Below are 57,671 nucleotides of genomic sequence, written 5' to 3' on the forward strand. Positions count from 1 at the left end.
CTTCTCTCCCTTTGGTTTCTATTGTTGGCAACTTTAGATTATCAAAGAGAGAGAAGAAGGTGTTATTTTTTAATCATTTTTTGTGAATTATCTGAGCCCTTGAGATGATAAGCATGACCACCACATTTAGTATAGAGCCACTTTTTGCCATCGATAATCATGAACTTTGTTGGTGAGCTGACCACAGTCAGGACAAGGATGTGGCTTTCGCTCCATTTCCACATAGAGGAGGATTTCCCCTTTACGCTCCTCCATTTTTATCACCTGACAGTCTTTTAATCCTGGGATATTCATGATAGAATTCATAGTACACGCAACTCCATTCTTTTTACTTGTTTCTGGACAATTCAAGTATAAAAGAATGACGGGGTTGCGTGTCTTTTTTTGACCAAAATTGTATGAAAACCCCAACATTTATTATAGAGCCGCAAAAAGAAAAGCCCTGCAGAGATTTCTCTCCACAGAGCTTTCAGGTACCGTTCCATAAAGGTTAAATTATTGAACAGTTATAGTAACATCTTTAGTTTCATTAATACCATCTTTTGTAAATGTAATTGTTAGAGTAGCTGTACCAGCCTTAGCATTAGCAGGAGTAACAGCATCAGCAGCTAATGTAATTGCTCCTGTACCAGCATCAACTGATAAGATAGAATCCGCATTAGTTTTAACAGCAATTGCCTTTATAACTGTTGCGTCAACATTTGCTACTTCAGCAGCTTTTAAGAATAAAGCTGCATTTACTGCATCACCTGCATTACCAGTAGCAGTATAAGTTTTATTTTCATAACGAGCAAGCTCAGCATCAACTGCAGTTTGAGCAGCATCAGCATTGTAGTTACCTTCAATAACAAATGATTTTTCCACACCATTTACAGTAGCGACTACAGATGCTGATTCACCTACGTTTAAGTCTGCAACAGTTGCAGTTGGTTTATTATTGTTAGTAATTACTACGTCAAATGCTTTTGATGGTGTAACTGTCAACTTAATTTCTGATAGATAAGTTGTAGCTGCAGCATCCTCAATAAGAGTTACTACTCCATAACTATCAACTACTGCGAAATCTACCAAATCGCTAATTGTAGTTTGTGCATAACCAGAAGTCACTTTTGAAACTTCTTTAATTTCATCAAATTCAGCTTTCGTATCAACATCAGTTGAATTTGTTGATTCATCAACTACCTTTAGAGCAGTAACTGTTGGTTTAACTTTAGAAACAGTCACTTCTTGAGCAAATTTTTGACCAGTTGCGTTAATAGTAACTGTTACATTTGCTTTGTGCTCTTTAGCATCTGTTGCATAAGGAACATCATTTCCGTTCATTTCAAATGTACCAGCATTATAATCTAAGTATGAAGGTGCATCTACAGTGAATTCACTATTAGAAAGTTGTACTTTTGTTCCGTCATCTAATATACCATAAACTTTTAATGTTTTATCGTAAGCAGGGCTATTACCCAAGCCTGCACCAACTTCATCAAAAACATTTCCGATTGTGTCTACTTGATAAGATACATATTCTTTACCATCAGTTACACGGAAAGTTACAGATTTTTCGCTGCCTGAAAGTACTTTATTATTAACTACATCTTTGATTGAAATTGTTACTTTTTCAGTACCTACTGCCAAAGCATCAACTTCATTTGTATTTACAAGGGCAATTGCACCTGCATTTACTTTTTCTTCAGTAATTACTAATGAATAATCTGAAGCAAATAGAGCAGTTTTTTGTGCTGTAGTCAATTCACGCTCATATTGGTCAATGATTTTTACATTAGCAGGAGTAATCGCTTGATTAGCTGCATTTGTTAATACAGTTGTTTTAATCGCAGAAGTTACTCCTTCTACACGTACAGGTTTTGCTGCTGCTTTAACTTGGATGTTAGCAATAGTAGATTTTCCAGTTGAAGAAACTGCTACTAAAGATAAATATCCTTCTGAAACATTACCCGCAGCAACTTCTACACCTAGTTTACCGTCAACAGTTTTAACAGTTGCTCCAGTAGCACCTGATACTTTAATACCTCTAGTTGCGTCAGTTACAACTTTTTCATCAGTAACTAGGTTACCTTGTTTATCTAGTACTTGAATTGGAACAAATAATTTTTCACCAGCAACAACTAGGCTAGGTACTTCAAATGTAACTGTATCAGTACGTTGACTCTCCTCAACTTTCACTGTATAAGAAGCATTTTTACCAGTAGCAGTAGAGATGATCATTACAGTTGATTCACCAGCTTTTGGTGTGCCAGTTACTTTTAATGCTGTAACGTCTTTACCATTAACTTTGATTGTTTCAAAATCAGTTGAAACGTTCGCTACTAAAGCATTTGTTTGGTTTACAATCACAGCATTTTGTGCATCAAGAGCTGCTTCATTTACTACTTTACCGTACTGATCTTTACCTTCAACCAATAAGTAGAATGCATCTTTAGATAAGTCTGTAGTCTCAGTTAAAGCTTTTCCGTCTTTATTATATAGACCGTTAATAGCAATCTCAGAAACTACAGATTTTGCAGATACTTTTACTGTTGAAGAAGCTGATTTTCCAGTATCAGCATGAACAAGAGTTAAAACGATTGAATCTCCTTCTTTAGCTGTGTTAGCAACTGGAATTGTTGCCACACCTTTTGAAGCAGTAACAGTACCATTAACAATTGTACCAGCTGCATTTACAGTTAAAGGAGTTGTAGCAGTAATATCTTCACCATATTGGTTAACAACTTTGTACCCAACAGTTACTGATGCTCCATTTGAAGCTAAAACTGCATTTTCACTTAGAATTTGAACAGATTCTACTCTTTCGTTAGTAACTGTTGTAGTTCCAGTTAATGCTGTTTCAGTTAATCCACTTACATTAACAGTGTAATCACCAGCTGTAAATTTACCTTCAAGTTCAACAGTAGCTTCTGTTTTAGCGTCATTCCAAGCGATTGTTGCGTAGTTCACTTTTACAGAACCTTTTTTAACCTCAAAAGTTGCTTTTGTAGAGTCAACAGCTTTGTTGAATTTAACTTTTAAAGATTTAGAAGTAATCGCACTTACACTCTCAACCTTCGGAACTGCAATTTCCTCTAATTTCTTCTCAGCAGCTGCTTTTGCTGTTTCAACAACTGTAGCAGCTAATTCGTTTACGTGAGCTTTGATGCTGGATTCTACAGCTTTGTTTAGGTCAGCTTTTTGAGCTTCGTAAACTTTTTCTAGGTTTGCTTTAGCTTCTTTGATTTTAGCTTCGTCGTTTGTTGCAAGAGCTGCTTCTAATTCTTTTGCAGCCTTTTCTACATGCAATTCAAGAGCGTTGAATGCTTTTATGTAGTTTAACGCACGGCCAAGTAAGTAATTTTTACGAACTTTGTCTAGGTCAGCTAATAGAGCAGCTTTTTCTTTTGCAGGAGCGTATTTATTAACAACGCTTACTGCATATTTGTATTGAGCTTCCCCTTTTTTGTATGCAGCGTATACTACAGCTTGATCCACCATTTCGCCAGTAGCAACGAATGGCTTGCTATAAGCATACATTGCATTGTACATGACAGTTTTTGCTCTAGAAACTTCAGCTTTTACGTTTGGAGCAGCCTCAGACTGAGTTGGAGCAACTGCTACAAAACCAGAAGCAGCGATCGCAGAAGCAGTAGCGATTTTAATTGCTTTCTTCTTCATAAGTTTGTAATCTCCCTTCATATTTAAAGTAGTCGGTCGAAAGTTTGACATGAAACATCAACATTTCGACAACTAACAAACTTAACGACTATTATACTAGTAATTTGAGGAAATAACAACCTGCTATTGTATATTTTTCTATTTACTAGTCATTAAGCCATAGTTATATCATTGAAATTGGAAGTTCCAATTCCTTCTTGCAATACCTATTTTATTATAAAATTCTTGTAAATTCTAGCTTTTTTACTCAAAATTTTCTAGTTATTCCTTTGAAATAGTTTCCAATTTTGGATTAGTAATCAAATATTTTTCTGTTTTTGGTATTTTAATGGAATAACTTTCAATAAAAGCACTTTAACATACTATTCTTGCTTGTGGGTAATTATGACAAAACATAAAAATAAAGTCCTAATTGAATAAACCTATAAATTTTGAAGAAATATCAATTTTTATTACAAACTGTCAATACATCTTCCACTCCTACAATAAAAAACAGAGAAAAACTCCTCGAAAGTATTAAAGTAGACCTATTTCATTTCCTTTTTTATTTCACTCTCATTACCTACTCTTATCCATACCCTAAGAAATGGACATTTTCCCTATATAAACAACATCCGGAAATTACTATAATGAGAAATATGTAGAATGCGAAATATTTACATTTTTTCTAGTTAGGAGGATCTGAATGAAACGAAGGCATTTTTTGTTGGCAGCTTTTTTGCTTGCTTTCTTATTCAGTACAGAAAGCTCTACAGCAAATGCAGCAACCATTAAACAAACCGAAACCTATTTAAAGTACGCTGAGGCAGGCAGCAAGAAATTAGCTGTCCAAATTACGTACAAGGGAAATCCAGCTCTTAAAGAACCAGATAATAAAACGTTTGTTACTACAAGAGACTACTTAAATAAGACGAAGGCTGCAGTTAAAACATTAAGCAAAACAACCCAAATTAAATACAGTGTCAGAATAAAAAATGTGGAAACCATTCTGATCAAAACCACTGCCTTTCGCGGGGCTGTCTATTCTTCCAGAGATTTAGCAGCTGATCTGAAAATCTTTAATACGGAATATAAACTTAATCCATGGTCTGACAAAACGAAAAAAGCGTACGATACACTGATTCAGCAAATTATTCAATCGGACTTAGCTTATCGAAAGGTGTACGACAGTGCGGCAAGAACAGCCTTTTATACGAAGTATTTAAGGCCTGCTCAAGCCGCTGCCACTCCTTATACAAAAAATATCCTTCCTATAAAGAAGGAAATCGATGCGGTTACGAAAGAAATGATCGCATTAGAGGCTGCGGTAAAAAATCATACTGCGCAGGCTGAGATCGATCGTCTAACTCAAAGTATTCAAGCAAAATTACTTGTTCTCAAACATCCAGCAACAGTAGCGAGCATAAAACAAAGACTTTTCCATTTAAAGGATGGATATCAAGTCCTTGCTCAAGCTTCTTTAAACGACTCGATTACCGTGTCTGATATGGCGGTTGACGAAGCAAATGGATATTTGTATGTGATCTCTGAGCATGAAAATCGACTCTATATCTACTCGACAAAAAATTTAGCTCTCGTTAAAGAGATGATTGTTCAAAAGCCAGTTGATCTTGAATTGTATGAAGGAAAGCTGTATGTCGCTGCAAACCCTACACTAGTCATTAATCCAAAAGCACTTTCAGCTCAGCCTGAAACACTTCGGATCTACAATGCTAAAAATTTTATCGTCCATAAAAATCATATTTATTATTTGCTTGATGAGACATGGTCGAAGATTCATGATTACAATCTGTCAACAAAATACACAACCTTGATCGAAAAGCCTGGGGCTCCATTCTTAGATTATGAGTTTGCAGGCGCTGCAATGGGCATTGACCGAGTAAAGGACATTTTATATCTTGGTGACCACCGTCTGACTGCCATCGATCTTAAAACGAATACCATTCTTTCTCGCGATAACTACGATCATGATTTTGGCGGAGGTCCGTTATTTTATGAAAATGGAAGCGTGTTTTTCTCAAGCATGCGTTTTAATGCTTCTGATTTAACCAAAATGGAAGGAACATACCCAGCTGGATATCCAAGAGATGTGATAGCAGTCAAAGGAAATTATGTATTTAGCCCAAAGGCTGTTTTCAATCGAAATACCTTTACGAAAGTTCGAGATCTTCCTTTAGAATCAGACCGAATCGTCATTGATTCTGGAATGAATATTTATGGTTTTAACTGGGCAGATCGTAAAATAACAAAAATGAAAGTAAATATCCTCCCTTTAGAGGAGTCTGATATTCAAACAGCGCCAAACCAGCTTGTGTTTAAGAACAACCTAACGGATTGGGTGTATGATGAAAGCAACGATAAAATTTACGGGATTTCAAGAGCAGCGAATAAGCTTTTTTATATAAACGCAAAGACGTTACAGGTTGAAAAAGAAGTAATCATTGGATCAGAGCCAACAGATATTGAGATGTATGGAGATCAAATTTATGTTGGCTTGTTAGGTGCTCATAAAATTGCGGTTGCGTCAAAAAATCCAGCTAGTCCTGTATCGTACATTTACACAGCAACGACTCCAGGACTCATCGAGATTGCCAGTGATAAAATCTTCTATCGTTCAAATGGCTATAACGATTATCATGACCAAATTTATATGTACGATCGAGCAACGAGAAAATCCGAACTGCTTTTCAGCAAGATTCAAAACCCAAATCAATATACCATTCAAAATACAATGGAAGCTGATTTTAAACTGGATCCGAATGGGCCGATCCTCTATGTGAATGATAATCACGGCCAATACATCTATTCTATCCGTACGGATACTTTAGAGGTCATCAAGCAATCACCGAGGGATGTTTTTAAGGGGAATGGAGAACTGTTTGTTGATGAATACGGTTTGTATTATTCAACGCATTTCGCTCCGAAGGATTATTGGGATGCTATTGAAGCAAAATTTAATAGCCCTGTGATTCAAGTGGGCAAGGAGTATATTTTTACCCAAAATGCCCTATATGAAAAATCCACACTCACAAGGGTAGCCGATTTAAAAGAAAATTGGCATTCAGCCTATATCAATGCGCAAAACGAAGTCTTCTTACTAAACGAGGAGCAGAAGCTTCTTAAAAAATTTACGTCTGTTGAAGAAGTGCCCAAACAGTAGGCAGGCAGAACTTCCATGAAAAAAACTCAGGTACCGAACAGTTATTCGGTACCTGAGTTTTTTCATTCTGCTTCCCAGAAGCTATATGCATACTCGTTTCCTAGTTCATCTTCATATACGATGACGTAAAAGAGATCGTTGAGATCCGGTTTCGTATAAGTAAATTGGTTTTTTCCTTTCTTTAAAGAAATTTCCTTTTCATCAAAATAGTCACTATACGGATCTTCTGAAATATAAATGTACGCTTTCACCGGCTGTGCCACGTCAAAATGGAAAATGACTTGTTTATTGTAGTACTCATCTTCATCAGAAGGGACAAACTCCATATTATGTGAAGTCAGCCATGATGGGTCCTCTTCATTGTTCATATTCCCGCTAACTATTGTTTCTTTCCCTGTTGAGCTTTTGGCTGTGATCACATATTGGAAGGAGGTCTGATATACAGAATATCCGTCATCATCCGAACCATCCCATGTGAACGATTGAATGCCTTCCTGCATCGGAACGTTGTCTAAAACCGTCTTAATAGGAGTACCGGAATCGTCCAGAATTTTTACTGAAACATTCGCCGGGATCGACAGCCGGAAAAACACTTCAGCCGCGATTTCTTCTCCTTGATAGAAAGCTACTACAGAGGGATAAGCTATTTCTACAGTTGTAAAGTTCGCAAGGATGCTGCCCGTATAGGTGTAAGTCAGACCATAGGAATCTGTAACCGTAATGTTAAATTGATACGTTCCATCCTCTACGTCATTTCCATTAAGGTCTTTGCCATCCCACCGTACTGTTTGAGCGCCTTTTGACTTCGGTACATTTTCTTGCAGGGTTTTAATGACAGCACTGTCTTTGTATATTTGTACGGTCACAGCTCCCGCTTTTGTCAATGTATACGGAATGGACAATTCATTTTTGGTTTTAAAATTCAGGCTGTTAATCGATTGTATAACCGGGATTCTCCAATCCTGCAGGGAAATGGTTTTACTTTTTAGGACCGTTTTGTTGCCAGCTGCATCTTTCAACTCTATAAGATATTGATAATTTCCTTCTTCTGCAAACTCGTTGCGGTCATTTTTTCCATCCCAGCTAAGTGTATAGCTTCCGGCTTTGATTGATTTTTCTCCAAGAAGCTTTTTAACCTTAATGCCTTGTTCTGTCGTTACATAGGCACTCATGAAAACCGTTTCTTTTGTTGCAATCTTCAAGCTGTTTCGTTCTGTTCCATTCATTTTAAAAATGTTCGAGTCTGTAGCTATGGTTCCTGTCGGAGCTTCGCTGTCTACCTGTATAAGAATATGAGAAGATCTTTTTGCCTTCTTGCTATCTGTTACAGTAATGGTGAGTTTATAGGTTCCGTCAGCAACCCTTTTTCCACTGCTGTTTTTTCCGTCCCATGTAACAGAACGCTTTCCGCCAGCAATGGATAAATTGGAATAAAGAGTTTTTACAGGTTTTCCAGCTTGATCGTAAATCGCCGCCGATACTTTGGCTGATTTATTCAGAATATATGGAATGACGATCTTTCCCTGAACAGCTGGTGAAAAGATTGTTGAGCTGCTTGAAAACGCTACGGAAGGTGTTACTTGATCTACTACTTTTATATTCATCGTCTTATAGACTGTTTCGCCGCCCGCTGCAACCTTTGCCAGTATTCTATAGGTCCCAGTCGAAGCAAACATTCCATTATCCAGTTTCCCATCCCAAACGGCTGAGAACTTTCCGCCACTCCATTTTTTATCAGAAACTACTTTTCGAAGCGTTGTTCCTTTGGAGTTCTGTACATAAAGCGATATGGTCGTTCCGCTTGGTGCATTAAATGAGAAAGCGGTCCTGCTTGTGCCCGTAACCGTAAACGTACTGGAAGAGGAAACGATGTTTGAAACAGGCGCTGGAGTATTCTGTAAAGCTTTATAGGCGTCAATTCTACCATACCCATAAAATGGATCCCAGCCTTTTGAACCTAAATCCACTACGGATTTTCTAAGAATCTCTTTTACTTGTGCTGGGGTTAAAAATGGATTCTTCGACAGTACGAGCGCCGATACTCCCGAAATAACGGGTGCAGCCATCGAGGTTCCACTCATCAATCGATAAGTACTCCCGCTTACCGTTGAGTAAATATTTACCCCCGGTGCTGCAAAATCAATATACTCTCCATAATTCGAGAAATGTGTAATTCGATCGCTGCTATCTGTTGCACTAACACCGATTACATCAGGCAGAGCAGCAGGATATGTATATGCATTTGTATCGTCATTTCCTGCAGCAGCTACAAGCACTACCCCTTTTGTTTGTGCATAATGAGCTGCACTTTCCATTACGTAGCTATATGAATCCACACCTAGGCTTAAATTTATGACATCTGCCCCATGATCGGCAGCATAATAGATTGCTTCTGCAATATCATATAATTCAGCATATTCCCCACTAAAAACGTTTATCGGCATAATCTTTACTCCCGGAGCGATTCCAGCTATGCCAATTTTGTTCATACTCGCTGCAATAATTCCTGCAACATGGGTGCCGTGAACATCTGGCTGATAGGTATTGCTATTATTTACTGTATTATACGGATATACGATTTTTCCAGCTAAGTCGGGATGATTGGTTTGAACTCCTCCATCAATAACGGAAACCGTAATAGTAGATGCGCCTTTTGTAATATCCCAAGCTTTTGGTGCTTGAATTTTTCCTAAATACCATTGCTTTCCGTAGCTTGGATCGACTGGTGTATAGTTTTTTTCAATTATGTAATTGGGCTCTGCAAACTCTATTTGCTCATTTTTTATCAGTTCAGCTACTGTACTTTGCAAATTTTTTCCTTTTGGTACTATAACAAGTGAAAAATCTCCTTTTTCAATATGCGAAAGCTCTTTAACGCCATACAATTGAAGAATTTCTGATTTTTCCCGATCAGATGTATCCTTTTTAAACTTTACAATCATTTCATTAGACACATGTTCTTGCTGCTGAAACAAACTATTGGCCCGATATTTCGAAATTTTAGGCTTAAGCTGCTCCATAGCCGAAACTGTTGATTCTGCCGATAAAAAACAGACCAACATCAAAATTGCTAATAACGCTCCCCTCATATCCTTCCCCTGCTTTCTTATAATAGATCTCTTATTTATATCGGTATGATTCTACCATTTATATTAGAAATATCTCTTAAATTAACAAAATCAGCTTGGTTATGGTCCTTTCTTTCTGATAAAATAGTTTCAAAAGCTTGTAGAGAGGTGGAATAATTTGAGAAAAAGAACTGCCGTTTTATCTACTGCGGCTATTTTATCCGCAACTTTTGTCACACCTGCCATGGCAAGTACCTATAAATCTAATATAGCAAAAAACCATATAAATTCAGTAGAGTTGAACAAACAATCATCTCATAAAATCAATCAGATCTCTAAGGTTTCTGGGGCTAATCAATTCTCAGCCTCTAAATCCAATACTGTTATACTGAGCTCGACAAAAACGGCTACTTATACGGTTGTTTCTGGTGATACATTAATAAAAATTGCAAACAAACACAATATTACATTAGCTGAATTACAAGCATGGAATAATATGAAAGATCATCTAATTTATCCAGGCCAAAAGCTAATCGTAGCAAAATCTACAAACAGCAGCACCGCCGTTCTTCCCCAGCCGGTAACTGAAACAAAATCAACTCCAAATACTAACACGAGTCCATCTACAACTGTAAACTCTACTAAAGTATATGTAGTAAAAAAAGGGGACAGCCTTTGGAAAATATCCAATACTTTTGGCACAACAGTACAACAAATATACATACTGAACAATTTAAAATCTGAGGCTTTAAAGATTGGACAAACCCTTAAAATACCCGTTTCTGAAAAAGAAAAAATTTTAAGTCCAAATGGGAATTCTGCAACAAGCCCAACAGTAGATCGTCAATCTCAAAATACGATCGTAGAAGAAGCTAAGAAGTTAATGGGGATTCCTTATTCCTGGGCGGGTTCATCACCGACAGGGTTTGACTGCAGCGGATTTATTTACTATGTCTATAAAAAAGTGGGCTACCAAATCCCTAGATTGTCTGCAGCCACTTATTTCGATCTTGGCAAACCTGTATCCAATCCTCTGCCTGGAGATGCTATATTCTTTTATTCAAATCCGAACAATCCTTTTCTTATTACACACATGGGCATATATCTAGGAAACAATCAATTTATCCATGCTAGTTCTAGCAAAGGGGTAACGATTAGTTCGGTGGAGGAATCCTATTACAAATTAAGATTTGCAGGATATAAGAGGTTTTAAAGACAAATATGATTTCACGCACACTAAGACAGATTGGTATTAATTTTCATATAACCTAAAAGATATAAGAGAGTTTACCACCCTTTAAGATGATGAACTCTCTTTTTCTTTTACTCTAAAAAAATAGACAGAAATAAAATGGGATCTTGGCATAGGCACCCCTTACCATATGCGGGTAAGTCCCATTCAAAAAGAAATACAATTCAGAATATATCGTAACTAAAGGGGACCTTTAAACTATGAGAACTAAAATTGCAGTCGTATCTTTTTTGTCTCTTCTTTTTTTTGCTGGGTGGATCACTGAAACAAACGTAAGTGCAGACACAATTAACGCTAAAGGCTGGGAACCCATTAAGGTCAGCCCGCTTCCGAGCAGTAAAAGTATAAACTATAAATTTAGTAATAACGTCAAAATATTCACTAAGCCCTTCCCAGAACCATATCAAACCGTCAATGGAATTCTAACCTTCCGAGGTGGCCCGTTCCGAAACAACGCAGCATGGGGTACGCCAGTTATTAAAGAAGGTAAATTAACGAAGAGCTGGTCCTTCCGTACTTCTTCTTCACCACGATGGGGCGGCGGGGCAGGCTGGACGGGGCAGCCATGTATAATAGAATGGAACAAACAAGAACAACAGATTATGAATCTATATCCACAATATAAGAAGAAGGCAAATTTTAAAGAAATTGTTTATGGTTCGTTGGATGGAAAAGTCTATTTCCTAGACCCGGGAACTGGTAAACAAACTCGGAATCCTATTCATATACATAATCCAATTAAGGGAAGTGTAGCACTCGATCCGCGGGGATATCCTCTTTTATATGTAGGCCAAGGAATTCCTCAGACAGGAAAAATTGGCTATCGAATTTATAGCTTAATTGATCATTCCTTACTGGCATTTATTCCGGGGATCGATTCATTTGCCTACCGAAGATGGGGAGCTTTCGACAGCTCTCCGCTTATCAACAGAGAAGATGACACGATGATCCTTGGAGGAGAAAACGGTCTTGTTTACATGATCAAACTCAACACAGCATACAATCCAAAGGCAAAAAAAATTAAAGTAGCTCCTGTTATAAGTAAGTATCGTTATAAACAGCAGCAAAACGCTTACCAAGGAATTGAAAATTCAATTGCTGTGTACAAAAATATTGCATACTTTGCAGATAACGGCGGCGGAATACATGCTTTGGATGTAATCAAGAAAACACCGATTTGGTCCAATAAAGCTTATGATGATACAGATGCGAGCCTGGTCATTGAGGATCTAAACGGAGTTCCTTTTTTGTATACCGGTTCAGAGATTGATAAACAAGGTACCAAAGGCTTTGCTCGATTACAAAAACTAAACGGTCTGACAGGAAAGGTTGTTTGGGAGAAAAAAATACCGGGTTTTTCTCTTAAAGGGAAAAATCCCGTAAATGGCGGAGTTTTAGGAACCCCGATTATCGGAACAGGACCATTAAAAGGGCAAATCATTTTTACTATATCAAGATACAAAACCTTCAACGGAGGTTTGCTGATCAGCTTAGACACTAAAACAGGAAAGGAAATGTGGCGGTTAACACTGCCCCATTATGCATGGTCTTCAACAGTCGCAGTATATACAAAGGATCAAAAAGCCTATCTGATTCAAGGTGATTCCGTTGGAAACCTTTATCTCATTAACCAAAGAGGGAAAATTGTTCATAAAATCAACTTAGGTGCAAATATTGAAGCATCCCCAATCGTCGTAGGTCAACAAATTATTGTTGCTACAAGGGGAGGAAGATTTTTCAGTATGAATATGAGATAGATAGGGATGGGTAACCATTCCTATTTTGATTGGTGTCTAGTACCTATTACAATGGTAAAATAGTAATCAGCAACTATTTAATGAGGAGTGTCTATGAAATTATTACGTACCTACTTTTCTGTATTCGTTTCCATTCTTATTTTTCTTACTGCAACAACCAGTTATGCTGCAGAGCCGCTGGATGAGGTTAAGAATGTAGTAAAAGAGTATTATTACAAGGATGTTCCTGATTCCGTCTTGAGTAGTACAACCATACAAGACTTAACCAGACAACTGGATCCTTACTCTGTTTATATGACAAGGGAGGAATACGAGAGTTTCGTTTCTGCTATTGAAAGGAAGCTTGTCGGAATCGGTATAACCATAGAAGAACATGAGAAAGGGGTAAAAATTACTTCTGTTATCAAGGGTGGCCCAGCTGAAAAAGGAGGGCTAATGGCCGGTGACATTATTTTATCGGTAAATGGCAAAAAGCTAGCTGGGGAATCGGTTCAAACAGCCATAACGTTAATAACCGGAGAAGCAAATACTGCTGTAACCCTAGAATTCTATCGAGCTACCACTAACTCAACGAGTACAAAAACATTGATTAGAGAAGTTATTGAGTTACCGAATGTGGAAAAAATGCAGCTTGCTGGAAATATTGGCTATATCCGTTTAAATAGCTTTTCGTTAAACGCCGGAGATGAGATACAAACAGCCATCTCATCTATGCCAGGTATAAAGGGATGGATTTTTGATCTAAGAAGTAATCCGGGTGGCTACGTATCTGCCGCTCAAGATGTACTCGGTTTATTTCCGAAGGTACAAGATGCTTTTAAACTAACCTATAAAGGAAATGTCAGTTATTCCTATAAACCTATTAAACAAAAGCTTACATGGAATGCTCCTGTATCTTTGCTCATTAACTCCATGAGTGCAAGCGCTTCAGAAATGACCGCCGTTTCTGTAAAGGATCAACAAGCAGGAAAAATCTATGGTCAAATTTCCTATGGAAAAGGTGTTATGCAAAGCCTTTTTTCTCTTAGTGACCAAAGTGTTTTGAAACTGACGACAGCAGAATTTTTCGGTCCAAATGGAACTGCTGTACAAGGAAAGGGAGTTAAACCAGATGTCCTGACTCCTATTGGTAAAGAGCTTGTATACAGCCATCGTGACTTCTTACTTTCTGAACTCAAAAACTATACAAAACTGCCAGATTTAAAGAATGTACCAACCAATAAAGTTTTCACCATAAAAATGAATTCTTCTATGAACTGGAAAGATTTAAAGAATTCAGATGTCTCTCTCATTGAACTAGGTGATAAAGAACAGGCTGTAAGAATTCAAACGTCTACAAATAAACAACTGAAAGTCATTCCTGTAAAACCGTTAAAATCCAGCGCAAGCTACCTATTAATCATTCATCCAAATTGGAAGAATCAACATAACAAAAAAATGCAGCATGGCGCTTATCTGGAGGTAACGGTAAGGTGTCAACGGTAAGGTGTCAGGCACCGTAAAAAGACATTTTTATCGATTTTGTCTTTCTCTCATGGACATTCGAAATTTAGTACTACTATTTAAAAAAGAAGCACGCCATTCGATTGAATAATGGGTGCTTCTTTCTTTTGTGGAATGAAAGTGCGACACTTTCTCATACTGTCCTTTCACAGAAAACAAATATCGTTATTTGTCCACGGGCAGTGCCTGACACTGTTTAACCCGCTTACACTGTTTGAATATCGGTTCGTAAAAAATAACGGATAACACGATACATAGAAGTGTGACAATTACATAATAGTAGGCTAATTTATAGAATTCATGATATCCAAAATATATAAGGATCTTATTAATACTTTGGTAAAAGAAAATATGAAGGATATAGATATTTAATGAATAGCTACCCAATCTTGACAAGAGGCTTTTTTCTCCAGGCTTCTTTACTGAAGCAGTCACTAAATAAAAAGTAGTAATCATTAGAAAAACCACGTTTAAGCTTGATTGATAGATTGTCAGGATTACATAGAGCAAAGCTGATAAGCAAAAACCTATAAATGGATTTTTTATTCTATCCGTTTTAAGGTGTCCGATATAGTAGCCCATAGAAAGATAGAAAAATCCTTTTGTAAATCCACCATATTGAAATACATCGTTGAACGTAATCATTTCTGTCAGATTAGCCAAATATAGAATGGAAGAAATTAAAAATGTAACACTCGGCTTAACAGAAAAATGAACGCAAACTAATAACAGAAAAGCTGCTATGATCAAGGCAGGCAAAAACCATAAATGAAAGGATCCTATGGTTCCATTTAATAATGAAGTTAAAGATAAATTTTTTAAAATATTTTCAATACCTGTCCAAAAAGGCTTACCCAAGAAAAGACGATCTGAAAAAACAAGAAGAAATTTAAAAGCTATATAAAAAATAGTGAAAGATATATATAAGGTTAATATTTTATTAATATAACCTTTGTAATAAGAAATTGGTTTTAATGATAGAAAAAATCCTGAAGCTGCAAAGAAAAAAGGAACAGCAATATCTAATAAAGGCCGATAAAAATAATAATTGGTCATGGTAGCTAATTCATACTGTGGCAAAGAGCCTGTTGTATGGATAAGGACAACAGCAATCGCACAAAAGAATTTAATAATATCCATATTATAATAGTATTTCATAGAATCACCTGAATAAATGAAAAGTTTAAAAACAATTTTCATCATAACAGGCTAAAAGCAATTTTAACAATGTAAATAATGGTACTTCACAAGGCGGTGTCATCTATACGGTGTCAGGCACCGCAGAAAGACATTCCACAGTGTTTTGTTCACCTCCAGTAGACAGTTTTTGAAGAAGGATACCATTTCTTCCCCGTTGTCTTTTGTACGCGGACATATATTGTGTATTTGTCCACGGGCAGTGCCTGACACCGCAAAAAGACAATTGTCCACGAACGGTGCCTGACACCGACACCGTGACACCGACACCGCAAAAAAATCCCACAGGCTACATTTTGCCTGTGGGCCATTAGGGGTTTTCCCTATAATCGAGTATAAAAATAGGGGTTTCACTCCCTCTTCATCATATTCCATTACAAATTTCCTCTATAGTTACAAAAATCCCCATATAGTTACAAAAATTTCTAAACAAATACCCCTATAGGAATATCTTTTTTCCAGAAAAAATTTAAAATGGTAATATAATGTAAGGGATCACATTCATTTAACCATTTTCTAAAAGGACAGCCAAATGGAGTTTAAGCTCGCCTGAAGTGATTTTCGCTGAATTTCCCAGAGCTTTTGTTCGTTCTGTCTTTTTCTAGTACTATTTCATAACAATTAGAATATTGTTGGGAGGTATGTTCGACCGATGGATTTATGTTTAGTAGGAAACAAAATTAGAGAAATTCGAAAAATACTAGGCTTATCTCAAGAAGAAATAGCTGAAGGGATTTGCAGCCAAGCGCAGATTTGCAAAATCGAAAAGGGTGAAGTCTCTCCTTCGGCAGCAACCTTATATTTGATTGCAAAGCGTCTTGGAGTCGATATCAATTATTTTTTTGACGCTGGAACGACCCCCCGCCTTGATTATATACAAGAAGTAGAACACCAGCTTCGTCTTGCAACAAGGGAAATGCGCTTTGATGAAGTAAAAGAAATTGTGGATTCAGAAATGAAGAATCCTATTTTTACCCAAAATAACGAACACTTTCAATTATTGCTTTGGTACAAAGGAATCTATGAATACGAGCTAAATAAGAATACGGATACCGCGCTTTACTTTCTCAAGCAAGCCCTCTCTCTTACCCATAGCAATGAAAAAGTATGGTCTGAAAGAGAGTTGGATATTTTAAACAGCCTTGGGATCATCCATTTGGAAGAAAACCGTCATGAAGAAGCGCTGGACATTTTCAACGAGGCTTTTGAGCATTTTAAAAAACGGCCCATTGTAAGAGATGACTCCTTGATCATACGCCTTTCCTACAATAAAGCAAAGGTGCTGACCCGATTAAAAAAATATCAGGAATCTATTGATACATGCTCAAATGCGATAAATGAAGCCATAAAAAACCATAGTATGTATTTGTTTGGACAGCTCTACTATCAAATTGGCTACAATTACGAGCATATGCAGCTTCTTGAAAAAGCCCTTTTATTTTACGAGAAATCGATTTCTATATTCGAAATCCAAAAGGATTTCAAGTTTATCGATTATATCCAAAAGAAAATCAATCAAATAAAAAGGGCATAAACAAATGAAGAAAAGACATTTTGTGGAAACCTCTTCATGTCATTTATACACTATAAATATAGTAAAATACAACTATAAAAAAATAAGTCATTTTATAATAGTTTACAAATGGTTTAACAAAAAGTGCAGGATTCTTTTTTAAAAAGGGATCGTGCACTTTTTTGATATAATCTAAAAAGCTTAGCTCGATTAAAGAAGCTGGGATTATAGGGATTACTCACCTGTTTTGTAAATTTACTCGCCGAGTTTGGCAAAATACTCGCCGGATTACCGGATTTACTCGCCAAGTTAGCTGAAATACTCGCCAGTTCGGAGAAAATACTCGCCAATACCTTTTTCTAACGAATAATCAATGGCACACACAAAAAAAGAGGCAGTATCGATGATTCATCGGTACCCCCCATTCTCAATGGAATATAGTTACAAGGCCACTTTTTCTTTTGAATGAACAACGGTTTTGTCCCCAGTTGACTTGACCCAGGCCACTACCGGGATGATGAGAAGGGAAATGAAAATAACCCCGGTCCATCCAAACTCCGTCCAAACAAAGCCGCTTGCCGTTCCTCCAGTTGCTACCCCGATATAATAGCTTACGAGATATAAGCTTGATGCTCCCCCTTTATGATGGGAGGCTCTTTCGTTCACGAGAGCTGCCATCAAAGAGTGCGCGATAAAAAATCCGAGGCACGTTAAGCACATCCCGATTATAACGGCGGTTAAAGACGGGATTAAGCTTAAAAAAGCTCCTGAAATCAAGGTGAAGCTTCCTGCAAATATAATAGTCGTTTTTTTGATCACCGCTGCGATCCGACCGGCGACAATCGAGCCGACTACTCCTGTTAAGTATGCTGAATACGTGAAGGAAATATCTTTTACCGAAAGATTGAAGGGTTCTCCTTCTAAATAGAACGGTAAATACGTCCAAGTCCCCGTAAAAGCGACCTGCAGCATGACACCCATTGTAAATGCCGGAAGCAGGTTAGGGTTGGTTGTATGTACAAACATGCCGTAAAGATCCTTCCGAATACTAATCGTGCTCGGTTTGAAATGTCTTGAAGACGGAATGAACAGCACAAATAGTAGCAGCAGAACCAATCCGAGCCCAAACAGGCAATACACAGACGTTTGCCAGCTTGTCACGTCTGCAATATACCCAATCACTACGCGCCCTGCCATTCCACCAAGACCGTTTGCCGCTATATACATGGTGATTCCAAGGCTGATGCTATAAGAGGCGACCTCTTCGCTAATATAGGCAATGGCGGCTGCCGGAAGCCCCGCGATGAAAAAGCCCTGAATAAACCTTAGCCAAAGGAAGCCTTCAAAGGTAGGAACCATTGGCATGAAGAGTACAGGAATAACAGAGTACAAGAGTGTGAGTTTCATAATTGAAACCCTGCCCATTCGGTCTGATAAGAAGCCAAAAACGAGCAAGCCGATCATCATAGAAATGACAGAGACGGACAACGAAAGACTGGCCTTTGTTGAACTAACATGAAAAGATCTCACCAGCAGCGGCATAATCGGCTGCACAAAATAAAGATTCGCAAACGTTAAGATGGAAGCTGCTGTCATCGCCAGCATCATTTTATAAAAGTTTTGATCTCGCGGACCGTATTTTTCTTGACTCAATGCTTTCACTTCCGATGCATAAGTATTCAAAATTATTAGAAAAGATAAATTTATCTTACCATAATTCTGTGAATCTATGTCATTAGACTCCCGAAATTTCGCTAAAAAACTCCAGCACGTTAAAAATGTCCCTCAGATAGGGTATAATAGAAGAATATGTTTTTTCGAAAGTTAGCTTCAAGATTTCGACTTTGTAACGGTTTCATAATAGAAGAATGTTTTTTCGGAAAGGTTCGGAGGTGTAAGAGTTGGCGATTGAAGAATTGTTGTTTTTTGCTGAGGAGCTAAGCGATACACTAAGCCCGAAGCTGGCAGATGATGTGGTTGCAGTTCAGCGCGGTCTCGTGCTTTACAGACAAGAGCTCGTTTATAAACTGACAATGAATGCGGATTTCATAAGGGCTACTGTCCAGGATGTTACGCCTGTTCAAGTGGAGCTTGATTTACTAGCACCCGCTAACGGTTCATGTACGTGCAAGCAAGACTTCATCTGCCGCCATCAAATGGCTGTCTTCTTTTCTGCTTATGAACAGGTTGGGAGCGTTAGCGAATGGGTGACCACGTGGAAAAATGGGAAGAAGCCTACAAGCCTTGTGTCACAGGAAATCCAGCTACAAAAAGCGAGGGACCTTCTTTCTAAAACCCAAACCTTAGAACGGAGCTATGAGGCATGGAAGGAATTCGCAGCGGATTGCTATAAAAGGCATATTATTGAAAACCTTCATATACCGTCTTATTTTATCCAAAATAAATGGGACCTTTTGATGCAGAACATTGGGGCAAAGGCTCCTTTTGAACAAGAATGGAAGGCCATGTACCGCTTTGTGACAAACTTTCAGATCTTCTTGATGATGTCTGAAACGATCCAAAGTGCAAACATACCGTATGCTACAAAAAGCTTCTTGCATTATAAATCAGAAGGTATTAACGAACGAATACACGATGCCATTCAAGTGCTTACAAGACAAGCTCGTCCGTTTGCGTTCGATGCTTTCTTTGAGGGCATCAAAAAGGACACAGAACGGCTGACAATCGGTGTTGATGGCTTGGAGTACGAAAAAGTCGATTTGTACCGCACGATTTGGAGCTTTTTATTAAAGAATAAGGATTGGCGGCAGGAAGAATTAAAAAAGCTTGAAGAAAAGCTTAGCGACATTCCGAAAGAAAAGACAAACACCTACATGATTGCTGCAATTCACCTATCCCTTTTAAATGATAAAGATGAGCAAGCCGTATCCTTACTCTCTCAGCTCGGACCAGATGCCTGTCCATACCTATATTACTGGATTCAACGTCTTAACGATTTAGACCATGAAATGCGGGCGCTTCCTTTTATTGAGTTCTTAAATCAGAACTTAAAGGAATTTTTAAAGAAGCTTGACAATTATTATGAAGCAGCAGATTTTGTTCGGACGATTGCTTCTCCGATCCAGATTTTCTGTCACAAAACCAACCGGATCGATCTACTGGAAAAATTTTTTCAAATAAGCCTTCCTTATAGTTTTTACCTGTATGCCAATTATTTGCTTGTTAACGGACAATATCGAAAATGGGTAGAGCTGCAAATTATTGTCGGCTTAGATCCTGATCGGATTAGCTCGGAGGTTTTAAAGAAAATCCAAGCTCATGATCCCGCTCTGCTTTTGCCGATTTATCACCGGCTTGTTGCGGATGCCATTCTTTTGAAAAATCGCCAAAGCTATAAAAAGGCTGTCCGTTATTTGAAAAAATTGCGAACCATTTATAAAAAATTGAAGCGGGAAAATGCTTGGGAAAGCTATATCGATAATCTTCAATCTTCAACCCGAAGAATGCGGGCTTTTCAAGAAGAATTGCAAAGGGGAAAGCTAATTCATGTATAGTAAGTTGATTGTTCATACTGCCCTGATGGAAGATGGACGATATGTATTGACGGCAACAGACGTGGAAGGATTTGTGATTGAGCCAAAAGCTTTGGCCAATCTTCTGTTCATTTGGGATGAGGCCAGCTTTTACGGAACGAAGCTTGAAATCAATGATGCTTTAGGCGGAATCGTACTGGATGCCTGGGGAATCGTCTCGCTGTTTTCACAGGACAGCTTTCCTTCCTTAGTAGACTGGGAATGGGATGAGTTTTCGTTTTTATTTTTATCAACTGCTCCCGTGCTTTATGATTCGATTAAGAGCGGGGTACCAATCCCGGATTTCTCCAGCCTTCAGTCTGAACAGATTGGCTGGCAGCTCCCTAAGCAGGTGCTCGAAGAGTTTGAGCCCGATTTTTGGAAAAATTCCATCGTGTTCTCAAACGATGAAGAACTGCCAACCAAAGACTTCATTCATACGCTCTATAATCAAGCCGCTGATACTTATTTGAAAAGCTTTGCTCCTAATCATGAAAAATGGGAAGCCGCTCTAAGCGCCCTAAAAAAATCGCAGCTGACTTCAGAGGAGCTGCAGGAGTTTTTTACCGAGGAACGCTGGAGCAAATGGATTGGAGTACAGGAGGATCCTAAGCCTTTTACGGCTGGTCTTCGTCTGATCGAACCGTTGGATGGAGAAGGACCTTGGGAGCTGGAAATCATTTTGCGTTCTAAAAAGGACGAAACGGACATTCACGTGTATGGAAAAGAAAAAAAGCTGCCGCGCGGCTGGAAGGCTCATTTACATGCAGTTGAAGAAGAAATCCAGGGCTGGTTGAGTCTGATTCCTTGGCTAGGTACGAACGGACAAATCAAGCAGGAATTGAGCGAAGCGGAAGCTTGGGATTTTTTAACCGAAGCAAGTGAAAAGCTGCTGTTCCTGGGTGCGGAAATCCTGCTTCCATCCTGGTGGAACGCGATCAAAGAGTCGCAGCTTAAGGTCAAGGCTCGGGTAAAAAGCCAATCAACAAGAGGACCTTCCTATGTCGGCTTGAACGCGTTGATGGATTTTGATTGGCGAATTTCGATGAATGGCGCTGATTTAACCGAGGAGGAATTCCAGCAGCTTGTTTCGGATAAGAGAAGGCTCGTCTATATAAAAGGCCAGTGGGTCAAGCTCGATCCTTCTTTAATCAAGCAAATACAGGAGCTCATGAAAACGGCAGACAATAAAGGCATTCCTTTAAGCGAGCTGTTTTATCAAGAGCTGCTTCAAGAAGAAGTGATGGAGGATGAGGAAGAGGATCTCTCCGACTTCATGAAAATTCAGTTTGAGCTGAACAAGGATTTAAAAAAGCTGATGGCCTCTTTGCGAGAGGTAAAATCGATCCCGATGCAGGAAGCTCCTCCTTCCTTTCAGGGCTCCCTGCGCCCTTACCAGGTTCAAGGCTTAAGCTGGCTACTGTATTTGCGCAAGCACGGGTTTGGAGCCTGCTTGGCTGATGATATGGGGCTTGGAAAAACCGTTCAGGTGATCAGCTACCTGTTGTCGGTTAAAGAGCAAGAGGACTTGGAGGCGGTCGACACTTCCGTCTCCGCCAAAAAAGACGAAGCAGCTGCTGATCCTTTATTGCCAGTTAATACGTCAAAACATGTTGCTGATCCTTCCTTGCCAGTCAAGAAAGAGGAAGCAGCTGCCGTTACTTCATTGCCAGTCAAAAAAGACGAATCAGCTGCCATTACTTCATTGCCAACTAAAAATGCTGAAACGGGTGATGTCTCTTCCTTGCCAACTAAAAATGCTGAAACGGATGCTGTCTCTTCCTTGCCAACCAAAAATGCTGAAACGGATGCTGTCTCTTCCTTGCCGGCCAAAAATGCCGAAACGGATGCTGTCTCTTCCTTGCCAAGCAAAAATGCCGAAACGGGGGCTGTCTCTTCCCTACCGGCCAAAAAAGCAGCACTCATTGTATGTCCAACTTCTGTGCTCGGAAACTGGCAGCGGGAGCTTGAAAAGTTTGCTCCAAGCTTAAAGGTGTATTTACATTATGGGAGCAATCGCGTTAAAGGCGAGGATTTTGCTGACTTTGTCGGCGGGTATGATGTTGTGCTCACCACATACGGCATGACGCATGGCGATTTTGAGGAGCTTTCCTCCGTTTATTGGAGCAGTGTCATTTTGGATGAAGCGCAAAATATCAAAAATGCTAGTACGAAGCAGTCGCGGGCTGCCCGGAAATTAAAGGGGCGCCATCACATTGCGTTGACCGGAACACCGATGGAGAACAGGCTGAGCGAGCTTTGGGCGATTTTTGATTTTATTAATAAGGGGTATCTCGGTACGCTTCGACAATTTCAGGAAAAATACGTGGCAAGCATTGAACGGGATCAAGAAACGGAAAAAATTAAAGATCTACAGAGATTGATTCAGCCGTTTTTATTGCGCCGGACGAAAAAAGACAAAGACGTAGCACTGAATCTACCAGACAAACTTGAGCAAAAAGAGTTTGTGCCACTGACCTCGGAGCAGGCCTCCCTTTACGAACAGCTGCTGAAGGATACATTTGCTCAGATCGACAAGTTGTCCACATTTGAACGTAAGGGTGTCATTTTGCAAATGCTCACGAAGCTTAAGCAGATTTGTAATCATCCTGCCCTATACCTGAAGGAGGAGAAGGTGGCTTTTGCACGGGAGCGTTCAGCTAAGCTAGATAAGCTGTTTGAACTGATGGATGCTGTGATGGAGCAAAATGAAAGCAGCTTGATCTTCACGCAATATATCGGGATGGGCGAAATGATCCAAAGTCTCTTTGAGCAGCATTACGGGATAAAGGTGCCTTTTTTAAATGGAAGCGTGTCGAAAAATGCGCGTGATGAGATGATTAGCCGCTTTCAAAATGGTGAATTTCCGATTTTTATCCTGTCTTTGAAGGCTGGGGGCACCGGATTAAACTTGACAGCTGCAAACCACGTCATCCATTATGATCGCTGGTGGAATCCTGCTGTTGAAAACCAAGCAACAGATCGGGCGTACCGGATTGGGCAAAAGAGGTTTGTCCACGTGCACAAGCTGATTTGCACTGGAACGTTAGAGGAAAAAATCGATCAAATGCTAGATAAAAAACAAGCTTTGAATGATGAGATTATTCAAAGTGATAACTGGATTACAGAGCTTTCGACAGAAGAAATAAAGGAATTGGTCGCTTTAACTTAGGGTTGATAATGCAAGTGAGCTCTTCATTTAAAGGTTGATAAATAAGGGCATCACTTGCATTTTTTTGTAAGCCTTACTCCTCAACCCTTTGATAACCGTTATTCGAAGAGGGTGCCTTTTTCTTTACAGCCTTCACTTCCTGCTTCGGCTTTATATGAACAAAAAAGTTGATTTTATTATCCTCTTTAATCATGATGTACGGGAGGATCTCCGTGAGGCTGGAGTTATTTTTTTTGTATTGCGCTGAGTTTTCTTTCAGAATTAGCTGACCAGGGTTAAGCAAGATCTTCATTTCTGTCTGTTGATTCTTTTCGTTTAAGAAGGTAAAAATGTTTTCATCCTGTAGTTGGTATTGACAATATTGGCCTTTCTGATCTGGGGTGTAATGAAGAAACTGTAGTGCATCGTAGAATGTTGGTGATTTAACAAGAGGAGAACGGTCTTTCTTTTCTTCAGTAAGAAAAATAATGGACGGGGTTTTCTTTATCATTCGTCTTATAATTTTATGTAAGCGATGATATTCCATAAAATTTTCTTTAACCTCCTATTAATTCCTTTTCTTCCCAAATCCAATAATTCGGTTCATTTTCTTCAAAATCCTTTCTTTTTTTACAAATTTTTAATGTATGTTACTTTTTGTCACAATTTGTTCAAAGTGTGCTTTGGTTGAGAAAGTGCAGCCTAAAGGAAAATACGGTTTCCATGAAGAAAATAGAATAAAAGAGAGAAAAATCAATCTTAAGAAGGTGAAAAACATGACTTTAGAAGAAATGATGAAGAAGCTTGAAGAATTGGGCAATGAACAAACAAAAAACACGTATTTGCGCCACGGTGCGAAAGAGCCTCTTTTTGGAGTGAAAATTGGGGATTTGAAAAAGCTCGTCAAATATGTAAAAAAAGACCACGAGCTGGCGCTTGCTCTGTATGAAACGGGTAATCATGATGCGATGTACCTTGCCGGACTTTCTGTCGATCCAAAGAAAATAAGCAAGGAAACCTTACAGACCTGGGTTGAAAAAGCCAACTGGTATATGGTAGCAGAATATACCGTTGCAGGTGTAGCAGCTGAAAGCAAATATGCTTTAGAATTAGCCAGGGAGTGGATGAAATCTGAGAGTGAAATGATTGCAACATGCGGGTGGAGCACCTATAGCAACTATATTTCCATAACCCCGGATGAAAAATTGGACTTAGATGAAATCCGAAGCCTATTAAAGCAGGTGAAAAACACCATTCATGAAGAAAAAAATCGAGTCCGTTATACAATGAATACCTTTGTTATTGCCGTCGGTGCTTACATTCAGGAGCTATCCGACGAAGCCAAACAAGTCGCCGAAAAAATCGGAAAGGTGCATGTTGACGTTGGACAGACAGCCTGTAAAGTGCCTTTAGCAACTGAATATATTAAGAAAATTGAAGACAAAGGAAAAATTGGCGCAAAGAAGAAGACTTGTATTTGTTAAATGAAAGACCTAAGCGGGTAAAAAAACAGACTGCATTTGCAGTCTGTCAGATTTGAGGATCGGCTGAGGCATCATTCTTTCTCTAGAGGAGTTAAGGGGAAACTAATTCGGGGAGTAATGAAGAGCAGAATGGGACTGCTCTTTCTTAGGTGCAATTGGTTTTCTAAAGGGACGAACATTGGGTTCATGCCTTTTTCAATGTGAGTGCACTCATTGGAAAGCAAGTCTCCTCATTTAAGCGAAAATTCCTTTGATTTAAGCGAAAAGACCGATGATTTAAGCGAAAACTCTTTTGATTTAAGCGAAACATCCCATGATGTGAACTACCCACCACCTACGCTTCGCTTAGAGGTGGGGGCTTCTAAGGTAGTCGCACCTAACGGTACGAAATTCACTTAGCTATCGAGCCTGTTCCATGCTCTATTTATGATTATACTAACAGTCGCAATCCTTCACGCTTGATATTGATAGAAGCATTCCAATCACGGTCTGCCACAAAACCACAATCACAGCGAAATGTACGCTCAGAAAGAGACAGAGACTCCTTTACTTGACCACAACATGAGCAAGTTTTGGATGATGGAAACCACTTATCTATTTTGATAAGCTTTTTCCCTTGCTCCTCTAGCTTGTACTGGAGAAATGTCGTGAACATATCCCATGCGTTATCAGTAACGCTTTTACCGAAGTTGAGGGCTTGTGACATTCCTTTCATGTTGAGGTCTTCGATAACCACGCAGTCGTACTGTTTCGCTAATTTGTGCGATTCCTTATGAAGAAAGTCCTTACGTTGGTTTGCAATCCTTTCATGTAGCATCGCTACTTTCAAGCGTTGTTTGTGCCAACGATTAGAGTATTTCTTTCTGCGTGATAGAATACGCTGTTCCTTCACTAATTTCCCCAAGGCTTGGCGATAGAAACGGGGGTAATTGGCTGTCTTACCTTCTTCACTATCGACAAATAAACCGTTCATGGAAAAATCTAAGCCAACAACAGCTTGTACTTCTTTTTGTACAGGTTGATGTTCATATTCAGTAAGAATAGAAACATAGTATTTTCCTGTTTTTGTTCGAGAAATGGTGCATGACTTAATGACATGATGTGACGGAATTTCTCGATGTTGTTTGATTTTGATACATTTGAGTTTTGGTAATTTGATATAGCCATCCAAAAGCATAATGTTTCCGTTGACCACGTTGGTTGTGTAGGATTGTCTTGTCTTACGTTTTTTGAACTTCGGAAATTCAGCACGACCAGAAAAGAAGTTTTTGAATGCCTTCTGCAAATTGAGTTGAGCGTTTGCCAACGCAAGGCTATCGACTTCTTTGAGCCATGCAAACTCCTTTTTGTACTTGGCAGGAGTCGGGAATTTTTGCATTTTCAAGGTTTCTTTATCGTCCTTGAACTTCTCATATGTTTCCTTTCGTTCAGCCAACATTTTATTGTAGACGAAACGAACGCAACCGAAGGTTTTCACAAGAAATTGCTCTTGTTCTTGTGTTGGGTACAGACGAAATTTATATGCTTTGTTTGCCATATCGAATCACCTCACTTCATCCCTTGATTTTCTATATACTGCTTTATCACTTCAATAGACGCACCACCCGTTGTAAGTAAGCAAAAGCTTCTTGACCAAAAATACTCTTTCCAAAGTTTTCTTTTCACTTGTGGATAATGCTTTTTGATAAGTCGAGAACTTGCACTTTTATAGGCATTGATGAACTTTGATAGTTCACTATTCGGATGTGCTTTGAACAAAATATGCACATGGTCAATATCATGATTCCATTCGACCAAGGAAATATTGTAATTTTCACCCAGTCGAACAAACATATCTTTTGCATAGTTAGATATGGTATCATCAATCACTTGTCTGCGATATTTTACGACCAGAACAAGATGATAGTACAACATGAACACTGAATGATTATTGTTGTCTAATTTCATTGATATAACAGCCTTTCATTTATATAATACTGATTATATCATATCACAAAAAAGACAACTTTAGGCTACACCTAACCGAAATTCATCTCCCACTTTCACTGGTGCTGACGCACCTTCACGTTTAGAAGTGGGAGACTTCTTTCGGAGGGAAGTTAAAAGTGGACTTTTCTAATGAGGCTGTCTAGGTTGGAGAATCATGTGTTTGGAACGGAGGTGACGAGATGATTCAGGATTCTGCGTTAGGCTTTCCAGCTTGTGAAGCAAGACTGTTTGGTTTTCTTCAATACGGGCAATGGCATATTTCAGCAATGATAATTCCTTTCGAATGGAGGAGATTTCTTCTTCCCTTTGACTAAGTTTTTCTTGGTTCTTTGCAATTAATCGGATCAAAGTTGATATGATCTCTTCTAATCGAATGATTTTCTCTTCGTTTTTCATCTCACAAACTACCCTCCCTCTGTCTACATAAACGCTTACTCATGAGCGGAGCCTATACCCTTGCAAGCTCTTGTGTTCTTTCGGAACTAGAAGGCTTCGGGCCAACAAACTTCAATCCCTCTGCCACCACTTCGGTTACATAAACCTTTTTTCCTTCTTGATTTTCGTAATTTCTCGTTTGGAGTCGGCCAGTAATGCCGATGAGAGATCCTTTTTTACAGTATTGGACCAGGTTTTCTGCCATTTTTCTCCATACGGTACACTGCACAAAGTCAGCATCGAATTCCCCTTCACCATTTCTGTAATTACGGTTCACAGCCAAAATAACGTTAGATACAGCCCTGCCTTCAGGAGTAAATCTTAGCTCAGGATCTTTTGTCAGCCTTCCAACCAGCACTACTTGATTAATCATGTATCTCATCTCCTTTTATAAAGATGTACTTATCGTACATCCAAAGGAAATTGTTGTAAAACAGCTGAAAAATTTCATTTTCGACCCTTTTCATTAGAAAAATGGATTTTTCCTATAAGAGAAAATTGGGATTTAACACGATTTACTCAAAGGAAAACGACGCTCGATATTTTTTTATTTTTCTACGTGATATTTTTCGACAAAGCCTCTTAATGGATGATGCCATTTCTACAGATTTCCTTATTTTTTAACAAATTCCTTTGTTTGGTCATGTGAAAAATTGAATATGATATAATTAAGGCAATGTTTTAGACGGTACCTGAAAAGAATGGAGGGAAAGACGTGAAATCATTTAAACTTGTATCTTTACAGCTTGTCTTAGACAAACATCAGCTAGAGGATGTAAATCTATTGGACGGATTAATTATTAACAAGGAAGACGAGCATAACCGGTGGCTAATTGAAGCTTTCGTGACAAGTGGAGAATATGAAAAGTTCAAAACGTATTTTTCCAGAACGGATGATTTAACGATCCAGGCTATCATTACGAAAAGGGAAAACGACCCAGCCACCTTCCTCACAAAAATACTTCATATAAAAGAAGTGGAAGATTGCTATAGTATTTTATTTGAGGGCACTTTAAAAAAATTAAAAGTCGAATACGCAGAATTACTGTTACAAAATTTATTGCAGCGAGGCTTATCTGGACTCGAGCTGCTTCAGGAGTTTAAAGAAAAACTCAGAGTCCGACCGAAAATTACAGAATTGAAAAAATAACAAGAGATTAAGTGAATATATCTTATTATCTTCGTCTAAAAAACAGGAGCCTATTTCAGCTCCTGTTTTTTTAAAAAAATTATTCGTCTCTGTTATCTGCATCTTTACGATCATTTTCGTCTTCAATGACGTCTTCTTGAGGCGTGTTTTGGTCATTAACTGGATCATTATTATCATTAACGTTTTGATCCGTATTCTCGTCCGTCACACCGTTGTCTCCGTCGTTATCGTTATCCATATTATCTTGCGTGTCTTGGTCTTGTACATTTGTGTCGTCTTCAGGCGGCGGCTCGTTATCAGTAGCGCAGCCCATTAATAACATTGCTGACAGCACAGAACCCCCGATTAGAGAAAGTAGCTTTTTATTCATGATACAGCACCTCCTTTGATGTTGTTTAGACCTGATTTGGTGGTCAATGGTATTTTGCCCGAACTATGAAAAATGTTACATAAAACAAAAATTTATTTTTATCAGAAAAGCGGAAAGCGCCTACTTAACTTTGACAAGAAAAAGCGCAAAAAAATAGATCAAGCAAATGCTTGATCTTTCCATAAGGGAGAATGATATGGCTTACCAACCATCATATCATTATTAAAATATAAGCTCTTAAAAATAATGTTTAAAGAGCAATGTATATTATATATGCATTTTGACGATTTTCAATCCATTAAGCAACAAAATCATTCTACAGACCCTCTTGTTTCCATACATTTCATTTAGTATAGGACCTGTATGGCTGCCAAATTGGAAAAATGTATGTTATTCCTCTTTCTTTGCACCTAATGCGAAAGTAATCTCTGTTTCGCAGGCAATTTCTCCATCAACTGTAGCAACAGCTTTACCCTTTCCGATTGAGCCTCTTAAGCGGACCATTTCGACTTCAAGTCGCAGCTGGTCGCCAGGTTTCACTTGTCTTTTGAAACGACAATTGTCAATGCCTGCAAAAAAAGCGATGCGACCTCTATTTTCTTCTTTAATCAGGATGGCTGCTGCGCCAACTTGTGCTAGGGCTTCAACAATTAGTACACCAGGCATGACCGGATAATCCGGAAAATGGCCGTTGAAAAACTCTTCATTCGCTGAAACGTTTTTAATTCCTACTGCTCTTTTTCCTTCCTCGAGCTCGATAATCTTATCGACTAATAGAAAAGGGTAGCGATGAGGAATGATTTCTTTAATTTGTGTAATATCGTACATGGTTTTACCTCCTATGTATTCTCTTTCTATCCTACCATTTTTTTCGAGATGAATTCCTGTTCTTATGAAAAAATCTCTGCAGAATTTGCTCTGCAGAGAAGATTTTACGATTCTTTTTTTACCAAATCTACAATATGCACCCATGTGTCTTTTTTGAAGACATCTAGAGCCTTACCATCTCCAAACACACTGTAGCCTACAACTAAGCCGATTGCTGCAGAAATGACAATCAATAAGGCAATCATGATGATTCTAAGCCAGATCGGAATAAGTCGAATACGGATTTTTCTCTTTTGTTCAGGCTGCTTCTCACCTGACAGTTCTTTTTTATATTCTTCTCTAGTTAAACTTTTTTGTTCCACTAGTACATACTCCTTTTAACGAATTCCGTTAATTAACCCCATCATTTGATCAGCAAGCGTTACAGAACGTGCTTGAAATTGATAATGGCGCTGCAGGTTGATTAAATCTGTCATTTCCTTTGACATATCGACATTGGAAGCTTCAAGCGTTCTTTGCTGTAAGGCAATATTTTGACGAAGGCCACCGTTCAGGTCTGTGTAGATGGCGTCTTCTTCAATGCCAAGCTCGTCTGCCTCATTGGATAGACCAAGCGTGTTGTTCATCTTTTGTTCTAAGTATTGCGGTTTTTTTACCGATACGATACCAAGAGAAAAAGTTTGTTTCTGAAGATTGTCCTTTTCGACGATTAGTTCACCATGCTCTGTAAACGTAATATTTTTCACGCTGCCTGTTACGATGATTGGTTGGTTAAACTCATCCAATATTGGATAACCGCTGCTTGTAACTAGCATGAGGTTATTGGATCCTGGCGCTACGGGATTTAAATAAAAAGCTCCGTCTCTTGTTAGGTGAATCGCCTCACGATTGTTTTCCGTCACACGGACTTTGAAAAACAAATCTTCTTTCGTCAAAGCCACATCTAAGTCCCGTCCTGTCGGCTTTAGACTGCCTTGAGCAAGAACAAGCTTGGTCTGGCTTAGTTTTGCTCCAACACCCTGTCTAATTCCATTCGGCGTTAATCGGCCGATTTCCCGATTGCTATGTATTTGATTATTGAATTCTTGAAACAAAAGCTCGTTAAAATACGTTTCTTTTCTTTTAAAGCCGTTCGTTTGGACATTTGCCAGGTTATGGCCGATGATATCCATTTTATGCTGAAGCTGACTCATTGTATTCGTTGCCGTAATCATGGTACGATTCATGTATTAAATCCCTCCAAAGGGCTTATTATCCGATTCTTCCAATTTCATTGACCGTTTTTTCAAGACTTTTATCATATGCTTGAAGCACCTTTTGGTTTGCTTCGAAAGCTCGATAGGCAGTTAGCATGTCTGTCATGGTACGTGCTGTATCCACATTCGATTGTTCGATATAGCCTTGCTGAAGCTTAAACTGAACGTTTGCGTTATTAAAAGCATTGGCTAAAGGTTGGCCATCTTCCGTTCTGTATAAGCCGTCCCCTTCTTTTATTAAACGATAGGGATTATCCGCGTAGGCCACTGACAGACGAGCAACAGGCTGGTTATTTTCTAAAATAATACCATTTTCATCCACAACAAACTGATCGCTGTTCAACTGGATTCTGTTGCCTTGATCATCCAGTACGTAATATCCGCTCGACGTCGTCAAAAAGCCCTGCTGGTCCAACGTAAAGTTTCCATTCCGAGTATATCTTTCTTCTCCATTCGCATTCATTACTGTAAAAAATACTGTCCCACGCTTCCCGTTTTCCTCATTAACAGGAATTTGCAAATCCACTAAAGCAATATCGGTCTTTTTGTCCGTAGCTATGATATCCCCTTGTCTAAAAGCAGGAATCGCTTCTTGCATATAAACACCTGTATTGAGTCCACCTACAACAGGATTAAAAGGAAGGTTCAATTTCTTTTGCGTTGGCACTGTCACTTGGTCCATTCTTCTTAATAGCATTTCCGGAAATGCGCGGACGCTTGATTGATCCGCCTTAAAGCCTGGAGTGTTAGCGTTCGATAGGTTATTTGTAAGCATTTCCGTTCTGCGCTGCTGTGCAATCATTCCAGAAGCAGCGGTATAAAAGCCTCGTAACATTTGATTCACCTCAATATCGGGAACGGATTCCAGATTCCGTACACATATATAATTCCATTATATACAACTTATCGGTTGAGCACATAGGTTTTTTTACGATATGAGGAAAGATGAAGGCAAAAGGTAGTTATTTTTTTAGGTTTTAAAAGAAGTAGCAGTATTTGATTTTTTATATAGTTATGAATATAAGAGAATAACGGGGGATATTTTTTCTAATGAATCGATATATTCGAATGGCGACCGGATCCTAATGGCCGTTATATTGGAATGACGACCGATATATTGATCGTGATGACCGATATTTTAGAACGACGACCGATATATTGATCCTGATGACCGATATATCGGAATGACGACCGATATATTGATCGTGATGACCGATATTTTAGAACGACGACCGATATATCGAAACGACGACCGATATATTGATCGTGATGACCGATATATCGGAACGACGACCGATATATTGTTCCTGACGACCGATATATCGGAACGACGACCGATATATCGACCCTGATGACCGATATATCGGATCGACGACCGATATATTGATCCTGATGACCGATATATCGGAATGACGACCGATATATTGATCGTGATGACCGATATTTTAGAACGACGACCGATATATTGATCGTGATGACCGATATATCGGAACGACGACCGATATATTGTTCCTGACGACCGATATATCGGAACGACGACCGATATATTGTTCCTGACGACCGATATATCGAAACGACGACCGATATATTGATCGTGATGACCGATATATTGGATCCTGCCTAAAAATAGCAACAGATAAATTTTGTTCATTCAACCCGTTTTCGAGATCATTCAACCCGATCTTGAAATAATTCAACCCATTCTCAAAATAATTCAACCCATTCTTAAGAAAATTCAACCCGATCTCGAAATAATTCAACCCATTCTTAAGAAAATTCAACCCGTTTTTGAATTAATTCAACCCGTTCTCAAAATAATTCAACCCGACTATAATCAGACATACATCTCCTTATCTAATAAAAAACCACAGCTTAATAGCCGTGGTACAACAATTAAAATATTTCTGGTTAATCCTATGAAAAAAGGAGCCCGTTTGAACGGTATCTCCCTTTCATCTATCAGCCAAAACGTCTTTTTGAAATTTTATCCATGTTATCAAGCATAATGCCTGTTCCGATTGCCACGCAGTCCATCGGATTTTCTGCGACCAATACCGGCACTTTTAATTCTTCTGCAAGAAGTTGATCAATTCCGTGAAGCAAAGCTCCTCCGCCTGTTAGAATAACACCGCGATCAATAATGTCTGCAGAGAGTTCAGGTGGTGTACGTTCTAGCACACCCTTTGCAGCTTGAACGATAACAGCAATAGACTCACGTAAAGCTTCTTCAATTTCTTCTGAATGAACAGTAATGGTTCTTGGAAGTCCGGAAACCATGTCACGTCCGCGAATATCAATGGATTCGTTACGGGAACCAGGGAACACAGTTGCAACTTTAATCTTAATATCCTCAGCCGTACGTTCTCCAATGAGAAGCTTATATTTGCGCTTAATATAATTTAGAATCTCATTGTCAAATTTATCTCCGGCCATTTTAATAGAAGCGGAAGTAACGATATCGCCCATTGAAAGGACGGCAATATCCGTTGTACCTCCTCCAATATCAACGACCATGTTTCCGCTCGGTTGGAAAATATCCATTCCCGCACCAATCGCAGCCACTTTTGGCTCTTCTTCTAAATATACCTTTTTACCGCCACTTTTTTCTGCCGCTTCTTTGATCGCTTTTTGCTCAACGCTCGTAATGTTAGTTGGACAGCAAATTAAAATGCGCGGCTTTGAAAGAAAACCTTTTACGTTCAATTTATTAATAAAATGCTTTAACATCGCTTCTGTAATATCAAAATCCGCAATAACACCATCTTTTAAAGGACGAATAGCCACAATATTTCCAGGTGTACGTCCAACCATTCGACGAGCCTCTTCACCTACAGCGAGAACGCGGTTCGTGTTCTTATCGATCGCTACAACAGATGGCTCGTTTAACACAATTCCTTTACCTTTAACATGAATCAACACATTGGCAGTCCCAAGGTCTATTCCAATATCTCTAGCAAGCATGTTAATTTTTTCCTCCTTAAATACGTACATTCAACGAACTTCTGTCCTAATTGTTTATTTTATCACAATATATAAGCCAAAAGTAAGATAAAATTAATTGTTTTAATAATTTTTCTACATATTTTTGAAGGAAAGTTCATGGTCCTTGTAGATGGTCAAGAGGATCGTTCGGTAAACTCCGTTAGCGGGAAACGAGTTCGGTTTCTTCGTACATAAAGGAAAATGGACACCTTCATTAAAGCGGAAAAATTCGTGTTTTTAAGGGAGGAAACCTTGTTTTAGTTGGACAAATCCGTTTTTTTATGCGGATGAATCAATGGTTTAAGCGAAGCTTCTCTCGATTTAAACGAAGCTTCCTTTGATTTGAGACTTCTCTCGATTTAAGCGAAGCTTCCTTTGATTTAAGACTTCTCTCGAATTAAGCGAAACGTCTTTTGATTTAAGCGAGACTTCTCTCGATTTAAGCAAAACTTCTTTTGATTTAAGCGAAAAGCCAGATCTGTTACTTTCATGAAAAAAGACGGGAAGTTGCTTTTTCCCTTCCCGTCTTTTTTGCAGAATCCTTATTCAATTTAGTTCATCAATTCTTCTTTTTCAGGCTTTTGATATTTCATTTTTGTTGCTTCCCCACCACGAAGATGGCGAATGGATTTATGATAATCCAAAATCTCTTTCACTTCGTTTGCCAGCTCTGGATTTATTTCCGGTAGCCGCTCGGTTAAATCTTTGTGGACAGTACTTTTGGATACACCAAACTCCTTCGCTATGACGCGAACCGTTTTTTTTGTCTCCACGATATACTTTCCGATCTTGATAGTTCTTTCTTTGATGTAATCGTGCACACCACTCGACCTCCCCAAATTGGATGTGAGAAGTGTGAAATGAGATTCGCTTATTTGTTTATTTACAACTAATCCTAAAAGGAACAAATAATATATCTTCAACTAAATCTAGAATAGCCACTGACGACTCCTCACCTCAACCACTCTCTTTTTAAGGTTTGTAACATTTTATTAGCTTGGTTCAGGTAATATGCACGAAAAACACAAGAAGGACAAGGTATCCCGATACTTTTTTTCTGAAAATTTATATACATTTCATTTCTTATACTGCTTTGATATAACAGAAGAAGTCGGGAAATAAAATAGGAATGCAAAAAAGAGACTGTTCACTTCACACAGCCTCTTGTAAAAGTAAAATATTTTTACAGCATCAGCCTCATTTGACTGTCCGTTGCTTTTAATAGATCTCCCAATGTTTTGTTGCCGCGGTCGTAGAATAGCATAAGAAGTTCTGCAAAAAGGTAAGCCGTTGTTAATGCATCTCCAATGGCAGAATGCCTTTCATAAATTCTTGTTCCAAAGGCCATTGCATATCTTTCTAAATCCCTCATATCATACGATGGTGCAACATAGCCGATTAAATCTAATGTATCTACGGTGACGGGCTTCTTTAAATTGATTTTTTCCCTTTTTAATTCACTTTTTAAAACGAGCATATCAAAACCGATGTAGTGCCCTACTAAACCTACACTTTCCGTTTCTTCAATGTATTCCATAAAGCTGGTGATTGCTTCTAGAGATTTAGGCGCTCCTGCTACCCTTTCATTCGAAATTTTTGTTAACTCGGTTATTTCCCGAGAAATTTGTCGATTCGGGTTAACGTATGTCTGAAATTGTCTCTGTTCTACTACTTCAAAGCCTTTGACCTGGACAGCACCAATTTCAATAAGCCGATCCTCCGTCGCCACTTGAAAGCCTGTAGTCTCTGTATCGAAAACAACGAAGCTTACATCCTGAATGGGTGTTGAAAGTGGCAGCTTATCGTTTATTAGTGGACATGAAACGTTTTTTCTAAGAAAAAATATATTCCTCTCCTCCCCTTCTGTAGCCGGTGAGTTGTAATCGTTTGCTCCTTCACCGAAATATTTTTAAAATCTTGTTAATATAGGAAAATGATGAAATAGCTTCCTTTGCATTTCTTGAAGCGTTTTTAGGCTAATGATTAGTTCTTCTTTCTCTCGAGTGGATAAGCGGACAAATTCCAATACGGAGGTTAATTTTTCTCCTCGTTTCGCCTGTTGCCAGCGATGATTTACATACATAGCCAGTACTTGACTCGCAGCCGCCCTTACATCGTTAGCAAACCTTGCAGAAAGGACGCCCTTTTTCTCCAGAGCTTCAATTCTTTCAAGAGGCGTCCCGGAAAGCACACCATGCAACAAAGATAGAATTTGTAAACCATGATGATAAGGAAAAAGGATTTCTTTTTTCATATCAATGCTTTTTCGTTCTAGCTTAAATAATGAGCGAATCGGTTGATCTAGGGTTGGAATTGGGCTTTCGTGCTCGATTTGTGCAAGTCGGAAAAGGAATATTTCGGATCTAGCCATCATTTTTTCTAAATTCTGTTCAAATTGTTTGTGAAGCTTTTCACTTCCGTATACACGACGATACGAAAAGAAATTGATAGCTAATAACAGGTTGTCGTTCGTGGAACGGATTCTCCATTCTCTGACGCGGTCCTCCCATTCGAGCAGAGTCCCTCTCCATTTTGCCTCGCTTGCCATCATCAAGCCTTTGCAGCGGGCATATCCGGCCAACTCTAGATAATACACAATCTTCTCTCCGAGCTTTTTAAAATAAGCATGGGCTCCTTCCTTGTCATGACAATCTTCGAAAACAATGAAATGGTCTTGGTCGGTAAGCATAAATTGTTCGGCTCTACCAGCACTTCCCATCTGATAAAAACAGAATTCAACAGGTGGCGTCAGCCCTTCATTTTTTTCAAGATCGTTTATTGCAATGTTGATGGCTCGGATCACTAACCGATCGTACAGTTTTGTAATAATTTCTAACGTATTTAAAATTGGTACTTTTTCTTTTAATAACGTGTCCAGCACCTCATAAATGGCTTTTTTCACCTGAGAAAGCGATTCCGCATCAGCATCTTCTATTTTTTTGATGACTTTCATCATGTTCTCGTTTTTCTTCCTGAGCAAATCAGAAAGAGATAAAATGCCCGACACATGGCCATCATCCACTACAGGCAAATGCTTGACACCATTTAAAATAAAAGTGGAAAGTGCATCATAATAATACGAGAACCGAGATATCGTATAAGGATTGGGCGTCATAATAGATTTGGCTTTCTCTTCGAAAGACTTCGACTGAACGACTACCCTTTCTACTATATCCCGTTCTGTAATAATCCCTTTTAATTTGCTATTTTCTAAAACTACTATAGAGCTGATCTGGTGCTCGATCATCAAAGAGGCCACTTTTTGCACAGGATCATCCAGTGAACAGGAAATAATGGATCTACTCATCATATCCTGAACCCTCATGACCAAAGCATCTCCCTCTCCAAAATTTCTAGCAAGCTTCACTTGCTCAGCGAGAGAGCCGTAAATATCCTTAATACGGATGGCCACCTGGGTCAATAAATAATCATGAAGCTTTGGGTCTCCCCATCTTTTAGCTATTACATCAAATGGAACGTGAAGAGCTCTTACATCTTCAACCGCTCTTACTTCTACCATTGTTTCTGACTTTGTGTCTCTCGTTTTTTTGTCCACGCCAAGAAAGTCAGCCAAGCTTGAAAAACCTAATATCTCTCCTTTTTGAACAACCTCAAGCACTTCGTCCCGTTCAGATGCTGCGTCCTTTACAAAAACTTCTGCAATACCGTTTAGAACGAGTACAAGTCCTGTTCTTGCTTGGTTTGCCTGTAGAATGATCTCTCCTGACGCATATGTTTTTTCTTCACAAAGCGAAAGCAATGAAGCAGCTGCTTCGGGCTCCACCCCTTGAAATAAGGGGTGAAACCGGACTACTGATAATAATTCTGAATTAGATTGCTTTTGATCCGTCATCAGTCATCCAAACCTCTCCCTCTTTATTTACTAATTAAAATTATTGTTTAAATTTTAAGAATATTTTTACTATATTATTACTCTAAATAAATCATTGGTCAAGATGGAGTCGTAAGATAAGTGATAGTTTTTTATGTCATTTATTATCAAGGAAATTATGAATGATCGTGTTTTTCAGAGTAAAAAATAGTGGATACAATTTTCTTCCATTTTAAATAAACACTATATTAATATTATTAATGCGATAAGAAGTAAAAACGCAACCTCAAGGGAAACCCCACAAAGTTGCGTCGATTGCATGTGTGAATAAGTTCTTGAAAGTGGCATTTCACCTTATTACACACAACATCACCTATGATTACGAAACAGCATCAACCTGTTCGTAAATGGTTACTGTTACTATACCATACTTGACCTTGCAAAAAAATGCAATTTCGTCAGGTCTTTTTGGCATGCGCAAATTTATTTTTAGTGGGAGGGGTACCCCTCCCACTAAAAATAAATGCATTTCTTCAAAAAAATTCACTTAAAACACTTGACTGTAGGTAAGAAAGGGGCTGCCCATAATTCGGAATAACCGTCTTATGGGCAGCCCCCAGTTGTTATGCATTCGGGTAGATTAATTGTTTTGTTTTTCTTGCTTATGATCCTCTGAAGGTTGATCATCTTCAGAAGCATTCTGGTCTTCAGACTGATCTTCGTTTTTAGAAGTGTCGTCGTCAGATTGCTCTTCTTTTGTTCCGTTATCCGCTTCCTGAGCTTCACTGTTAACTTGAGACTCCTTTAAAGCAGCTACGGTTTTGTCCATAAATTCAATTGGATTTACTGCTACATTATCTTTGCGAATTTCAAAATGAACATGGATTCCAGCAGCTTCGTTTATTAAGCTTTGACCAGCCTTTGCAATAGCTTGTCCCTGTGCAACTTGATCGCCAACCTCAACTGCAATGTCTTTAACAGATGAATAACGTGTGATAACTCCCTTTTCATGCTCGATTTCGATGACATTCCCTAAAAGAGTGTCTTCTTGGACTTTTGTCACCGTACCGCTTAAGGAAGCAACAACATCGAATGTTTCCCCATTTTTCACGGCTACGTCAATACCTTTGTTTGGCTGGTATTGATTGTTGTAGAATAAGAGAGCAGCTTCTTGCTCTTCTTTCTTACCATTCATATCATAGAATTGTTTTTTGATTACAGCTTGGTTTTCATCTAAAACCGGCATGCTGAAATTTTCAACCTTGCTGTTTACTTCAACGGCTGGTTCTTGATTTCCTTTGCCTGCAATCTCTGAATCTTCATAGCCTACATCACCAGGGTTAGCAGAATCATTGCCAGTTGTTTGGTACCAAAGAATACCTGTTAAAAGAACGGCTGCACAAGCTAAATAAATGGCTGGCAGTGCCCAACGCTTAGATAAAAAGCGTCGAAATGCAGATTTTTGAGAAGTTCGTTTCTTTTCTTCCTCTCTCATTGATTATCACCTCAGCAACCATTCTGAACAGAAACCAGAAAATTTATACATCTTTGTGAAAAAATTTTTTGGGATTAGGTTTTGCCATGAGAGATGGAATTATTCATTATTTTTTTGAAGGAGGGCGATTATTTGATGGAAAAATGGATGAAGAGGATCATTTCTGTTTTGCCATTTCTATATATGGCAGCCATTTGGATGATGTCAAGCTTACCAGCAGATGCAATCGTTGAGCTTCCTGATTCCTATTGGGACAGGTTCATTAAAGAAAGCTTGCATCTTGTTGAATTTGCCATCTTATATATGTTGTTTGCTGCTGCTCTTGCAGTAAATAGGAAGCTAACGCCTGCTTTCAGTTTACTTGCAGCTGTGGCAGCTGGATTTTACGGGATTGTGGATGAAATTCATCAATCTTTTGTTCCCTATCGATCCGCTACCTTCATTGATGTAGTGAAGGATTTAATCGGTGTAGGTGCAGCCTATGCTCATGTAAGATTTCATTTTTTCAAAAGAGAACGAGGCTTTTAAAGAGACTAGAGAAGATTGCTGCAAAGGGTTAAAAAGGAATCATGAAATAAAAAAAGGCAGCTCAGGATGCATCATGCTTCCCAAGAACTGCCTTTTTTTATTTGTTCGCTACAACCGTGCTCATGACTTTTGAAGAGGAGGAAATCTCAACCCCTTGGTAATAGTGTGTGACGATTTCCTTATAGTTTTTCCCTTCTTGGGCCATTCCGTTTGCTCCGTATTGGCTCATGCCTACTCCATGACCGAAACCTTTCGTGGTAATGATGATTTGTTCCCCTTTTCGTTCCCAAGTGAAATCCGTTGACTTTAAATCGAGCTTTTCACGGATTTCTTTACCCGTTAGCTTTTTGCCGTTAATTTGGACGACTCCGACTCTTTTTCCTGGTGTTCTCTCAACGACTGTCCCGATTTCTTCACCTTCTAAAAGCTTCACTCCGAGCTTGGCTTCAAGATCTTTAACCGTTAAGATTTTTCTGTCATAAAATTTCGGTGATTCTTTGTCCCAAGGACTTTCCACGCTTTTCAAATAGGGGATGGAATTTTTCCAATATGCCTCTGAGTTTTCTGTAAAGCCGTTGCTTGTTGAAAAGAAAGTAGCTGTGATCGGCTTCCCGTTATAGGTTAAAATTTGATCTTTTGTTTCCAAAACCGCTTTCGTGATTTTTTCTTTTTTCCAATTATAATCGGCGCCCCAAAGCGTTTTTAACTCTTCATCATCCTTAAAAACTTGATGCATCTCTGTATCCGTTACATTCGCACCTTTTGGCAGACCCATTGTATTGTTAGAGGCCAATTGGTTCACAATGTATGTTCTTGCGGTTAAAGCCTGCGCTTTTAAAGCCTCCAATTCAAAATCAGCGGGCATTTCAGCAGAAACGACCCCTGCTACGTATTTCTCCAAAGGATAATTTTGGATTTTCCTTGCCGCAGTTCGGTATACGGCTACTTCGATTGCCGAGTTCTCAAGCTGCGAGGAAAGGTCTTTCTCACTCTTGTCGATTTTTTCAGTCAGCTCCCCTTTTGCTGAATCCATTGAGAAAGGAAGTACTAACAGGGCTGGAATCATTAATACTGCAACGGCTACTGTGATTGTGATTACAAGAAAAGGCTTAAATGGTTTCATGTCTTGCCCTCCTATATTGAAATAAACTAGCTGAACTTGCTCTATTTCAATGTATGGGCTTGGACAGGCTTTTATGACAGAATCTTGGGTACAATTGATTGGCTAACCAATCGTAGAATCACGGTTGATATCTTGGTGCTGACGGTTGATATTTTGCCGCCTAACGATCGATTATTTGTCTGATGACCGATCTATTTAGCTTGACGACCGATATATCGAATTGACGACCGATATCTTGCTCCTAACGACCGATATATCGAATTGACGACCGATATATTGCTGCTGATGACCGATATATTGGGCTGACGACCGATATATTGGAGCTGACGACCGATATTTTGCTCCCGATGACCGATATATAAGATTGACGACCGATATATAAGATTGACGACCGATATCTTGCTCCCGATGACCGATATATTTAGCTTGACGACCGATATATTGCTGCTGATGACCGATATAATGGATCTGACGACCGATATCTTGGGCTGACGACCGATAAATTGGGCTGACGACCGATAAATTGGAGCTGACGACCGATATATTGCTACTGATGACCGATATATTGGGCTGACGACCGATATGTGTGAGCTAACGACCGATATGTGTGAGCTGACGACCGATATGTGTGAGCTGACGACCGATATATTGCTGCTGATGACCGATATATATGATTGACGACCGATATCTTGCTCCTAACGACCGATATATAAGATTGACGACCGATATCTTGCTCCTAACGACCGATATATAAGATTGACGACCGATATATGGAGATGCCATTCGAAATCTTGCTCCTCCTCGATCTCTAATCTTTTTGATTTAAGCGAAAATTTTGTTGATTTAAGCGTTTATCCCTTTGATTTAAGCGAAAATACCCTCGATTTAAGCGAAAACCCTGGTGATTTAAGCGAAACCTTTTTCATGGTCTACTACTCCCAATAGACGACCGAATTATCTCCCTTGACGACCGATATATCGGATTGGCGACCAATTTTTTAATCCTAACAACCAATCTATTCAACTAACAAGCGTAACGGGCAATCATTTTCAATCAATCCAATATTCATTAAATGAACTTTACCTACAAGTAAAAAGCTGACCCACATAAATGGATCAGCTTTCATAAGCAATGATTATGCATTTAAGTCAGCAACAAATTTTTCACTGTCTGATTTGTCATCTTCTTTTACACGTTCGATGTCTGCTCCTAATGCAGCCAGCTTTTCGTGGAATTTCACATAGCCTCTGTCTAAATGCTTTAATTCTGTGACACGCGTTACGCCCTCTGATACGAGTCCCGCTAGAATAAGAGCGGCTGCGGCACGAAGGTCAGTAGCTGCGACTTCAGCTCCCTGCAAATCAGATGGGCCGTTAATAATGACAGAACGGCCTTCAATTTTAATATCAGCATTCATACGACGGAATTCTTCTACGTGCATGAATCGGTTTTCAAACACCGTTTCTGTGATCATGCTCGTTCCATGGGCACGCAAAAGCAATGCCATCATTTGAGATTGCATGTCTGTTGGGAATCCTGGGTGAGGCATTGTTTTGATGTCCACTGCCTTTAATTTTTCTGGACCGATTACGCGAAGTCCATCTTGTTCCTCACGGATTTCGACACCCATTTCCTGCATTTTTGCAATCAATGATGTCATATGCTCACTAACCGCGCCTCTTACTAGCACGTTACCTTGTGTAATGGCTGCAGCTACCATAAAGGTTCCGGCTTCAATACGATCCGGAATAATGGTGTGCTCCGTACCATGAAGCGCATCAACACCTTCAATCTTAATGGTTGCAGTTCCGGCACCTTTGACTTTCGCACCCATTTTATTAAGAAAATTCGCTAAATCAACGATTTCAGGTTCTTTAGCTGCGTTGTCAATAATGGTTGTACCCTCCGCAAGAACAGCAGCCATCATGATATTTTCAGTGGCTCCGACGCTTGGGAAGTCTAGATATATTTTTGCACCATGAAGCTTTCCGTCAACATGAGCTTCTAAGAATCCATTTCCTACTTTCACTTTTGCACCCATCGCTTCAAAGCCTTTCAGGTGCTGATCAAGCGGTCTAGAACCGATTGCACAGCCACCAGGCAATGCAACGCGAGCTTTTCCGTTTCTGGCGAGCAATGAACCCATAACTAGTACGGATGCACGCATTTTACGAACATATTCAAATGGAGCTTCAACAAATAACTCTCTTGATGCATCTACAGTAATTGTATTATTTTCAAATGCAACATCTGCATTCAGGTTGCGTAGCACTTCATTGATTGTATATACATCGGAGAGAGTGGGTACGTCATGAATGACACTTTTTCCATGGCTTGCTAATAATGTTGCAGCGATAACAGGCAAAACTGAGTTTTTTGCACCTTCTACTTTTACTTCTCCGCTCAGCCTGTTTCCGCCGCGGACGATGATCTTTTCCAAAAGTATTCCCCTCCGCGTCCAATTTCTCTATATTAATATTCAAATGTGATGATGGGGGTGCCAACTATGAAGCTAGTACGGCCGCCCATTCCTTCTGATCTCATAGCAATTTGCAAGTTCAAATTTTCCGTAGTTAGGCTTTGTGAAAATATTGGTGAGTATAACGAGACAGAAACAAAATCTTCCTCTCTTACACTCTCCAATTCTTTCGCTTGAAAGCTGGCCATCATACGATTAAGTCTAGAGAACAAAACCTTATCAATCGTATCATTGTAAAGCCCTTTCACACAAGTGAAAATTGCTGGATTATGTCTAAATATGTCTTTTAACCTGCTTTCAAATGTTGAATGAATCTCTGCCTCATGATCTTGAAGATTGTCCCCTTCAAGGACATATAATAGATACGATTCCGGTTTCTCTTTTGTAAGGGTAGACACCCATTCAATAGTTTCTGTTACATGCTGAGATTGTCTTTTCCCAGTCACTTTGAAACCATAAGGATGCTCTTGTACTTCCCATTGAAAGTTTGCTAGTTTTGTATGTAATGTTTCATAATAGTTAAAAAAATCTTCCTTTGTAGCAACATCCTTGATGTTTTCCCTTGCAGTAATGGACCATTCATCGATTCGGATCTCCTTATTTGCCTGGAGCACATCTATGATTTTCCCTAAATCTGTACGGTCTTTTGCTACTGTCGTACTATACCCCATATACATGACGATCAAAACAAGAAAGAGAAGATACACAAACATTTTCTTCATGGCTATACCCCCTTACCACACATTGTTGCCAAGTAAGGGTGAGACATACTTTCAAGTTTTCGTCATAATATGACAAGGTCGTAGATTCGTAATCCATCATTTAATAGTAAAATGTTCAATGACTCACATAAGAAGCAAAAAAATTACTGTTGATTAAAGATAAATGGAAGTTGATTGGACCATGAGATGTAATCCAGGAAAAAACCGCTGACAGCTGATCCAATTGCGACCGTCAATAAGATATACAGAATTCGAGCCTGCATGACTCTGTTTGGTCTAAGGAGCTTATCAAAGTTTAATGCTTGAAGCGCCCACCATGTTATGCCAATGAAAAATAGATGAGATACAATCCCAAACATGGCTTGCTGTCCTAAATTCGCAAACATCGATAACCCTCCCCAGATGATATAAAAATGAAAGTATATTGAAAGTTTTTCAGACGATTTGAATACACTTGTCAGTCGAGGCAGCATCCTATGTCTGAAATCTCCCTATCTACTTCACAACTATCAATTTTAACACAAAATCGTCTGGAAAATAGATTCTTTTTTATCATTATTTCCAAAATTTATAATGCCATTATTCGTTAATAGGACCATTTGTTTGGGTACAAACAACCCCATTAGCTAGCAGGCAGGTCTCTCGGATTTCGCAAAGAAATAGAAGACGACTCAAAAAAATACCTAAACACCGTTATCTCCACCTATAGAACGTTTTTCAAAAACAATCTATTGGGTTAAGCGGGTGTTTAGGTATTGTTGAGTCATTCCCTCTTCTATATTCAGCGATTAACCACTTTACTTCCTATTAACCTTTGAATCTCCTCTACCTCACCATTTTCAAAAAGCGTAATGATTTGGCTGCCGACAACTACTCCATCGCAGTAGTCTCCCATTTCTCTCACCTGCTCAGGCGTGGAAATGCCAAATCCAGCAAGAACAGGGACTGGACTCAGCTCTTTCAATCTTTGTAAATAGTGCTTTACATCCTCTGCAAACTGACCTCTGGCTCCCGTTACTCCTTTTACGGTTACTGCATATAAAAATCCTTCACTGTCCTGGGTAATTTTTTTCAACCTTTCGAGCGGACTTGTCAATGTCGCAAGCCGGATAATGGAAATTCCACGAGTCTTAAAGACCTGTCTCACTTCATTCTCCTCTTCAATCGGCACGTCAGGAAGGATCACACCATTTATTTGAGTTTTTTGACAAGCAGCTGCAAATTCCTCAATCCCAAATGACAAAATCGGATTGTAATATGTCATCATAATGAGTGGAATCGATACCGTATGACGGATTGTTTTTAGGGCTTCAAATACTCCCCTCAGCGTAGTGCCGGATCGTAAAGCCCGCAATCCCGCCTGTTGAATGGTCGGTCCATCTGCCACCGGGTCTGAAAAAGGAATACCAATTTCAATGGCAGTGGCTCCGGCCTGCTGTAAAAATTGAAGCCGCTCAGGTAATAACTCCAACCCGCCATCACCGGCCATTATATAAGGGACGAACGCTCTTTCACCTTTTGCTAACACATCTTCTATTGCTTTTTGAATTAAATTTTTACTCATGTTACTCCCCTCCTAAATAGCCTTTCACAGCTTCTACATCTTTGTCACCTCTGCCTGATAAACAGACGATGAGAATCTCATCCGGCGCCATCATTTTCGCTTTCTTCAACGCGTATGCAACAGCATGTGAGCTCTCAAGAGCCGGGATGATTCCTTCTTTCTGTGCCAGAAGCTGAAACGCTTGAAGGGCTTCTTCATCTGTCACCGAAGTATACTCGACTCTGCCTTCATCCTTTAAAAAGCTATGCTCTGGTCCTACTCCTGGATAATCCAGTCCTGCTGATATAGAATGGGCTTCTTCGATCTGCCCGTATTCATCCTGTAGAATATACATTTTTGCTCCATGCAAAACGCCTACCCTGCCTTTTGTTAAGGAAGCAGCATGCTTTTCTGTTTGCAGCCCTGCGCCGGCAGCTTCCACCCCGATCAGTCCCACGCCTGTATCCTCTAGGAACGGATAAAACATCCCCATCGCATTCGAGCCGCCACCAATGCAGGCTACGATCTGATTTGGAAGCCTTCCTTCTATGTCTAAAATTTGCTGTCTTGTTTCCCGGCCAATTACACTTTGAAAATCGCGCACGATTTTCGGATAAGGGTGAGGACCAAGAACTGAGCCCATAATATAATGGGTATCCTCAACATGAGTAACCCAGTAGCGAAGTGCTTCGTTGACTGCATCCTTTAAAGTAGCGCTACCTTGCTTAACGCTCACAACTCTAGCTCCCAACAGCTCCATCCGGAAAACATTCAGCTTTTGGCGTTTGATGTCCTCTTCCCCCATAAAGACGACACATTCCAAACCAAGCAGAGCGCTCACGGTTGCTGTTGCTACTCCGTGCTGACCGGCTCCTGTCTCCGCTACCACCTTCTTTTTTCCCATCCTTTTAGCAAGCAGTGCCTGACCAATGGTGTTGTTAATTTTATGAGCACCGGTATGGTTCAAGTCCTCGCGCTTTAAATAAATTTTGGCTCCGCCTGCGTACTTCGTAAGATTTCCTGCGAAATAAAGTGGCGTTTTTCTTCCTACATAGTGTGTAAAATAGTATTCTACTTCCTTTTGAAAGGCTGAATCTTGAATCGCCTTTTCATATTCTGTCTCTAGTTCCAAAACAGCCTGCATCAAGGTTTCCGGCACATATCTTCCTCCATATGGACCAAAATGTCCTTTCTCATTCGGCATTGTATAATTCTTCATCCTCGTTCTCCCTTCGCGTTATGAATAAACGCTTTGATTTTTTCTACATCTTTTTCTCCGTTACTTTCTACTCCACTTGAAACATCCACCATATAAGGTCTAACTGTTTGGATTGCATCTGCTACATTTTGTGGTGTTAAACCTCCGGCTAAAATGATTTTTTTCTCTCGTAAGCTAGTTTTTGATAGGATCGACCAGTCAAATGAGACTCCGTTTCCACCTCTGTATACCCCTTTTGGACTGTCTGCCAACATATAAGAAACAGGATATTGCATCGCTTGCTCTATGTCCTTTTCACTGGAGATCCCAAATGCTTTAATGATTGGCAAGGAAAAACCTTCACACATTTCCGGTGCTTCCTCTCCATGTAGCTGCAGCATCGTTAAGCCGCAATATTCAGCAATCTCTTCCATCACGAGCTTCCTTTCATTCACAAACACTCCGACCTTTTCGATTTCAGGCGGCAAGTTCAGGATGATTTCTCGAGCCTTTTGAGGCGTTATTTTTCTTTTACTTTCAGCGAATACAAAGCCTAGTGCATCCGCACCCGCTTCTACCGCTTGCAGTGCTGTATTTACATCTTTTATTCCACAAATTTTCACTTTCATTGCTGACGCTCCAGTGAAAGTTCTTTTATTTTTGCTGGTACATCCTCAGTTCTCATAAGTACTTCCCCTACTAAAATCGCTTTTGCTCCTGCATTCCTAACTCGTTCCACATCATGAGCGGTTGAAATTCCGCTTTCAGAGATTAATACCACATTGTGACTTGTCAATTCGCTCGCTAGTCTTTCTGTATGATTAAGGTCCACTTGAAACGTTTTTAAATCACGGTTATTTACTCCAATTAATACAGCTCCCAGTTTAAGGGCTCGATGCAGCTCATCTAAGTCATGGACCTCAACCAGCACCTCAAGCTCAAGGTCAGTCGCTTCTTTGTAAAGATCATGCAGCTGCTCGTCAGACAATGCGGCCACGATCAGTAAAATCACATCAGCTCCTGCACTTTTCGCTTTGTGGATTTGAACAGGATCCATGATAAAATCCTTACATAAAATCGGAACATTAACTGCTTGCCTCACCGCTTCCAAATCCTCGAAGCTGCCTTTAAAATAAGGGCCGTCAGTTAATACAGAGATTGCAGCGGCACCGCTTTGCTCATAAAGCTTTGCCTGCTCGATTGGATCTACGAATATGTGTATGTCACCCTTTGAAGGAGAGGCTCGTTTAATTTCAGCAATAATCGCCATGTTTTGTTTGGAACGGATGGAATTTAGTAATGAAATCGTCTTTCTTGATGATGGTGGAATTGGCTGCTGCTTTAGCTCTTCTACTTCTTTTTTCTTTGTGTCTACTATTTTTTCTAGAATCGTCGCCATTTAGATCACCTCTGAAAATGCGTTGTTAGAATAGGTAATGAGCTGCTCAAGCAATCTGTAGGCTTTGCCTGAATCGATACTTTCTTTTGCAGCCTCCACACCTTCACCTATGGTGTCTGCCTTTCCACTTGCAAAAATTCCAAGCCCTGCATTTAGTAAAACAGTATCCCTATATGGTCCTGATTTTCCTTCTAACACAGAAACGAGAATTTTGGCGTTTTCCTTTGCATCTCCGCCTTCAATTTCGCTATTTTGATAGATTGGCAGTCCGACCTGTTCTGGTGTTATAGTCAGCTTCGTTACATGTCCATCTTCCACTACGGCCAAGTAATTCTCACCTTGCAGCGACGCTTCATCCATATACCCGGCTCCATTTACGACCACTGCCCGCTTACGTCCTAACCGTTTTAACACCTCTGCAAATAATTCAATAGAGTCTCTTTGGTAAATTCCGAGCAATTGATAATCAAGATCGATGGGATTCGTTAACGGTCCAATAAGGTTAAAAATCGTTGGGATTCTTAAATCTCTTCTCACCTTCATGATTCTTTTTAAGTTTGGATGAACGTTTGGTGAAAACAGAAACGCAATCCCTACTTCGTCAATCAGCCTTTCGATGGCTTTCGGCTCTAAATCAAGCCTTACCCCCAAATACTCCAGCACATCTGCACTTCCTGTTTTGCTGCTGATACTGCGGTTTCCGTGCTTTGCCACCTTCACTCCTGCTCCGGCAATCACAAAAGCAGATGTAGAGCTGATATTAAAGCTTTTTGAACCATCACCGCCCGTTCCGCAATTATCCATAACCCCCACGAACTTTTTTGAAAATGGCACAGCGTGCTCACGTAATGCTTGAACAAGTCCTGTGATTTCATCCGCCGTTTCGCCCTTTGATTTCAGTGCGATCAGTAGAGCGGCAATTTCACTATCTGTAATTTCCTCTCGAAACAGCTGCGCAGCCGCTTCCTTCATTTCTGCCAAACTAAATGATTCCTTTGCCGTGAGCTTTTGCAAATACTCCTTCATAACGATGCTCCTTTCATGCTTCTTTGAGTGACTCGTGTTAAAAAATTTCTCATTACGTCTTTTCCTTGAGCTGTTCCAATGGACTCCGGATGAAATTGAAGACCGTAAAGCGGATATTCTACGTGGCGAATCGCCATAATTTCTTCCTCCTCTTTAGACACGGCATCGATCATAAAAACATTTGGCAGGCTTCCTTTTTCTACAGCAAGCGAATGATAGCGCATGACCTCTACGTTTTCCGGTACATGTTCAAAGATTCCACTACGTGAATGCTTTAGCACAGACGTTTTTCCATGCATGATTTTTTTTGCCTGCACTACTTTACCTCCTAATGCAGCTGCGATGACTTGATGTCCAAGACAAATGCCAAGGATCGGTATGTGCTGATAAAATTTCTGCACCAATTCGATGCAAATTCCCGCATCCTCCGGTCTCCCCGGTCCAGGAGAAAGCACAATCGCTTCTGGATTCAATTCTTCAATTTCTTGAAGAGAGAGCTCATCGTTTCTTATGACTTTAATATCTGAGCGTAAATTCCCTATTTGCTGATACAGGTTATAGGTAAACGAATCGTAATTGTCGATTAATAAAATCATGACTCTACCTCCATTAACGCTTTCGCTTTGTTAAGCGTTTCTTTGTATTCCTTTGTTGGGTCGGAATCATATACAATTCCTGCTCCTGCTTGAATGACGGCCTTTCCGTCTTTTACAACCATTGTTCTGATCGCAAGAGCAAAATCAAAGCTTCCATGATAGGAAAAATATCCGACCGCTCCGGCATACACATTTCTTTTCACACCTTCGAGTTCATTAATGATTTGCATAGCTCGAATTTTCGGAGCACCAGACACGGTTCCTGCAGGTAAGCATGCTGCTAAAACATCCGTATTACCTACATCTGGTCGCTTTTTCCCCTGTACTTCAGAAACGATGTGCATGACATATTTATATTTTTCAATCAGCATGTACTTCGACAGCTGGATGCTTCCAATCTCACAGACTCTTCCAAGGTCGTTTCGTCCTAAATCCACGAGCATCTTATGTTCAGCCAATTCTTTCTCATCACTTAGTAGTTCTTTTTCAAGGGTTTCGTCTTCTTTTGAAGTAACTCCCCGTCTTCGCGTTCCGGCGATCGGATTTGTGATTACTGTGCTTTCATTCCCTTTTATTAAGCTTTCTGGAGAAGAACCGACAATTTGGTATTCTTCAAAATCCAGATAAAACATATAAGGAGAAGGGTTTACTCTTCTTAATCCTCGGTAAAATTGGAAGGCATCCCCTTGAAATTCTGTTCGAAACCTTTGGGAAAGTACGACTTGAAAAATTTCTCCTTTTACAATTTCCTGTTTGGCTTTTGCAACCATTTCCTTAAATTGTTCCTCTGTAACACTTGGTCTGAAGACATATTTTTTCTTTTCCGACTCAGCCGGTGCCTCAACGCCTGTTTGAATATCCCGGATTAATTTCTCTGCCCGGCCGTTAAAGTCTGATCCATCATCGAGTGAAATAATAGAAATCATCTGAGAAATGTGATCGTACACCATGACATCCCGATAGAACATGAGATGAGCATCCGGCATCGAAAGCTCGTCTTTTACAGCCTTTCCTATATCCTCATATTGTCGGATCAGGTCGTATCCGATGTATCCAACTGCCCCTCCAATAAAGGGAAACGGGGCATTGTCCAATTGAATAGTTGGCATATATCTCTTCACTACATCCAAAAATCGTCCTTTTACTTCCTCTGCAGGCTCATTTTCCCTTTCAATTTGAACTAGGTTTCCAACACTCTTCATTTCCATATAAGGATTCATCCCAATGAAGGAAAACCTCCCATTTTGCTCATGCTTCAATGAGCTCTCGAGTAAAAATTTCTTCTTTCCTTTTACACTTTGAAAAATCCCGATTGGCGTATAAATGTCTCCTTCTATATCTCTTCTCAAAAGCTTTGAAGCTACCTGATTCACTTACTTCCACTCCTTTTTTTGATATAAAAAAAGTCCCCTATAGGCATAGTTCATGCCTATAGAGGACGATTGTTGACCGCGGTGCCACCTCTGTTAAAGGAGATCCATTTCTCCTTTCGCTTTTTCAGGTACGGAATGTCTTTCATTCTTATACCCTATCCTTGTAACGGCGGAATCCCGGGCTCGCCTACTCCATCTTTCAGCTTGCCTCTCGTAAGTCCATTCGGTTTGCCCTGTCGCACCGGTTCTCACCATTCCCGGCTCTCTGTAACGCCTAAAAGCAAACGTACTCCTCTTACTCAACGATTTACCTCTATTTAATTTTTGAATTAAAAAAGCGGAAAGTTTTACCCAAATTGCTGGTGCATCCCAATAAATCGGTCGTCAGATCCGATATATGGGTCATCAGAAGTAATTGATCGGCCGTTATCCCATGGTTTTAAAAATAAAGCAAAGTGTATATCTAAAAATCTTGATAAACAAAAAGGGGCCTCATCCAATAAAGGACGAGAAACCCCGTGGTGCCACCTTTTTAAGCCGCTGCTGCAGCCCGCTCAATAAGATATCGAAGCATGCTCCCATGCTTGAATACCCGTCTCTTGTAACGATGAGACCCTTCGCCAAAGCCTACTCTCTTCTTAAACAGCCATGCAGCTATTTTATCGGATTTCGGTTTGGAGGCTCGGAAGTCCATTCACATTAACTTTCACACTGATTCTCACCAACCATCAGCTCTCTGAAGTGTCCGTTTATGCTACTCCTCTTCGTCAACGCCAACTGTTCACGTTTAATTGTTTATCATATTAGCACGCAATCCAAAATGTGTAAAGAATAAAAATGTGATGTAATTCGACAATTCCTAGTAAAAAAGAGTTGCTAGAACGGAAAAATCTTACCTCGATAAAGGAATTTTTTTTAATTACTAGCAACTCTCTGTATGTTATTTTTGAGCACTCATTCGGTTCACTTTTTGTTCCGTATCCGCAATTCGGCGATTAACAAACAAATAAGGGCTCTTTTCGCATAGATTGTTGTTTTTAGACTATAAAGTTTGTCCGTTGATTGCAGCGAGAGGCACTTGCTTTCCGCGGGGAGGGATGGGAGCTTCCTCGGCGTTACTTTGTCTATACTCTAAAGGGGATGCCCGAAAAGAGCAACTTCATTAAAAATTGAAAATCAAGAATATTGATATATCAATATTCTTGAACATTAAAAGGGGCATCCAAAAGCCGAAAAATCGACTTATTGGACAGCCCCTGCACATTTTACTGCATAAAATCTTCAAAGTTTCCGAAGTACTGATGAAGGAAATCTAGTGCCGCTCCTGGAGCAACCCCGAAGCTGATCGTTCCGACTACACAAACGATTAACACAATCATGAGTGTGACTGGAACCTTGATCTTTTCCGTCATCGCTAAATAATAGGATGGTCGGAAGAACATTTGCGTCATGATGCCGAAATAATAGAAGTAAGAAATGACTGTTCCGGCGATCATTATGGCTGCGAGGACATAATGTCCAGGGTCGACTGCAAAGGTTCCCATGAAGATGTTCAGCTTTCCGATAAATCCAGCAGTACCTGGAATTCCGGCAAGGGAAAGAATGAAAATTCCCATCGCTACAGCGAGTACCGGGGATCTTTGATACAATCCGGCAAAATCGGAAATTTCTTCTGAACCCGTCTTATCCGAAACATATTGAACGACTGCAAATGCGCCTAGGTTCATAAATAAATACGCCACGAGATAAAACCAAATCGCATCAAAGGTAAAATACCCAAGGGTAGCGATTGGCACGAGCAGATAGCCTGCATGGGCAATGGACGAATAAGCTAAAAGCCTTTTGACATTTTTCTGTCTTAGGGCAATGACGTTTCCAACGATAATAGTAATCGCTGCTAAACAGCTGATAAAGATTTTGTTTTTCTCTAGGAAGTTTAATGCTCCGATTTCATCTCCTGGTGTCACTAAGAACAGAGACAGTAAAATGCGCAGCAAAATGACAAATCCTGCAGTCTTTGACACGACGCTCAAGAAAGCCGTAACGGGTGTTGGTGCACCTTGATACACATCTGGAGCCCACATATGAAACGGTACAGTAGCGAGCTTAAAGGAGAGTCCTACGACGATCATAAAGAATGCCAAACCATATAAATACAAGAATTGGCCGTCTATCGTCTGAGACATCACTCCGCCCATTTCTCTTAAATTCGTAGAACCTGTCAACCCGTACAGATAGCTCATTCCAAATAACGTGATGGCCGTTGAAATACCGCCATTTATCACGTACTTCATCGCTGCTTCATTAGAAGGTAGATGATTTTTTCTGATTCCAGCCAATATGTATGAAGAAATCGATAAAAGCTCAAGACCGACAAACAATGTAATAAGATCGCCGCTTGAAGCCATCATCATCGCACCTAATAATGCTGCAAGGAATAAGTAGTAAAATTCACCGCGGTTTTCCTTCATTCCCTCCGCCGGTTTGAAGCTCTCAGCAAGTAATATCACTAGCGCCGCTCCGACAAGGAATAGAAGCTTAAATGCTTTTGAAAAAGAGTCTAAACGATAGGTATCATGTAAAATGGACGTTACTTTCGTATCAAAAAGACCGATTAATGAAATAAGCGCCACTAAAATTCCAACCAAAGCAATCCAAGCTAACGGGCGTCTTGAGGATTGTTTCGGCATGAAAATGTCGATTAGTGATAATAACGTAGCCACACCAAGGATGATGAATTCCGGCATCATGACTCCCCAGTTAAAAGACAGCAAGGTTTCTAAATCCATCTTTCATCACCCTCCTAACCCAATCAAAATGGCCTCAAGCGTAGCCTTCAATGGCTTTGTAAGCACGCTTGGATATACGCCAATCCATACAATTAGCGCTAATAACACAAGGACCGGAGCTAGCTCCACACTTTTGATGTCGCTCATTTTTTCAGTTAGCGCTTGCTTCGTAGCACCAAAAGTAATTCCTAATACAGCACGTAATACATAGACAGCTGTTAAAATAATTCCCAGTGTCCCAATCGCGGCTAATATAGGCTCCTCTTTAAACAATCCAAGGAACGCCATAAACTCGCTTATAAATCCGGACATGCCTGGTAGGCCAAGAGATGCCATGGATCCTGCTAGTAAAAATCCTGCTGTTAACGGCATGATTTTTGCAAGTCCCCCTAACTCGATCAACTGTGATGTTTGAACTCGTTCGTACATGACACCAACGAGGAAGAACAGAAGTGCTGCAATCAGCCCATGGGATACTACTTGGAAAATGGCTCCTTGTATTCCTGACTCATTAAGGGCACCTAAGCCGATTAATACAATCCCCATATGCGAAATGGAGGAATAAGCAAGAACCATTTTGAAGTCTGTTTGAATCAAAGCTAAGAAAGCGCCGTATAGTAGATTGACTACACCTAAAACAGCTATGACAAAAGCGATTTTTTCAAATTGCTCTGGGAAAATTCCCAAGCCAAAGCGGATTAGACCGAAGGCACCAATTTTTAAAAGCACTCCTGCATGAAGCATAACAATGGATGGCGGAGCTTGAACGTGAACTCGAAGCATCCAGGTATGCAGCGGGAAGATCGGAAGCTTCACTCCAAACGCTACCAATAAAGCAATAAGGAGCGCATATTTCATTCCTTCCGATACTGGTGCGATTAGAGGAACTCCCCCAACTGTCATCATGTATTTTAGAGCCTCAATATTAGAAGTTCCTGTTCGGGCAAATAGGATCATAATGACAATCAACAAAACAGCAGAACCTAGACCGTTATAGATTAAGAAGCTGAATGCTGCTTTTTCCTTCTCAAGATATCCCCACTTCCCAATTAAGAAGAACATCGGAATGAGTGTAATCTCGAAGAAAATAAAGAATAAAATTAAGTTTTGAGCTGTAAATACTCCGAGCATCCCCACTTCTAGTAGTAAAAACAGGAGAAAATAACCCTTCCATTCTTTTTTTATATGAACAGAAGCTATTGCAGCTAGCGTTGCTAATACTGAAGTAAGGAGTACCATGACAAGAGCAAATCCGTCTAATGCAAGCTCATAATCTACAGCGAAGAGCTTACTGTCATATTCCTTTAAGTTTCCGAAACGGAACCAATCTACTTTAATCGAATACTCAGATAGCTTTGTACCAGCTGCATATTGCATATAAATGAACAAGGAAATCAATAATGCCGGAAGAGTTGCAAGAAATCCGACCAGTTTTAATGTAGATTCCTGTCCTTTTGGAATGAACCATAGTACGAACATGCCTGCTAACGGGGAGAATACGAGTAGAGTTAAAAGAAGTTCATTCATTTAAAATACCCCCCTGTTAAAGCAAAAATCACAAGTAAAACCGCGAGTCCAACAAATGCCACCATTCCATATTGCTGTACTTGACCTGTTTGAAGCTTTGAGCCGATTTTGCCTAGAGCTTTGACCGTTCCAGTGACAACATTTATAATGCCTTCGACTAAAAACTTGTCGATAAAAGCAAAGAATAGCGACACTCCTTTAATGAAAGGAACGATTGTGGACTGATAGAATTCATCTACGTAATATTTGTTATATAAAATATTGTAGGTTACCGCGCCTTCTCCTCCAAGCCAATCCCTAGAGATCCTGCGTTTTCCGTAAATCAAGTAAGCTAGTAGAATACCGAACAATGAAATGCCAGTTGCTGCATACATAATCCATGCGGGCCCTTCTACATGACCGTGACCTAACGCATGGGTCCCTTCGGTTAACCAATCGCCAAGAAAGGTACCGAACCATGGTGTATTGACGTATCCACTGAAGATCGCCAACACTCCAAGAACAAGCATTGGTAGTGTCATAACGGCTGGAGATTCATGAACATGGCTGGCATTTCCTCTTGATTCTCCTGCAAAAACCATAAAAAATAAACGGAACATGTAAAAGGCTGTAAAGAAGGCAGCTGCAAGTGCAAGCCAGAATAATGCGTAATTCCCATGCTCCCACGTTGCAATCAAAATTTCTTCCTTACTGAAAAATCCTGAAAATAGCGGAACGCCTGCAATGGCCAGTGTTCCAATTAAGAACAATGGACCTGTGATCCGAAGCTTTTTCCAAAGTCCGCCCATTTCTTCAATGTTTTGTGTATGGACAGCATGAATGACGCTTCCTGCTGCAAGGAACAGAAGTGCTTTAAAGAAAGCATGTGTCATGAGATGGAAAACTCCAGCCACATAGCCAGCAGATCCTAAAGCAAGCATCATATAGCCCAGCTGGCTCACAGTCGAGTAGGCTAAGACACGTTTAATATCCTTTTGCACCAACCCAATGCTTGCCGCAAAGATTGCAGTAAAAGCACCAATTACAGCAACCGTCATCATAGCTGTTTCGCTCGCTGCAAATAGCGGGAACATTGCAGCCACTAAATAAACCCCTGCTGCAACCATCGTCGCTGCGTGGATCAATGCAGAAACTGGTGTTGGACCTTCCATCGCGTCTGGAAGCCATGTATGAAGTGGAAATTGACCTGACTTACCAACTGCACCGACAAAAATCAAAATAGCCGTTAACGTAAGCATTGTCGCAGAAATTGTTCCTGCTTCTACTGCTTGAAAAATTTCATCATACTCAAAGCTTCCAACCTGCCAGAATAAGAGGATCATTCCGATAAAAAGACCGACATCTCCAATTCTTGTCATGATAAAAGCTTTTTTTGCGGCTTTTTTGGCTTCCTCTTTAAAGAAGTAAAAGCCAATTAATAAAAACGAACCTAATCCTACAAGCTCCCAGAAAATGTAGAGCTGGAGCAGATTTGGTGAAATCACCAATCCAAGCATTGCAAATGTGAACAAGCCTAAATAGGCATAAAAAACCGGAAATCTCTCGTCTCCATGCATGTAACCTTTTGAATATGTATGGACAAGGAAACTGACAAGCGAGACGATCACTAGCATTAAAGCATTCAATTGGTTAATTTCAATACCCGCTGTTAATTGCACATCCCCTATTGTTAGCCATACGGCTTCGGCTTTGTATGTCGGTGCGGAAAGGCGTTCGATTAGCACCAACAAAGAATAGATGAAAGAAACGAGT

At 39.7% G+C, this 57,671-nt stretch carries 47 protein-coding genes, 1 pseudogene and 2 other annotated features (1 of these 50 running past the window's edge); of the genes and pseudogenes, 12 read left to right on the forward strand and 36 right to left on the reverse strand.

From position 1 onward, the window contains the following. Positions 1 to 126: 126 nt before the first annotated feature. Complete coding sequence (locus GD441_RS10015; protein WP_153126278.1) at positions 127 to 306, reverse strand: transposase family protein; 180 nt, start codon at positions 304 to 306, stop codon at positions 127 to 129. 189 nt (positions 307 to 495) lie between these two features. Next, a complete protein-coding gene (locus GD441_RS10020; RefSeq protein ID WP_153126280.1) occupies positions 496 to 3,660 on the reverse strand; it encodes a hypothetical protein in 3,165 nt (1,054 codons plus the stop codon). 685 nt (positions 3,661 to 4,345) lie between these two features. Here GD441_RS10020 and GD441_RS17725 point away from each other — a divergent pair. After that, complete coding sequence (locus GD441_RS17725; protein ID WP_191992150.1) at positions 4,346 to 6,820, forward strand: hypothetical protein; 2,475 nt, start codon at positions 4,346 to 4,348, stop codon at positions 6,818 to 6,820. 62 nt (positions 6,821 to 6,882) lie between these two features. On the opposite strand, the gene GD441_RS10030 is transcribed toward GD441_RS17725, so the two are convergent. Continuing rightward, positions 6,883 to 9,909 (reverse strand): S8 family serine peptidase, encoded by a 3,027-nt coding sequence (locus GD441_RS10030; protein WP_153126281.1) that lies wholly within the window; start codon positions 9,907 to 9,909, stop codon positions 6,883 to 6,885. A gap of 157 nt (positions 9,910 to 10,066) precedes the next feature. Between GD441_RS10030 and GD441_RS10035 the strand changes: the two genes are divergently transcribed. The 3 genes from GD441_RS10035 to GD441_RS10045 all read left to right on the forward strand — a co-directional run bounded on the left by GD441_RS10035 (position 10,067) and on the right by GD441_RS10045 (position 14,382). Beyond that, positions 10,067 to 11,101 (forward strand): C40 family peptidase, encoded by a 1,035-nt coding sequence (locus GD441_RS10035; protein WP_153126284.1) that lies wholly within the window; start codon positions 10,067 to 10,069, stop codon positions 11,099 to 11,101. 239 nt (positions 11,102 to 11,340) lie between these two features. After that, positions 11,341 to 12,897: an outer membrane protein assembly factor BamB family protein gene (locus tag GD441_RS10040; RefSeq protein WP_153126286.1), complete on the forward strand. Its 1,557-nt coding sequence runs from the start codon at positions 11,341 to 11,343 to the stop codon at positions 12,895 to 12,897. 93 nt (positions 12,898 to 12,990) lie between these two features. Further along, entirely contained in the window at positions 12,991 to 14,382 is a 1,392-nt protein-coding gene (locus GD441_RS10045; RefSeq protein ID WP_153126288.1) for a S41 family peptidase, read from the forward strand. A gap of 183 nt (positions 14,383 to 14,565) precedes the next feature. Here the strand turns inward: GD441_RS10045 and GD441_RS10050 are convergent, their stop codons facing one another. After that, positions 14,566 to 15,558 (reverse strand): acyltransferase family protein, encoded by a 993-nt coding sequence (locus GD441_RS10050; RefSeq protein ID WP_191992151.1) that lies wholly within the window; start codon positions 15,556 to 15,558, stop codon positions 14,566 to 14,568. A gap of 691 nt (positions 15,559 to 16,249) precedes the next feature. Here GD441_RS10050 and GD441_RS10055 point away from each other — a divergent pair. Continuing rightward, entirely contained in the window at positions 16,250 to 17,131 is an 882-nt protein-coding gene (locus GD441_RS10055) for a helix-turn-helix domain-containing protein (RefSeq protein WP_153126293.1), read from the forward strand. Between the two features lie 420 nt (positions 17,132 to 17,551). Here GD441_RS10055 and GD441_RS10060 read toward each other — a convergent pair whose 3' ends face one another. After that, positions 17,552 to 18,772 carry an MFS transporter gene (locus GD441_RS10060; protein WP_420849683.1) on the reverse strand — a complete coding sequence of 407 codons (1,221 nt, stop codon included), beginning with the start codon at positions 18,770 to 18,772 and terminating at the stop codon, positions 17,552 to 17,554. Between the two features lie 239 nt (positions 18,773 to 19,011). On the opposite strand from GD441_RS10060, the gene GD441_RS10065 reads away from it, so the two are divergent. Together GD441_RS10065 and GD441_RS17730 are read left to right on the forward strand one after the other, a co-directional pair. Beyond that, positions 19,012 to 20,625, forward strand: a complete 1,614-nt coding sequence (locus GD441_RS10065; protein WP_153126295.1) for an SWIM zinc finger family protein — start codon at positions 19,012 to 19,014, stop codon at positions 20,623 to 20,625. Continuing rightward, a complete protein-coding gene (locus tag GD441_RS17730) occupies positions 20,618 to 23,815 on the forward strand; it encodes a DEAD/DEAH box helicase (protein ID WP_153126297.1) in 3,198 nt (1,065 codons plus the stop codon). Before GD441_RS10065 ends, GD441_RS17730 begins: the two co-directional genes overlap by 8 nt. Before the next feature lie 73 nt (positions 23,816 to 23,888). On the opposite strand, the gene GD441_RS10075 is transcribed toward GD441_RS17730, so the two are convergent. Then, positions 23,889 to 24,341, reverse strand: coding sequence for a hypothetical protein (locus GD441_RS10075; RefSeq protein WP_153126299.1), 453 nt, complete (start codon positions 24,339 to 24,341; stop codon positions 23,889 to 23,891). 229 nt (positions 24,342 to 24,570) lie between these two features. Between GD441_RS10075 and GD441_RS10080 the strand changes: the two genes are divergently transcribed. Together GD441_RS10080 and GD441_RS10085 are read left to right on the forward strand one after the other, a co-directional pair. Then, positions 24,571 to 25,278: a DNA alkylation repair protein gene (locus tag GD441_RS10080; protein ID WP_153126301.1), complete on the forward strand. Its 708-nt coding sequence runs from the start codon at positions 24,571 to 24,573 to the stop codon at positions 25,276 to 25,278. 213 nt (positions 25,279 to 25,491) lie between these two features. Then, positions 25,492 to 25,677: a hypothetical protein gene (locus GD441_RS10085; protein ID WP_153126303.1), complete on the forward strand. Its 186-nt coding sequence runs from the start codon at positions 25,492 to 25,494 to the stop codon at positions 25,675 to 25,677. Positions 25,678 to 25,708: 31 nt separating this feature from the next. Here the strand turns inward: GD441_RS10085 and GD441_RS10090 are convergent, their stop codons facing one another. The 4 genes from GD441_RS10090 to ssb all read right to left on the reverse strand — a co-directional run bounded on the left by GD441_RS10090 (position 25,709) and on the right by ssb (position 28,075). Further along, positions 25,709 to 26,815 (reverse strand): RNA-guided endonuclease TnpB family protein, encoded by a 1,107-nt coding sequence (locus GD441_RS10090; protein WP_153126305.1) that lies wholly within the window; start codon positions 26,813 to 26,815, stop codon positions 25,709 to 25,711. A gap of 11 nt (positions 26,816 to 26,826) precedes the next feature. Beyond that, positions 26,827 to 27,225, reverse strand: a complete 399-nt coding sequence (gene tnpA, locus GD441_RS10095; RefSeq protein ID WP_153126307.1) for an IS200/IS605 family transposase — start codon at positions 27,223 to 27,225, stop codon at positions 26,827 to 26,829. 168 nt (positions 27,226 to 27,393) lie between these two features. Further along, the gene (locus GD441_RS10100; RefSeq protein ID WP_153126309.1) at positions 27,394 to 27,663 is read right to left on the reverse strand and encodes a tol-pal system YbgF family protein; all 270 of its coding nucleotides are present in this window, start codon (positions 27,661 to 27,663) and stop codon (positions 27,394 to 27,396) included. A 52-nt stretch (positions 27,664 to 27,715) separates the two neighbouring features. Beyond that, on the reverse strand, positions 27,716 to 28,075 hold the full coding sequence (gene ssb / locus GD441_RS10105; protein ID WP_153126310.1) for a single-stranded DNA-binding protein: 360 nt from the start codon (positions 28,073 to 28,075) through the stop codon (positions 27,716 to 27,718). 342 nt (positions 28,076 to 28,417) lie between these two features. On the opposite strand from ssb, the gene GD441_RS10110 reads away from it, so the two are divergent. Beyond that, positions 28,418 to 28,852 carry a YwpF family protein gene (locus GD441_RS10110; protein WP_153126312.1) on the forward strand — a complete coding sequence of 145 codons (435 nt, stop codon included), beginning with the start codon at positions 28,418 to 28,420 and terminating at the stop codon, positions 28,850 to 28,852. Between the two features lie 79 nt (positions 28,853 to 28,931). Here GD441_RS10110 and GD441_RS10115 read toward each other — a convergent pair whose 3' ends face one another. The 10 genes from GD441_RS10115 to GD441_RS10160 all read right to left on the reverse strand — a co-directional run bounded on the left by GD441_RS10115 (position 28,932) and on the right by GD441_RS10160 (position 38,141). Continuing rightward, positions 28,932 to 29,186, reverse strand: a complete 255-nt coding sequence (locus GD441_RS10115; protein WP_225434197.1) for a hypothetical protein — start codon at positions 29,184 to 29,186, stop codon at positions 28,932 to 28,934. A 426-nt stretch (positions 29,187 to 29,612) separates the two neighbouring features. Beyond that, on the reverse strand, positions 29,613 to 30,050 hold the full coding sequence (fabZ, locus tag GD441_RS10120) for a 3-hydroxyacyl-ACP dehydratase FabZ (RefSeq protein ID WP_153126314.1): 438 nt from the start codon (positions 30,048 to 30,050) through the stop codon (positions 29,613 to 29,615). A 104-nt stretch (positions 30,051 to 30,154) separates the two neighbouring features. Further along, entirely contained in the window at positions 30,155 to 30,412 is a 258-nt protein-coding gene (locus GD441_RS10125) for a DNA-directed RNA polymerase subunit beta (RefSeq protein ID WP_153126315.1), read from the reverse strand. 15 nt (positions 30,413 to 30,427) lie between these two features. Beyond that, positions 30,428 to 31,276 carry a flagellar hook-basal body protein gene (locus GD441_RS10130; protein WP_153126316.1) on the reverse strand — a complete coding sequence of 283 codons (849 nt, stop codon included), beginning with the start codon at positions 31,274 to 31,276 and terminating at the stop codon, positions 30,428 to 30,430. Positions 31,277 to 31,301: 25 nt separating this feature from the next. Continuing rightward, positions 31,302 to 32,141, reverse strand: coding sequence for a flagellar hook-basal body protein (locus GD441_RS10135; protein WP_153126317.1), 840 nt, complete (start codon positions 32,139 to 32,141; stop codon positions 31,302 to 31,304). Positions 32,142 to 32,444: 303 nt separating this feature from the next. Further along, positions 32,445 to 32,957, reverse strand: coding sequence for a hypothetical protein (locus GD441_RS10140; RefSeq protein WP_153126318.1), 513 nt, complete (start codon positions 32,955 to 32,957; stop codon positions 32,445 to 32,447). Positions 32,958 to 33,265: 308 nt separating this feature from the next. Further along, a complete protein-coding gene (gene mreB / locus GD441_RS10145) occupies positions 33,266 to 34,267 on the reverse strand; it encodes a rod shape-determining protein (protein WP_153126361.1) in 1,002 nt (333 codons plus the stop codon). A 572-nt stretch (positions 34,268 to 34,839) separates the two neighbouring features. Further along, positions 34,840 to 35,109 (reverse strand): sporulation transcriptional regulator SpoIIID, encoded by a 270-nt coding sequence (gene spoIIID, locus GD441_RS10150; protein WP_153126319.1) that lies wholly within the window; start codon positions 35,107 to 35,109, stop codon positions 34,840 to 34,842. Positions 35,110 to 35,471: 362 nt separating this feature from the next. Further along, positions 35,472 to 36,134, reverse strand: coding sequence for a 3'-5' exonuclease (locus tag GD441_RS10155; protein WP_153126320.1), 663 nt, complete (start codon positions 36,132 to 36,134; stop codon positions 35,472 to 35,474). A gap of 63 nt (positions 36,135 to 36,197) precedes the next feature. After that, entirely contained in the window at positions 36,198 to 38,141 is a 1,944-nt protein-coding gene (locus tag GD441_RS10160; protein ID WP_153126321.1) for a DUF294 nucleotidyltransferase-like domain-containing protein, read from the reverse strand. Positions 38,142 to 38,389: 248 nt separating this feature from the next. Here GD441_RS10160 and GD441_RS17205 point away from each other — a divergent pair. Further along, positions 38,390 to 38,527 (forward strand): annotated as a pseudogene (locus GD441_RS17205) (IS110 family RNA-guided transposase); the annotation flags it as partial. Between the two features lie 233 nt (positions 38,528 to 38,760). Here the strand turns inward: GD441_RS17205 and GD441_RS10165 are convergent. After that, positions 38,761 to 39,615, reverse strand: a complete 855-nt coding sequence (locus GD441_RS10165; RefSeq protein ID WP_153126322.1) for a stage II sporulation protein SpoIIQ — start codon at positions 39,613 to 39,615, stop codon at positions 38,761 to 38,763. Positions 39,616 to 39,750: 135 nt separating this feature from the next. On the opposite strand from GD441_RS10165, the gene GD441_RS10170 reads away from it, so the two are divergent. Continuing rightward, complete coding sequence (locus GD441_RS10170; RefSeq protein WP_153126362.1) at positions 39,751 to 40,143, forward strand: VanZ family protein; 393 nt, start codon at positions 39,751 to 39,753, stop codon at positions 40,141 to 40,143. A gap of 97 nt (positions 40,144 to 40,240) precedes the next feature. Here GD441_RS10170 and spoIID read toward each other — a convergent pair whose 3' ends face one another. The 15 genes from spoIID to nuoL form a co-directional block, all read right to left on the reverse strand. Then, on the reverse strand, positions 40,241 to 41,266 hold the full coding sequence (spoIID, locus tag GD441_RS10175) for a stage II sporulation protein D (RefSeq protein WP_153126323.1): 1,026 nt from the start codon (positions 41,264 to 41,266) through the stop codon (positions 40,241 to 40,243). 591 nt (positions 41,267 to 41,857) lie between these two features. Beyond that, positions 41,858 to 42,049, reverse strand: a complete 192-nt coding sequence (locus GD441_RS10180; RefSeq protein WP_153126324.1) for a hypothetical protein — start codon at positions 42,047 to 42,049, stop codon at positions 41,858 to 41,860. Between the two features lie 353 nt (positions 42,050 to 42,402). Further along, positions 42,403 to 43,707, reverse strand: a complete 1,305-nt coding sequence (murA, locus tag GD441_RS10185) for a UDP-N-acetylglucosamine 1-carboxyvinyltransferase (protein ID WP_153126325.1) — start codon at positions 43,705 to 43,707, stop codon at positions 42,403 to 42,405. Positions 43,708 to 43,739: 32 nt separating this feature from the next. Beyond that, positions 43,740 to 44,468, reverse strand: a complete 729-nt coding sequence (locus GD441_RS10190; protein WP_153126326.1) for a YwmB family TATA-box binding protein — start codon at positions 44,466 to 44,468, stop codon at positions 43,740 to 43,742. 143 nt (positions 44,469 to 44,611) lie between these two features. Continuing rightward, a complete protein-coding gene (locus GD441_RS10195) occupies positions 44,612 to 44,854 on the reverse strand; it encodes a DUF1146 family protein (protein WP_153126327.1) in 243 nt (80 codons plus the stop codon). Between the two features lie 395 nt (positions 44,855 to 45,249). Next, positions 45,250 to 46,032 carry a tryptophan synthase subunit alpha gene (trpA, locus tag GD441_RS10200; RefSeq protein ID WP_153126328.1) on the reverse strand — a complete coding sequence of 261 codons (783 nt, stop codon included), beginning with the start codon at positions 46,030 to 46,032 and terminating at the stop codon, positions 45,250 to 45,252. 1 nt (position 46,033) lies between these two features. Further along, positions 46,034 to 47,230: a tryptophan synthase subunit beta gene (gene trpB / locus GD441_RS10205; protein ID WP_153126329.1), complete on the reverse strand. Its 1,197-nt coding sequence runs from the start codon at positions 47,228 to 47,230 to the stop codon at positions 46,034 to 46,036. Next, a complete protein-coding gene (locus GD441_RS10210; protein WP_153126330.1) occupies positions 47,227 to 47,838 on the reverse strand; it encodes a phosphoribosylanthranilate isomerase in 612 nt (203 codons plus the stop codon). The genes trpB and GD441_RS10210 overlap by 4 nt, the downstream gene beginning before the upstream one ends. Beyond that, positions 47,835 to 48,608 (reverse strand): indole-3-glycerol phosphate synthase TrpC, encoded by a 774-nt coding sequence (gene trpC / locus GD441_RS10215; protein WP_153126331.1) that lies wholly within the window; start codon positions 48,606 to 48,608, stop codon positions 47,835 to 47,837. Before trpC ends, GD441_RS10210 begins: the two co-directional genes overlap by 4 nt. Continuing rightward, positions 48,609 to 49,634, reverse strand: coding sequence for an anthranilate phosphoribosyltransferase (trpD, locus tag GD441_RS10220; RefSeq protein WP_153126332.1), 1,026 nt, complete (start codon positions 49,632 to 49,634; stop codon positions 48,609 to 48,611). Further along, the gene (locus GD441_RS10225) at positions 49,631 to 50,230 is read right to left on the reverse strand and encodes an anthranilate synthase component II (protein WP_153126333.1); all 600 of its coding nucleotides are present in this window, start codon (positions 50,228 to 50,230) and stop codon (positions 49,631 to 49,633) included. The genes trpD and GD441_RS10225 overlap by 4 nt, the downstream gene beginning before the upstream one ends. Then, entirely contained in the window at positions 50,227 to 51,603 is a 1,377-nt protein-coding gene (gene trpE, locus GD441_RS10230; RefSeq protein ID WP_153126334.1) for an anthranilate synthase component I, read from the reverse strand. Before trpE ends, GD441_RS10225 begins: the two co-directional genes overlap by 4 nt. 58 nt (positions 51,604 to 51,661) lie before the next feature. Continuing rightward, positions 51,662 to 51,915: a binding site (T-box leader), on the reverse strand. Between the two features lie 187 nt (positions 51,916 to 52,102). Then, positions 52,103 to 52,383, reverse strand: a binding site (T-box leader). 485 nt (positions 52,384 to 52,868) lie between these two features. Then, positions 52,869 to 54,392: an NADH-quinone oxidoreductase subunit NuoN gene (nuoN, locus tag GD441_RS10235; RefSeq protein WP_153126335.1), complete on the reverse strand. Its 1,524-nt coding sequence runs from the start codon at positions 54,390 to 54,392 to the stop codon at positions 52,869 to 52,871. A 6-nt stretch (positions 54,393 to 54,398) separates the two neighbouring features. Continuing rightward, the gene (locus tag GD441_RS10240; protein WP_153126336.1) at positions 54,399 to 55,919 is read right to left on the reverse strand and encodes an NADH-quinone oxidoreductase subunit M; all 1,521 of its coding nucleotides are present in this window, start codon (positions 55,917 to 55,919) and stop codon (positions 54,399 to 54,401) included. Further along, positions 55,916 to 57,671 carry the 3' portion of an NADH-quinone oxidoreductase subunit L gene (gene nuoL, locus GD441_RS10245; protein WP_153126337.1) on the reverse strand. It continues 113 nt past the right edge of the window, so the window shows 1,756 of its 1,869 coding nt (coding positions 114-1,869); its start codon lies beyond the right edge, outside the window — the gene reads right to left on this strand; the stop codon is at positions 55,916 to 55,918. Before nuoL ends, GD441_RS10240 begins: the two co-directional genes overlap by 4 nt.

Source organism: Peribacillus tepidiphilus, from assembly GCF_009466385.1.
Classification (GTDB): domain Bacteria; phylum Bacillota; class Bacilli; order Bacillales; family DSM-1321; genus Bacillus_BN; species Bacillus_BN tepidiphilus.

Coding starts and splice junctions, on each gene's coding strand:
- GD441_RS10135 (WP_153126317.1), bottom strand. CDS start 32,141: ATGTTACGAGGCTTTTATACCGCTGCTTCTGGAATGATTGCACAGCAG.
- GD441_RS10090 (WP_153126305.1), bottom strand. CDS start 26,815: ATGGCAAACAAAGCATATAAATTTCGTCTGTACCCAACACAAGAACAA.
- GD441_RS10015 (WP_153126278.1), bottom strand. CDS start 306: ATGAATTCTATCATGAATATCCCAGGATTAAAAGACTGTCAGGTGATA.
- GD441_RS17730 (WP_153126297.1), top strand. CDS start 20,618: ATGTATAGTAAGTTGATTGTTCATACTGCCCTGATGGAAGATGGACGA.
- trpB (WP_153126329.1), bottom strand. CDS start 47,230: ATGAAGAATTATACAATGCCGAATGAGAAAGGACATTTTGGTCCATAT.
- GD441_RS10240 (WP_153126336.1), bottom strand. CDS start 55,919: ATGAATGAACTTCTTTTAACTCTACTCGTATTCTCCCCGTTAGCAGGC.
- ssb (WP_153126310.1), bottom strand. CDS start 28,075: ATGATTAATCAAGTAGTGCTGGTTGGAAGGCTGACAAAAGATCCTGAG.
- spoIID (WP_153126323.1), bottom strand. CDS start 41,266: ATGAAACCATTTAAGCCTTTTCTTGTAATCACAATCACAGTAGCCGTT.
- GD441_RS10210 (WP_153126330.1), bottom strand. CDS start 47,838: ATGAAAGTGAAAATTTGTGGAATAAAAGATGTAAATACAGCACTGCAA.
- GD441_RS10080 (WP_153126301.1), top strand. CDS start 24,571: ATGACTTTAGAAGAAATGATGAAGAAGCTTGAAGAATTGGGCAATGAA.
- GD441_RS10030 (WP_153126281.1), bottom strand. CDS start 9,909: ATGAGGGGAGCGTTATTAGCAATTTTGATGTTGGTCTGTTTTTTATCG.
- fabZ (WP_153126314.1), bottom strand. CDS start 30,050: ATGTACGATATTACACAAATTAAAGAAATCATTCCTCATCGCTACCCT.
- trpD (WP_153126332.1), bottom strand. CDS start 49,634: ATGAAGGAGTATTTGCAAAAGCTCACGGCAAAGGAATCATTTAGTTTG.
- GD441_RS10160 (WP_153126321.1), bottom strand. CDS start 38,141: ATGACGGATCAAAAGCAATCTAATTCAGAATTATTATCAGTAGTCCGG.
- GD441_RS10020 (WP_153126280.1), bottom strand. CDS start 3,660: ATGAAGAAGAAAGCAATTAAAATCGCTACTGCTTCTGCGATCGCTGCT.
- GD441_RS17725 (WP_191992150.1), top strand. CDS start 4,346: ATGAAACGAAGGCATTTTTTGTTGGCAGCTTTTTTGCTTGCTTTCTTA.
- trpC (WP_153126331.1), bottom strand. CDS start 48,608: ATGGCGACGATTCTAGAAAAAATAGTAGACACAAAGAAAAAAGAAGTA.
- GD441_RS10180 (WP_153126324.1), bottom strand. CDS start 42,049: ATGGCATCTCCATATATCGGTCGTCAATCTTATATATCGGTCGTTAGG.
- tnpA (WP_153126307.1), bottom strand. CDS start 27,225: ATGAAATTAGACAACAATAATCATTCAGTGTTCATGTTGTACTATCAT.
- GD441_RS10190 (WP_153126326.1), bottom strand. CDS start 44,468: ATGAAGAAAATGTTTGTGTATCTTCTCTTTCTTGTTTTGATCGTCATG.
- GD441_RS10225 (WP_153126333.1), bottom strand. CDS start 50,230: ATGATTTTATTAATCGACAATTACGATTCGTTTACCTATAACCTGTAT.
- GD441_RS10040 (WP_153126286.1), top strand. CDS start 11,341: ATGAGAACTAAAATTGCAGTCGTATCTTTTTTGTCTCTTCTTTTTTTT.
- GD441_RS10130 (WP_153126316.1), bottom strand. CDS start 31,276: ATGAATCGTACCATGATTACGGCAACGAATACAATGAGTCAGCTTCAG.
- GD441_RS10045 (WP_153126288.1), top strand. CDS start 12,991: ATGAAATTATTACGTACCTACTTTTCTGTATTCGTTTCCATTCTTATT.
- GD441_RS10055 (WP_153126293.1), top strand. CDS start 16,250: ATGGATTTATGTTTAGTAGGAAACAAAATTAGAGAAATTCGAAAAATA.
- trpA (WP_153126328.1), bottom strand. CDS start 46,032: ATGAGTAAAAATTTAATTCAAAAAGCAATAGAAGATGTGTTAGCAAAA.
- GD441_RS10195 (WP_153126327.1), bottom strand. CDS start 44,854: ATGTTTGCGAATTTAGGACAGCAAGCCATGTTTGGGATTGTATCTCAT.
- GD441_RS10050 (WP_191992151.1), bottom strand. CDS start 15,558: ATGAAATACTATTATAATATGGATATTATTAAATTCTTTTGTGCGATT.
- GD441_RS10165 (WP_153126322.1), bottom strand. CDS start 39,615: ATGAGAGAGGAAGAAAAGAAACGAACTTCTCAAAAATCTGCATTTCGA.
- GD441_RS10075 (WP_153126299.1), bottom strand. CDS start 24,341: ATGGAATATCATCGCTTACATAAAATTATAAGACGAATGATAAAGAAA.
- GD441_RS10170 (WP_153126362.1), top strand. CDS start 39,751: ATGGAAAAATGGATGAAGAGGATCATTTCTGTTTTGCCATTTCTATAT.
- GD441_RS10140 (WP_153126318.1), bottom strand. CDS start 32,957: ATGAACAAAATTTATCTGTTGCTATTTTTAGGCAGGATCCAATATATC.
- nuoN (WP_153126335.1), bottom strand. CDS start 54,392: ATGGATTTAGAAACCTTGCTGTCTTTTAACTGGGGAGTCATGATGCCG.
- mreB (WP_153126361.1), bottom strand. CDS start 34,267: ATGCTTGCTAGAGATATTGGAATAGACCTTGGGACTGCCAATGTGTTG.
- GD441_RS10100 (WP_153126309.1), bottom strand. CDS start 27,663: ATGAAAAACGAAGAGAAAATCATTCGATTAGAAGAGATCATATCAACT.